The organism is Streptomyces lonarensis, assembly GCF_012033735.1.
Lineage (GTDB): Bacteria > Actinomycetota > Actinomycetes > Streptomycetales > Streptomycetaceae > Streptomyces > Streptomyces lonarensis.
Map to the genome: position 1 here is coordinate 1 of NZ_JAAVJD010000009.1, position 54,117 is coordinate 54,117.

Here is a 54,117-nt window from a genome sequence, read left to right on the forward strand (position 1 = left end):
GGTCGGCCCGCCGTGTGCTCGCGGCACCGGTGCGCGGGGCCCCGAGCCGGCGGCCCCGCAACGCGGACGGGTCGTACCGCGCGGAGGCCGTGCTGACGCGTGGGACGGCAGCGCGGGGCGCCGCGCCACCGGGCCGGCACGCGCCGTGCGGCCTAGTGGCCGTCGTGCTCCGTCGCCCCGTCGTCAGTGTTCCCGTCGCCCGGGGCGCCGTCCTCCGGCGCCCCGGAGTCCTCGTAGTAGTCCTCCCACAGCGGGTCGTAGGGGAGGTGCTCGTGGAGCGCCTCCGCCACGTCCACCAGGGCGTTCACCTCGGGCGCGTAGCTGTCCGGGACATCGACCTCGACGAACACGGTGCGTTCGGTCGTCGTGAACCGGTGGCCGCCGTCGCTCTCCTCCAGCAGCCAGGAGACGTCGTCGACCATGACGGCGTCCGCGGTCGGCCGGTAGGTGTCGCTGCCCGGGGTCAGCACCGCGGGGCGCTCCGCGCCGCACCGCAGCACGATCGCCGGGTCGCCCCATGCCGCCGTGAAACGTGCCGGGCCCGCGACGTCGCGGGCTTCCTCCCCCTCCACCGTGGCCGGCAGCGCCGCCACCACCGCCTCGCACACCTCGGCCGCCTCACCGTCCGGCTGCGGGTCCTCGACGGAGAGCTCGGCCGAGGACCCGCACGCCGCGACGAGTGCGACCACCGGTAGCGACAGGGCGGGTGTCCACAGCGGGCGGCGGCGTACGGTAGAGGTCACCGGGCGATCATACGAGGGGCTACAGGTGCACTACGGGGCAGGTCAGCGTGCGGGTGATCCCCGGCACACGCTGCACTCGGGCGACCACCAGGTGCCCCAGCTCGTCGACGCTGGGGGCCTCGGCCCGCGCGATCACGTCGTACGGGCCGGTGACGTCGTCGGCCTGCACCACCCCGCTGATCCTGGAGATGACATCGGCCACGGTGGACGCCTTGCCCACCTCGGTCTGGATCAGAATGTAGGCCTGTACCACGGGTCCTCCTGGGCGGCTTCGAGGAACGGGGGCGCTACCGTAGCGCGTCACCACCTGCCGCCGGGACAGGGCCGGACGCCGATCGCGGCGGGTTGACGCGCCTTCGCGGCACACGACATGAGGAGAGCTGAGTGAGGGGCACCGTGGGCGAACTCGGGGAGTTCGGTCTGATCAGGGAACTGACCTCCCGGATCACCACCGCGCCGGCCGTGCGACTCGGCCCCGGGGACGACGCGGCGGTCGTGGCGGCCCCCGACCGCCGCGTCGTCGCCACCACCGACATCCTCCTCGAGGGGCGCCACTTCCGCCGTGACTGGTCCACCGCGTACGACGTCGGGCGGAAGGGCGCGGCGCAGAACCTGGCGGACATCGCAGCCATGGGCGCCGTCCCGACCGCGGTGCTGCTGGGGCTGGTCGTCCCCGCCGACCTGGCCGCCACCTGGCCGATCGAACTCATGGACGGTATCCGGGACGAGTGCGGCGTAGCCGGCGCCGGCGTCGCGGGCGGTGACGTCGTCCGCGGTGACCTCATCACGGTCTCGATCACCGCGCTGGGGGACCTGCGCAACAGGGAACCCGTCACCCGTTCCGGGGCGCGTCCCGGCGACGTCGTCGCCGTGACCGGCTGGCTCGGCTGGTCAGCAGCCGGCAACGCCGTGCTCTCCCGCGGGTTCCGTTCCCCGCGCGCCTTCGTGGAGGCGCACCGCCGCCCCGAGCCGCCGTACCCCGCGGGGCCGCTCGCCGCAGAGCTCGGCGCGACCGCCATGACGGACGTGAGTGACGGTCTTCTCGCCGACCTCGGCCACATCGCGCAAGCCAGCAAGGTGCGCATCAACATCCGTTCCGGCGACCTCGACGTGCCGGCGCAGATGAGCGACATCGGCAGTGCCGTCGGAGTCGACCCCCTGCAGTGGGTACTGACCGGGGGAGAGGACCACGCGCTGGTCGCCACCTTCCCGTCCGAGACCAAGCTGCCCGCCCGCTGGCGCCGGATCGGGGAGGTGAGGCACCCCTCGGCGCTGCCGCGGGTCACGGTGGACGACGCCCCCTGGGACGCCGCCGGCGGGTGGGACCACTTCGGCGACGCCGAGAGCCCCGTCACTGTGGACGGTGCCTGATGGCGCCCCGCCCCGCCCCGCCCCGTGTCCTCACCGTCGCCGGCTCCGACTCCGGAGGGGGCGCCGGTATCCAGGCTGACCTCAAGACCATGCTCGCCCTCGGCACCCACGGAATGAGCGTCGTCACCGCCGTCACCGCCCAGAACTCCCTGGGCGTCCACGGAGCCTGGCCGCTTCCCGCAGCAGCCGTGACCGCCCAGTTCCGCGCGGTCGTGGACGACATCGGTGTTCAGGCGGTCAAGACCGGGATGCTCGCCTCGGCGGAACTCGTCGAGACCGTCGCGGGACTGCTGCGCCCCCTTGACGTGCCGGTGGTCGTGGACCCGGTCGGGGTCTCGAAGCACGGCGACGCGCTCCTCGCCCACGACGCCCTCGACGCCGTCCGGCACCGTCTGCTGCCCGTGGCGACGGTCGCCACGCCCAACCTCGACGAGGTGACCCAACTCACCGGGATCACCGTCACCGACGAGTCAGGGCTGCGCGAGGCCGCGGTGGCCGTCCTCGCGTTCGGCCCACGCTGGGCGCTGATCAAGGGCGGCCACTTGCCGGGCGACGCCGTGGACCTGCTGACCGACGGCACCACCGAACACTGGCTGCGCGCCCCGCGGTCGGACAACAACCACACCCACGGAACCGGGTGCACCCTTGCCTCGGCCATCGCCGCGGGGCTGGCCGCCGGCCGCTCCGTGCCGGACGCTGTCGCCGAGGCCAAGAGCTACATCACGCGGGCTGTTGCCGCCGGTTTCGCTCTGGGCGCCGGGATCGGTCCGGTCGACCACGGGCACGCGCTGCGCGGCACGCCGGGCCGCTCCTGACTGGGGCGGCCCCTTCCGGCCGACCCCGTCCGAGGGAGGGAGTCGCGGACCGCGCGGTCGCCGGTCCGGCCGCCCCGCGCGCCACCCACCCCGGTTCGGGGCCGGTCACTGCGATTGATGCACCCCGCGCGCGCCCGCCGACCCCGACCGGCGCGGCACGGCTCGCTCGCGACGCCTCGGCGGGCATGCCGGGGCGCGGCGAATTTGTCGCTCTGCTGGGGGCATCGGACGGGGCGCTACGCCCCACACGGCAGCCACCGGAGTGGGGCATCGACAAGCGTCGCAGAGCCGCGCCGGTTGTTCGCGGGCATACGAAAGGCCGGCCCGCCAGAGGCGGACCGGCCTGACAGCCGCAGGCTGCGCCGGACCGGGTCCCCGCCGCAGCGGAGATCACCGGGTCAGCGCGTGACCTTGCCGGCCTTGATGCACGAGGTGCAGGCGTTGAGGCGCTTCGGCGTCCCGTTCACCTTCGCACGCACCCGCTGAATGTTGGGGTTCCAACGGCGGGGGGTGCGGCGGTGCGAGTGGGAAATGCTGTTGCCGAAGCCCGGCCCCTTGCCGCAGACATCGCAGTTGGCAGCCACGGGTCACTCCAAAGACGGGTCATCCCCGCGCTGCGGGGTGACGGAAGACGTACGCTTGGGCCCGACGTGATCGACCGCGCGGGCCCCAAGGGCCCGACGCTTCGGCGCCAGGAGGTCAGCCTGACTCTCGTCAGGCAACCGGAGCAGCATACCCCGGAGTGTCCCGGGCGTGAAAACCGGCCTGGCGCCCGGCGGCTCCCGGACCACCAAGGACGTGCCGCGACATAGGGTGCCAACGTCCCCGCTCCCCGCTCAGGAGGTCCGAAACGTGCCCCGACCGCTGGACGCCGCGGCGATCCGTCGCTGGTGCCGGTTCGCCCTCGAAGACCTGGGGCAGGCACGCGAGTCGATCGACGCCATCAACGTCTACCCGGTCGCGGACGGGGACACCGGCACCAACCTCTACCTGACCGTCGAGTCCGCGGCCCAGGCCGTCGAGGCCGCCGCAGGGGGCGACCCCACGCTCGCGGAGGCGGCACAGGCCATGGCGCACGGGGCGCTGATCGGCGCTCACGGGAACTCGGGAACGATCCTCGCCGAACTGCTGCGCGGCGTCGGCAACGTGCTCGCCGTCGCCGACGAACCGGTGCGCCCGGCCGATCTCGCCCGCGCACTGCGCGCTGCCTCCGACGCGGCCTACCGGGCGGTCGCCCGCCCCGTGGAGGGCACGATCCTGAGCGTGGCGGCTGCTGCCGCCGACGCGGCCGAGACCGCCGGCGCCCGCGCGTCGGTCACGCTTCCCGACGTCACCGCGGCCGCGAACGCGAGTGCCCGCGAAGCGCTGGCGGCCACCCCCGGCCAGCTCCAGGTGCTGGCCGCAGCCGGTGTCGTGGACGCCGGCGGACGGGGGCTGGTCGCGGTCCTGGCGGCGCTCGACGCCGCCGTCGGGGGACGGGCCCCCAGCCGCAGACCCCACCACGGACTCGGCCGGGACGCGAACCCGCACGGAGCGGTGCCCCGTGCCCACGACGCCGCGCGCGGGGCGGGCCGCTCCAGCGGGGCGGCGCCAGCCCGCCCCGCCGGTGACACGGGGCGGCGCCGGCACGACGAGGCAGGGGCGCGGCCCGAGGTGCCGGAGACCGGTCTGCCTCCAGGGGCAGCACCACGTGCGTCGTGCTGCCTCGGGGAGCCGTCGCACGGGGCCGGCCCCGTGCGACGGCTCGCCGACTGCCCCGAGTCGCCGGCGACCGGCGATGTCACCGCCGTTGCCGGCGGCACGCCGCGGACAGCGACCGGGGCGGGAGCCTCCGGCCCCGTGCAGGACCCGCGCGGCCCCAGCCACGAGGTCATCTACCTTCTCGAGGCGGACCAAGCGGCGCTCGATCTGCTCCGCCCCCGCCTGGAGAAGCTCGGGGACTCCCTCGTGATCGTGGGCGGCGACGGCCTGTGGAACGTCCACATCCACACCGACGACCCCGGCGCAGCCGTGGAGGTCGGAGTGGAGGCCGGCCGCCCCCACCGCATCCGCGTCACCCACCTCGGCGGCCGCACACCGGGCTCCGCCCCGCGCGCGCCCCGCGCCGTCCTCGGTGTGGTTCCGGGGCCCGGGCTCGCCTCCCTCTGCCACGAGGCGGGAGCGCAGACGCTGATCGTGCACGGGCACGAGCTTCCCGGCAGCGGCGAGCTCGCGGCTGCGATCCTCCGCGCGCACGCCGAGGAGGTCGTGCTGCTCCCCAATGACGACCGGCTCCGCCACGCCGCTGCCGCGGCAGCGGCGCAGGCACGGGGCGAGGGAGTCCGCGTCGCGGTCCTCCCCACCCGCAGCCCCGTCCAGGGACTCGCCGCCCTCGCCGTCCACACCCCCGGCCGCACCTTCGACGAGGACGTCGTCGCGATGACGGCAGCGGCCGGCGCCACGCGCTTCGGTGAACTCTCCGTCGCGACGGGGGAAGCCTGGACGACCGCCGGGATATGCCAGGCCGGTGACGTTCTCGGCCTGATCGACAGCGACATCGCCGTCATCGGCCGCGATCTCGCGGAGGTCGCCCTGACGGTGGTAGAACGCATGCTCGCGGCGGGCGGCGAACTCGTGACCCTGGTCCCCGGGGCGGGCGCGCCCCCCGACCTGGCTGACCGTATCGAGCGGCGGGTCCGCCGGTCGAGCCTCGCCGTCGACACGGTCGTCTACCACGGGCACCAGGCCTCCCCGCTGCTGATCGGGGTGGAGTGACGGGGCCCGCCCCGGCCCCGTGCAGTCGCCCCGTCCCGTAGGACGGAGCGGCCGCACGCCGCGACCGCGCCCCGCCGCAGCACCGGTGCCCCGATGTCACCGCCATGGTGTGCAATAGCTCCGTGACCGCCCCGTACACCACCCACAGCCCGCTCTCCGACGCGGTGGGCGGCTCCACCGCGAAGGTGCTGGCCGACCAACTCGACCTGCGCACCGTCGGCGACCTCCTCTACCACTTCCCCCGCCGCTACGCAGAGCGAGGCGAGCTGACCCGGCTGGCCGACCTGCCCCTGGACGAACACGTCACCGTGGTGGCCGAGATCGCCGACGCACGCGTGCACACCTTCAACCACGGCCGTGGCAGGCGCCTTGAGGTCACCGTCACCGACGGCAGCGGCAAGCTCCAGTTGGTGTTCTTCGGAAGTGCCGCCCACCACCACCGCCGGGAGCTCCTCCCCGGGCGCCGCGGAATGTTCGCTGGCAAGGTGTCCGTCTTCAACCGCAAGATGCAGCTCTCCCACCCTGCCTACCAGCTGCTCGGCGAGGACGAGACCGACGAGGCCGGACAGGCGGCGCAGGCGTTCGCCGACCGCCTCCTGCCGCTCTACCCCGCCTGCAAGCAGATCGAGTCGTGGAAGATCGCCAAGGCCGTCGACACCGTTCTCGACGTGTTGGAGGCAGCCGACTGGGCGGGGGTGGGGGACCCGCTTCCGCAGGCGCTGCGGGAGCGGCAGGAACTGCTCCCGCTGCCGCAGGCACTGCTCGGGGTCCACCGGCCCCGCACCCACCAGCAGCTCGAAGCGGCCCGGGAACGACTCAAGTGGGACGAGGCATTCGTTCTGCAGGTCGCGCTCGCGCGCCGCCGCCGGTCGACGGCGCTGCTGCGCGCCACGCCGCGGGCGCCGCGCGAGGACGGGCTCCTCAGCGACTTCGACGCCCGGCTTCCGTTCACCCTGACGGCGGGGCAGCGCCGCGTGAGCGAGGAGATCTTCCGCGAACTGGCCACGGACCACCCCATGCACCGGCTGCTGCAGGGCGAGGTGGGGTCGGGCAAGACCCTCGTCGCCCTGCGCGCGATGCTCGCCGTCGTGGACGCCGGCGGCCAGGCCGCGCTGCTCGCGCCCACGGAGGTGCTTGCGCAGCAGCACCACCGCTCCATCACGTCGATGATGGGCGACCTCGCCGAGGGAGGCCTCCTCGGAGGAGCGGACAACGGGACCAAGGTCGCGCTGCTGACCGGCTCCATGGGGGTGCCCGCTCGGCGGCGCGCCCTGCTCGAACTCGTCAGCGGAGAGGCGGGCGTCGTCATCGGCACCCATGCCCTGATCGAGGACGCGGTCCGGTTCCAGGACCTGGGCCTCGTCGTCGTCGACGAGCAGCACCGCTTCGGCGTGGAGCAGCGCGACGCACTGCGCTCGAAGGCGGCGACGCCCCCGCATCTGCTGGTGATGACCGCCACCCCCATCCCGCGCACCGTCGCCATGACGGTCTTCGGAGACCTGGAGACCTCAGTACTGGACGAGCTGCCGGCGGGCCGCTCCCCGATCGCCAGTCACGTCGTGCCGGCCGCCGACAAACCGCACTTCCTGGAGCGGGCCTGGGCCCGGGTCCGCGAGGAGGTGACAGCCGGGCACCAGGCGTACGTGGTCTGCCCGCGCATCGGTGACGACCCGGCCGCCGGGGCGGCCCGCGCCTCCGCCCCGGCCGGAGAGGAGGCCGACGCCGATGCCGGCGCGCCGCGCGAGGAAGCGGACGGGCGGCGAGCGCCGCTCGCCGTCCTGGATGTCGCCGCAGGGTTGGCCGAGGGGCCGCTCGCCGGTCTCCGCGTGGCTGTGCTGCACGGCCGCATGGCGCCCGACGACAAGGACGACGTGATGCGGCGCTTCGCCGCCGGCGAGGTGGACGTCCTCGTCGCCACCACGGTCATCGAGGTCGGCGTCAACGTCCCCAACGCCACCGCCATGGTCGTCATGGACGCGGACCGCTTCGGTGTCTCACAGCTCCACCAGCTGCGCGGCCGGGTCGGCCGCGGGAGCGCGCCGGGTCTCTGCCTGCTGGTGAGTGAGGCGCACGAGGCGTCCGCCGCACGGGCCCGCCTCGACGCCGTCGCGCGGACTCTTGACGGTTTCGAGCTGTCCCGCATCGACCTCGAGCAGCGACGGGAAGGCGACGTGCTCGGCCAGGCGCAGTCGGGTGGCCGCAGCTCGCTGCGCGTGCTGACGGTGGTGGAGGACGAGGAACTGATCGCCGAGGCGCGCACTGCCGCGACGGACCTCATCGCCCGTGACCCGGAACTCGCCGGCGAGCCGGAGCTGCGGCTCGTCCTCGACGCACTGCTCGACGCCGAACGGGAGAGTTACCTGGACAAGGGCTGAGCCGCGCCCTGTGGACCGCATTCCCGTGTCCCGCGGAAGGGCCCAGCGCCCCGTGCGAGCGACACGGGGCAGACCGGCACCTCGCGCCACCCCGGAACCACCGGCATGCCGCACGGGCCCCGCGTCGTGCCGCCGCCCGTCGACGCGGCCCTGCGCGCGGCGTATAGCGTGGTCCCCGGTGTCCCGCCGCCCCGCACCACGCGGTACGGGCCGCGCCCCGTGCGGGCCGGCGCGTGGACGCCCCGTGCCCCCTCGCGGCCCCTCGCCGCACCAGCCCAGTGAGGACTCCATGACCCGTGTCATCGGCGGATCGGCAGGCGGGCGCAGACTCGCCGTCCCACCCGGCGGGGGCACCAGGCCGACGTCGGACCGCGCGCGTGAGGGGCTCTTCTCCACGTGGCACGCGCTCTTCGGCGACCTGGACGGCGCGCGGGTCCTCGACCTGTACGCAGGGTCCGGGGCCGTGGGGCTGGAGGCGCTCTCCCGGGGAGCGTCGCACGCCCTCCTCGTCGAGGCCGACGCCCGCGCCGCGCGCGTGGTCCGGGAGAACATCCGCGCCCTCGGACTGCCGGGGGCCGAGCTCCGTTCGGGACGCGTCCGACAACTGGCGGCCGACACCCCACCGGAGCACCCCTACGACCTGGCGTTCCTGGACCCGCCCTATGTCGTGACGGACGCGGAGATCTCGGAGATCCTCGTCACACTCCTCGCGGGCGGCTGGCTCACCGGCGACGCACTCGTCACCGTGGAACGGGGCACGCGCGGGGGGCCGTTCCCATGGCCGTCCGGGTTCGCACCACTCCGCTCCCGCCGCTACGGCGAGGGCACGCTCTGGTACGGTCACGCCGCCGTCGACGACGACACGGACCGGTCATGACCGACCGTCGGAACGAGGAGAGACCGTTGCGCCGCGCAGTCTGCCCCGGGTCCTTCGACCCGATCACCTGTGGACATCTCGACATCATCGGCAGGGCGTCCAAGCTCTACGACACCGTGCACGTGGTGGTGATGATCAACAACTCGAAGAAGGGGCTGTTCTCCCTGGAGGAGCGCCTCGCCCTCATCGAGGAGGTGACCGCCGAGTTCGGGAACGTGGTCGTGGAGTCCTTCCACGGTTTGCTCGTCGACTACTGCAAGCAGCGTGACATTCCCGCCATCGTGAAGGGCCTCCGGGCGGTCAGTGACTTCGACTACGAGCTCCAGATGGCCCAGATGAACAACGGGCTCTCCGGCATCGAGACCCTGTTCATCCCCACCAACCCGACGTACAGCTTCCTGTCGTCGTCCCTGGTGAAGGAAGTCGCCGCATGGGGCGGCGACGTGTCGCACCTCGTGCCCGCGCCGGTGCTCCGGGAGCTGCGCGGCAAGCTGGCGCGCGACTGAGCCCGCGGCCGCCCTTCCCTGTCCCCGGAGCCGCGGCTCGGCTGCGCGGGCCCCGGGTGGGGCCGTACAGTCACTGCCGTGGACGTACACCAGAAACTCGATGAGATCGTCGCCTCGGTCGAGAGCGCCAAGTCGATGCCGATGTCGGCATCCTGCGTGATCAACCGCGGCGACCTGCTCGGCCGCCTCGAGGAGGTGCGCGGGGCGCTGCCCGGGTCGCTCGCCGAGGCGCAGCAGCTCCTCGGTGGCCGCGAACAGATGGTGGCGGAAGCCCGGCAGGAGGCGCAGAGCATCCTCGAGGCCGCCCGCAGCGAGCGCGGAAGCCTGGTCGACAACACCCAGGTGGTCCAGCGCGCCCAGGCCGAGGCCGCCCGCATCCTGGGCGAGGCGAAGCGGGAGGCGGCGACCGTCCGCGAGGAGGCGGACGACTACGTCGACAGCAAGCTCGCCAACTTCGAGGTGGTTCTCGGCAAGACCATCGGCTCCGTCGAGCGCGGCCGGACCAAGCTGCTCGGCCGAGACGGCGACCCCGCCGAGCTGGTCGCACAGGCCGACGCCTACGTCGAGGCCCAGTTCGGCGCCATCGAGGCGGTTCTCCGCAAGACTCTCGAGGCCGTGGGCCGGGGGCGTCAGAAGCTGACGGGACACCGCCCCTCCGACGAGCTGGGTTCGCTCAGCGGTCAGTCCGACGAGCGCGCCGACCAGGCCGCGGCCAACTACGGCCAGGAGCAGCCCGACACCTATTACTCCCACCCCGGTGACCGCCCCTCCTACGACTACGGCGACGACTTCCAGGGCTACGGCGAGCAGCAGGGGGCGTCCGGCGGCGGGTACGACTACACCACGACGGCCGGCACGGGGCAGGACAGCCCCTACGGGGGTCAGGTCGATCCCGCCTACGGTGGTGCCCACGCCTCCCACGGCGCGGGTCAGGGCGAGTACGTCGACGCCGCCGGTTACGGATACGGGCAGTCCGTCCCGGCCACCGCCGGTTACCAGCAGGGCGGCACCCTGGATGAGACCAGCCTCTTCGACACCGCGATGATCGACTCCGAGCAGTTGCGACGGTACGAGCAGGGCCGTTAGGGCGTCGCCCCGTCGCCCCGTCGCCCCGTCGCCCCGTCGCCCCGTCGCCCCGTCGCCCCGTCGCCCCGTCGCCCCGGCTTGTCCGCCGGCGGCGGCCTTCCGAGGACGGGCCCGCTCCGGCGGGGCCGCATCCCGGGTCGGCTTTCGTCGGCGCGTGGCCTGACGGGCTCGATTGGGCGGTAAGCGCATGGTGAAGTACCCTGGCTCTTCGGCCGTGGACATCTCACGGTCCGGGCTGCCCGGACGGACCCCCGTGGATCGTCCCGCAGTGTGGCCCACGCCGCCCGCGTAGAAAGCAGGACGTCCTGAAAGCCCCTCTCGACCACCGTGCCCCCCTCGTGTTCGACACGCGGGAGCTGGGGCGGAGGCCGGGTGCGCTGAAGCGGCTGTCCCGCACGGTTGTTTCACCCGGCGACCTCGCCACCGAGGTCATCGGTGTCCCCTCGGACGCCCGTATCGAGATCGACCTGCGTCTCGAGTCGGTGATGGACGGCGTGCTCGTCACGGGTACCGCGCGTGCGCCACTGACAGGCGAGTGCGTAAGGTGTCTGGAGCCGCTGAGCCAGCAGTGCGAAGCGGAGTTCCAGGAGCTGTACTCCTACCCCGACGCCGACGACCGGATCCGCCCCGCGGACGCCGGCGACGACGCCGAGGAGGAGGGGTTCCGCCTCGAGGGCGACCTGTTCGACCTCGAACCGGTACTGCGTGACGCGGTGGTGCTCTCACTGCCGCTGCAGCCGGTGTGTCGAGAGGACTGCCCCGGACTGTGCACCGAGTGCGGTGCGCGGCTCGCGGACGACCCCGACCATCAGCACGAAGAAGCCGTCGACATCCGTTGGGCGGCGCTGCAGGAGTTCGCCGGTGCCGAGGGCACCGACGAGCCGGCCGCAGAGCAAGCGAAGTCTCCTCGCTCCGGCGGGGACGAACCACAGGAGAAGTAGCCGTGGCTGTTCCGAAGCGGAAGATGTCGCGCAGCAACACGCGCCACCGTCGGTCCCAGTGGAAGGCTGTGGCTCCGAACCTGGCGACGTGTGACCGCTGCCAGGAGCCGAAGCTGCAGCACACCGCGTGCGGCAACTGCGGCACCTACAACCGCCGTCAGGTTCTCGAGGTCTGATCGGCGGGTGACAGGGTTCATGTCGGACGCCAGTACGTCGCTGAACGAGACGTCGGCGGACAGTTCCTCGTCCCACGCCATTCTGGAAGGGCGGCTCGGCCACCGGCTTGAGACCGCCCTTCTGGCGCGCGCTCTGACACATCGGAGCTACGCGTACGAGAACGGTGGGCTGCCGACCAACGAGCGGCTGGAGTTCCTCGGTGACTCCGTGCTCGGTCTGGTGGTCACGGACACGCTGTACCGCACCCACCCCGACCTGCCGGAGGGGCAGCTGGCCAAGCTGCGCGCCGCGGTCGTCAACTCGCGCGCTCTCGCCGAGGTCGCCCGCGGCCTCGACCTGGGCGCCTTCGTCCGTCTGGGCAGGGGCGAGGAGGGGACCGGCGGCCGGAACAAGGCCTCGATCCTCGCCGACACCCTCGAGGCGGTGATCGGCGCCGTCTACCTCGACAAGGGTCTCGAAGCCGCGGACGCCCTCGTCCACCGGCTCTTCGACCCGCTCATCGAGCGTTCCGCGGGGCTCGGCGCCGGCCTGGACTGGAAGACCAGCCTGCAGGAGCTGAGCGCGGCCGAGGGGCTGGGCGTGCCGGAGTACGTCATCGCTGAGGCCGGCCCGGACCACGAGAAGACCTTCACGGCTGCTGCTCGCGTCGGTGGTGTCACGCACGGCACCGGCACCGGCCGCAGCAAGAAGGAAGCGGAGCAGCAGGCGGCAGAGACCGCCTGGCGGGCCATTCGGGAGTCGGCAGACGCCAGGATCGCCGGCTCGGAGCCCGTCGTCCCGGGCGGGACCCCGGGTGCCTGAACTCCCCGAGGTGGAGGTCGTCCGCCGGGGGTTGGAACGGTGGACGACCGGCCGGATCATCGCCCGCGCGGAGGTCTACCACCCCCGCGCGGTGCGGCGGCACGAGACGGGCGCCGAGAACTTCTCCGCCCGTCTCCGAGGCTGCCGGACCCTGCCGCCCCGCCGACGCGGGAAGTACTTGTGGGTACCCCTGGTGCCGGACGCCGGAGGTGTCCCGCACCCTGGCGGCGAGGAGCAGCCCACCACGGCGCTGCTCGCGCACCTCGGCATGAGCGGGCAACTCCTGGTCCAGCCGTCCACCACCCCTGACGAGAAGCATCTCAGGGTACGGCTCGTCTTCGACGACGCGGAGGCGGGTGAGCTCCGCTTCGTGGACCAGCGCACCTTCGGCGGACTGTCGGTGCATCCCACGGTCGCGGACGACCCGGAGTTCCTCCCCGCGCCGATCGCGCACATTGCGCGCGACCCTCTCGATCCGCTGTTCGACGTGGAGAGCTGGTTGTCGCAGATGCGACGGCGCGACACCACCGTCAAGCGGGCGCTGCTCGACCAGAGCCTCATCAGCGGGGTCGGCAACATCTACGCGGACGAGGCGCTGTGGCGCGCCGGCGTGCACTTCGAGCGTGCCACCCAGAGCCTGACGCGTGGTGAGGCGCTGGCGCTGCTCGCCGCGGCACGCGAGGTCATGGAGGCCGCGCTCGACGCGGGCGGGACGAGTTTCGACAGCCTCTACGTCAACGTCAACGGCCAGTCCGGCTACTTCTCCCGCTCGTTGGATGCTTATGGGCGTGAGGGCGAGCCGTGTCGGCGGTGCGGTGCGCCGATCAGCCGGAGGTCCTGGACCAACCGGTCGAGTTACTTCTGCCCCGTCTGTCAGCAGGCGCCCTGAGAGGGTCGCGGCAGCCGAGTAGCGCCGCGCGGTCGGCCGGGCAGGCCCGGCCGGGCCTGTGGTCGAGGGACGCAGTACGGCACGGGGCGCTCGCGCGGGCGCCCCGTGCGGTGATCAGTAGCCGAAGAAGTGACGCGAGGCCTCGCTGACCTGCGGTTCTAGAGGCGACCAACGTTATGACCAGCCGCTTCGTGGCCACCGGTTGTCAACGTTGGTCCCTTTCGGCTGCCCTCGCACGGCCCAGGGGCGGCCCATGTCGAGACTCCATCGCCCCGTGCAAGGAGTAACAGACGCCTTCCACCCTGAGCTGGCCACCTCACGTGCCCCGGTGTGTCTTCGTCGGCGTCATCCGCTGGCCTCAGGTCAGCAACGGCTCCGAGCAGGCCTCAACAAACCGGTGAGTAAACAGGGCTCGCGATGCGAACATGTACGCGTGACAACCTCGAACCATCACGTATCCGCCCCAGAGTCGATCTTGATTCTGGACACAAACGTTCTCGCGACGCTGCCGAGGAGTAGTCCGCTATGGGAGATACTTCGGGCAATTAACGCAACAAGTACGATTCGAGTGGCGATCCCTGAAATGTGCCTCATGGAGCTGCTCTCTCGGCGGCGAAGAGAATACGAATCTGTCTTCGATAATGCAACCAAGGCATTTAGTGCCCTCTATGCCCTTCAGTTCAGTCCTGAAGATGGGATGGCGCATTGGCCGGCGGTTGCGGGTTCGGAATCCCATACGGAAAAATGGGAGTATCTCTACAGGGACTCGCTCGACATCATACCCTTGACTCGTCATGCGGCAGTCGAGGCGCTCCGCAGGGAAGCTGATAGAAGGCGCCCCGCTCGCAGCTCTGGAAAGTCAGCCACTGGCAGCAGGGATGCAGCAATCTGGCTGACAGTCCTTGAGGCTGCCCGCGACAATCCGAGCAGCGTTATCTACTTCGCGAGCAAGAACTCAAAAGACTTTGGAATTGGTGGCGGCCTGCACCCTGAACTCGCCTCCGAGGTGGAAGCCGCGGGCGGTAGGGTTGAGTACGTAGAGAAGCTCGAGCACGCCCTGGCCAAGGTGAGCACGAGGGAAGAGTGCAGGCTGACCGCCGAGCAGCTACTGGCGCGTCTTCAGGACGCGAGCTGCATCCAGGAAATCCTTCGGTACATCGACAACTCCTACGATCAATCTTTTGTTCATGCTGCAGCAGTAGGGATCACGGACGATGGGGTGGCATTCTACTGGACCCCAAAAGTGTCCCTATCGGTGGAAGATATTGAAGTAATTGCTTGCAGTGATGAGATTTCGTACTCTATTCGCCCATCGGAAGAATCAAGCGGAAGTCTAATTCACTCGGTCACGGCGACCGTGATCGCCTTGGGTAGTGCCATCGATTCTGTGAATCGGTGGGGCGCTGGGCGAGAGGCTATTGCCTTCGCGATCGACGTTCGGGTAATCATAGGGCCCAGCTCGGTAAGCGTGGCGAGCTCCAACGAACCGAGGCGGTTTGAGCCGAGCGAGGAGTCGAGAGCCGCCGTGTTTTTCATGACATCGGGCCCGGACCCGCTGCTCCACTATCGCTAGGTCGGTGGAGGGGCTTTGGGCGGGAGCTGCCATGGGGCGAGTGATCATGGCCCTTTAAGCTGGTCCGCGAATCGGGCAGTCCTTGGACCTGCCCGCAATAGCCCGATCTTGGGCCATGATCTTCGAGGCTCGCCCCATGGTGGCTGCCTAAAGCCCTGGAGCCGACCGCCCCAGCCACCCACGTTCCCCACCACCGCGCCGCCGCACCCGCGCGGCCGGCGGACCGGGCCGGAGCGGGGCGGAGACAGGAGCGGCGGCCCGGGGGAGCCGGGCCGCGCAGCGAGCGGAGCGAGCCTTGATGGAGTAGGGAAACCTGTAACAGCTCAGGGCATCGCGTCAGAGCGCTCGGCAAGCTGAAGCAAGTCCGGGCTGGCCTTGGAGCCTGAGATGAGGACCAGTTCACGGATGGCGTTGCGGGCTGCGACGTGCGTGTGAATGAGGTCTGGTGTGGCTTCCTCGGCTGCGAGCATCGCTGCAAGCGCTTCTCCGACTTGGCGCCGCTGAGCGTACGCGCGGCCCAGGTCCATGGACAGCCTGCCCTGACGCTCGGCCGACAGAGCCTCGGCGTCGATACGCTCGCCGTTGTCGATGGCCTCGCCCGCATCACCGAGTTCGACAGCGATAGACACCGCTTGCACCTCGACGTTGGTCGGCCCGAACTCCAGGTTGAAATCGTTCCGGTCACCGTCCAAGCGGGCGGCAACCTGGCGCGCCTGAGTGATCGCCTCTCGGGCGTCGTGTCGCGCTCCGCCTCGGGCGTGTACGAGCGCCAGCGAAAGGTACAGCGAGCCAAGCAGAGACAGCTCTTCCGGTGCTGGCTCCACCTCTTCCTGTGCTTGCACCAGTGCTCGGATGGCAGTCGTAGCGGCGTGCTCGGCCTGGTCAAGGTGCTTCAAGCGCACGAATGCTTGCACCAGCCGGAAGACGCTGGCGAAGACGTGATGTGGCTCGCCGGACCGCTCTGCGGAGGAGATGGCCCGGTCGGCCGCTACCCATGCCGCGTCGGGCTGGTCTTGGCGCACGAACGCCGCTGCCAGTACTTGGTAGGTCTGGCTGAGCAGAGACCAAGCGGTAGATCGGTGCGGCTCGGCGCTTGTCCGTGCTGCCCTTTCGAGCTTGGGAAGGAGGTCGGCCAGTCCCTCACCCAGTTCGATGTACCTGCTGTTATGGGCGTGGTCCCAGACCCGGTCCACTTCCTGGCGAAGCTGCTGTGTGCTCTCGGCGCTGAGCCCAGGATGTCGAAGCAAGAGGTCAGGGATCGGATGCCCGGAGAGCAGCAGGCGTGCCTGGTCCAGGTCGTTGGACCGTTCCGCGGGGACTGGAGCTGGTGACTCATCGGCTGGCGCATCAGGACGTAGATCGTGTGTCGCAACGCCGAGGCTGTCCGCGAGCATCCGAATCACTGGGAGCCGGTTCACCGGTTGCGCACCGCGCTCGACCTGAGAGACCCAGCTAGCTGTTCGGCCCACCTTGGCTGCGAGTTCCTCCTGGGTGAGCCCCCGGTCCTTGCGCAGGCTGGCGACCGTACGTCCGAACGCCCGCCGGTCTTCAGGGGTTGTCACGCGCCGGCCAACTTCCCTGTGGTCGCGTCGAGGAAGGACACCTGCACATCTGTCAGGTACTGGCCCCGCTCGGCAAGGAAGTGCTTGACGTGGGGCTGCTCCTCGTGGGCCTCAAACGCTGCGCGATCTGCGTACAGCTCGTAGAAGACCCGAACGAGGGGCTCGCCCTCCACGGTGTGAACCAGGTAGGTGAGAGTTCCCGGCTCTTCACTTGCGATCTTCGGTGCCGTGGCGGCAACCAGCGCATCGAACCCTGCTGCCGCACGGTCGTCTCGAAGGGTGAATCGAACGTACAGCCCGAAGCCCAAGCTCATAGTTCCTCCTAGGGTCACACCTAGGGTCCCAGACTCGCTGAAGCATCTCTACTCGCAAGAAAACATTGACTAGCAGAAAAACTGCGAGTAGCTTCGAGGTGTGCTGCTGGTCGTGCTCGATCCTCCGGTAGCCCCGACATGTGGAAGCGGCGCACCTACCGCCAAGTCTGCGCGCCGCTTCCATCCCTCTCTCAAGGGAGCTTCCATCATGCCTGGAACGTTGAGCGTTGCGCACGTGCCCACCCCGTCCGTCGCTGGTGACGTGTGTTCGGACTGTTCGGGTTCGGGTGAGGTGATCGACCGGGACGGCTCGGTCTCGGGGACGGTCGGTGCGGTGGTGCCGTGCATCTGCGCGGAGCCGTGCCCGAAGTGCTCCGGGTCGGGTGAGGTCTGGGGCCTGTGGGTGCTCAGCGCCGAGCAGGAGAACTACTTCGAGGGCGTCGGCCCCTGCTCCTGCCAGCGGGGCCGGGCATGACCCACTTCCCCGTAGCTCCATCCGCTGTCGCCGACACCGCGTCCGCCCTGGGCACCGACCCGATCACCCTCGCCGACCTCCTGCGCGTGGCCAACGAGCCGGGGTTCGAGCGGTGGCGGGAGCAGGTCCGCCGAACCGGGGGATGCTCGGACCCCATCCACCTGACCGGAACCACCGTGACCCGGGATGCGGTGACCGGCGCGGTGCTGGCCTCGTACTCCACCGACACCGAACCCGGCGGGCGTCTCCGCGTCGCCTGCGGAAACCGCCGCGCCTCTCGCTGCCCCTCCTGCGCCTGGACCTACGCCGGGGACACCTTCCACCTGATCCGCGCCGGGATCTCCGGTGACGAACGCAAGAACATCACCCCCACCGTCCGCGCCCACCCCAAGGTGTTCGCCACCCTCACCGCACCGTCCTTCGGCCCCGTCCACAACCGCCCCGACACCGGGCCCTGCCGCTGCGGCACCCACCACCCCGAGAACTCCCCACATCTGGGCACACCCCAGGACCCCGACACCTACGACTACGCCGGGGCGGTGCTGTTCAACAACTACGCCGGGGACCTGTGGCGCCGCTTCACCATCCAACTGCGCCGCGAGATCGCCGCCCGCGCCGGCATCACCCAACAGGCACTGCGCGACACAGCCCGGGTCTCCTTCGGGAAGGTCGCCGAGTTCCAGAAACGCGGAGCGGTCCACTTCCACGCCATCATCCGACTCGACGGACCCGAAGGCCCCGACACCCCACCCCCGCACTGGGCCAACACCGCACTCCTCGACGCAGCGATCCGCGGCGCCGCCGGGCACGTCTCCCTCACCCTCGACCCCACCCGCCACCACCGGCCCCGAACCCTGCACTGGGGCCGACAAGTGGACGTCCGACCCATCGGCGCCCACCTTCCCGGCGCGGTCGACGACGCCGCCGTCGCCGCCTACGTCGCCAAGTACGCCACCAAAGCCGCCGAGTCCACAGGCACAGCCGACCGGCGCATCGGAGAGCGCTCCGAACTCGACCGACTCCCCGACCTCCCCACCCACACCCGGCGCCTGATCGAAACCTGCCTCGACCTCGACACCCACCACCCCGGCCGCAAACTCGCCCGCTGGGCCCACATGCTCGGCTTCCGCGGCCACTTCTCCACCAAATCCCGCGCCTACTCCACCACCCTCGGCGCCCTCCGCCAGACCAGAGCCGACTACCGCGCCACCCAGGAACGCCGCGCCGCGGGGCTCCCCGACCCCGATGAGGGCTCGACGCTCACCCTGGCGCACTGGACCTACGCCGGGCACGGCCACACCCCCGGCGAATCCTGGCTCGCCGCCACCATCGCCGACGGCATCCGCACCAACCGCCACACCGCCCGCGAAGCACTCAACGACCTCGACCGACCCGGCGAAGCGGGGGAGTGGTGACCATGGCCCGGCATCTTCCTCCGCGTTTCCTGACCCCTGTTGAGCTTGCCGCACTGCTGGCGGTACCGCTGGAGACCGTCTACCAGTGGCGCCGCAAGCGAATAGGCCCGCCTGGCTTCCGGGCTGGTCGCCACCTGCGCTACCACCCCGATGACGTGTCCGCCTGGATCGACGCCCGGACACAGGAGGCACGGCCATGACCAATCGCGCATACCGGCGAGCCTTCTGCGCTCGCCGCCGCCAGCAGCGCAAGCGGGTCTTGGCGCGCCGCTACGGCTGGGCCTGCGCCTACTGCCATCGACCGTTGCCGAACCTTGCTGCTGCGACCTTGGACCACGTCGTACCGCTGTCGGTCTACCGCACCTGGGAGACACAGTTCCTCGTGCTGGCCTGCCGCCCTTGCAACGACGCCAAAGCCGACTCCTTCCCGCTGCTCATCGCGGCGCAGCTCGCTCCCGGGCGCATAGCACCTGCCCTCTGGCTCCTCCTGGCCCGGCTTAGTGAAGCTGCCCTGCCGGCCGAATTCGAGGTGGCCGCCTGATGGCCGGACATGTTCAGGACCGCTGGTTCAAGGAAGAGAAGCAGTCGGACGGCACCGTCCGCCGGGTCAAGACCGATCGTCACGGCACCGGCCAGCGCTACCGGGCCCGCTACGTCGGGCCTGACGGAACCGAGAAGTCCAAGAGCTTCCCCGATCGACAGAAGCGCCGCGCCGAACAGTGGCTGAGTGGCATCGAGGCGGACATGTCGAGAGGCGACTACATCGCTCCCGACGCGGGCCGGGTGACGTTCGCGCAGTACGCGAACGATTGGCTGGCCACGCAGCACACCGACCCCGCCACCCGTGAGAGCGCAGAGATGCGGCTTCGGCTGCACGCGATACCTCACCTCGGCGCGCGGCCCATGAACTCGTTCACTCCGAGCCACCTTCGGCACTGGCTGACAGAACTGGAGAAGGCAGGACTGGGCGCCTCCTACCGCCGGGGGATCTTCGCGCACGTCGCCACCGTGTTCAGCGCAGCGGTGGAAGATCGCATCATCCGGGACAACCCCTGCCGGGCTCGCTCGGTGAAGCCCCCGCGGCTCGTGCCGACACAGGTCAAGCCCTGGAGCGCTGAGCGTGTCTGGCGGGTACGGGCCGCGTTGCCTGCCCCGTACCGAGCGATGGTCGATGTAGCGGCCGGTTGTGGGCTGCGGCAAGGAGAGGTGTTCGGGCTTGCGGTCGAAGACCTTGATCTGGACAAGGGCACGGTTCACGTGACCCGACAGGTGAAGCTTCTTCGGAACCGTCCTGTGTTCGCCCCGCCCAAGGGGGGCAAGGAGCGGAAGGCGCCTCTGCCCGCTCTGATCGGCCGCGCTCTGGTCGATCGCCTGGCGCGATTCCCCGCTGCCGAGGTGACGCTGCCCTGGGCCACGCCGGACGGTCCGCCCCGCACGGCGATGCTGATCTTCCGCAGCCCTGAGGGCTTGCCGTTGAACCGGAACCGTTTCAACGATCGCCATTGGCGGCCCGCGCTACGAGATGCCGGCGTCGAGACGGGCCGAGGGAACGGGATGCACGCGCTCCGGCACTTCTACGCGTCGGTGCTGCTGGATGCAGGGGAGAGCATCAAGGCTCTGAGTGAGTACCTCGGGCACCACGACCCGGGTTTCACGCTCCGGACGTACACCCATCTGATGCCGTCGAGCGAGGCGCGGACTCGAACTGCCGTCGATTCGGTCTGGGCGGAGTCGAACACGACGGACGGCCCAGAGACGGCCCTTGGGGATGGGTAGGCCGCTGACCTGCGGTTATCTTAGTAGCCGAAGTTCTGGGTCCACCACGGCCCGCCCGGGCCGATGTGGACGCCTACGCCGAGCGTCTTGAAATCGCAGTTCAGTATGTTGGCGCGGTGGCCCTCGCTGTTCATCCAGGACTCCATCACCGACTCCGCGCTCTGCTGTCCCCGGGCGATGTTCTCGCCGCCCAGATTCGATATCCCGGCGCGGTCCGCCCGGTCCCAGGGACTCCGGCCGTCGGGGTCGGTGTGGTCGAAGAAGTCCCGCTCGGCCATGTCGCGGCTGAAGTCCTGCGCCAGGACCGCGAGGCTGCCGTCGTGGGTCAGCGGCCGGCAGCCGGCCCGGGCCCGCTCCTCGTTGACGAGACCCAGGACCCGTGCGGCGGCCTGCTGCGCGGGGTCGTCACTCTGCGGCGGCGAGGACGGTGTGGCGGGGCTGCTGCTCGGGGGAGACGACGGCGGGGCCGGTCGGTCGGGGGAGGGTGCAGGCGAGGCCGGCTCCGATTCGACGACGGTCTCCGGGGTCTCGTCGACGGCCTCGGGCTCGGGATCCGGCTCGGGGTCGGCGGACTCGGAGGCCTCCTCGCGGTCGGTCTCCTCTTCCTCCTCGACCTCGTCCGGCCCCTCCGCGGGGGACTCGGACGCCTCCGGCTCCTTGTCGCGCTCGGCGGCGCGGCTCGCGGCGTCGTCGCGGTCGCGGTCCGGGGCGGCCGAAGCGGCGTCGAGGTTCCGGTCGCCCTCGTGGGCGGCGACGTCCCGCTGGTCGTCCGTGTCACCGGGGGAGGGCAGCACCCCGGTACCGATGGCCATCGCGCCGATCGTCAGTGCTGCCGAGGCGCTGAGCAGTCCGGCCCGTGCCGGGCCCTGCTTGCGGTGTACCGCGCGCCGTACCGGCGTGGAACGGCCGTGGCGTCCCATCAGACGTACCGTCCTTCGTCACTCGACAACTCGTTCACCACTGACTCACGATGCGACTCACTCGAAAGGGTGATGATGGTGTGGGACTGTACGGCATGCCGCAGTCGCCGCGATGCCTCCCGGCCGAAACCCGGGGATAGCGTGTGTCACACGGCAAGCGCCGTGCCCCCGGCCGTGCCGGGACGCCGCGGTGACCGCCACAGGAACGACCCGCGGTGACCGCCACAGGAACGACGCAGCGGCAGGGAGGGTAAGGAGATGTCGGGGTTCGTCCGGAGCGGCCGCTTCGGTGACCGCGCGGCACTGCTGGCCGGGCGTGCGCAGGCGGACATCGCGCTGCGGTCGCCTGCGCGTGTGACGGTGTGGGTGCGGGGCCGGGTGCAGGGCGTCGGCTTCCGCTGGTTCACCCGTGCGCGCGCCCTGGCGCTGGGGGAGGTGCGGGGCTTTGCGCTCAACCTCGACGACGGCCGGGTCCAGGTCGTCGCCGAGGGCAGCCGAGAGCAGTGCGAACTACTCCTGGCGTGGCTTCGCTCCGGCGACACACCCGGCCGCGTCACAGGAGTCACCGAGATATGGGACACACCGCGGGGCGGTTACGCGGAGTTCGACATCCGCTGACGGGGAGAAGAACCGGCTTCCGCCCGCGCCGTGAGTAGGGGTTGCCGCAGCCGCTCCGACGTGCGAGGCTGCCCCTCGACGAAAGATCCACTCACCGCATGGACCGCGCGGGCCCGAGAACGGCCCGCTGTCGCGGAAGACCGCCGACGCCCCGCTTTCGTGCTGATCACGGCGGGTCGCGCGGCGTGATCGTGTTGACCGGCATGCCTTTTGGTGAGACTCTGAAAACTCCTGCGCACCGTGGCTGTCTGGCCCGCCGTAGCTCACAAGGCAGCAGCGCGTGGTGCGACCTTTCCGGCCCACGACGACCTCTGGTCGGTCACTCATTGTGGAGGACCATCCATCATGGCAAAGGCGCTTCTCGGTTACGTCGGCGGACCCGACCCCCGAGTACTCGCCGAAATGCGGCGGCTGCAGCAGCGTGTTCAGGACCTCGAGACCCAGTTGATCCGGGTCCAGGCCGAGAACGACGCGCTGGCGGCTGCCGTGACTCGGCACTCGGACGCGGTGCTCGATTCCATCGACGTGCACAGCGCGGAGCCCGCGTTGACCTGATCCGCGGAAGGCCGACAGCGGATTGACCCGTGGCCTGCGGACGTGCAAGGGACGCTTCGGCGTCCCTTCTTTTCTGCCCTTCTTCCGGTGCCGCACCGCGCCCGCACGAGATTCCGGTCTGATGGAACGGGTGTTCGGCGCCGACTGGTTGCCGGGCTCACTGAGGGGTGTGCCCCGCTCGCAGAGCGTCGAAACGGCAATTCGGTGGACGGTGCCCGGTAAAGTCCGACCCCGTGCACCTCAAGAGTCTCACGCTGAGGGGATTCAAGTCCTTCGCCTCGGCCACCACGCTGCGATTCGAACCCGGCATCACCTGCGTCGTCGGGCCCAACGGGTCCGGAAAGTCGAACGTCGTGGACGCCCTTTCCTGGGTGATGGGCGAACAGGGCGCCAAATCGCTCCGCGGCGGAAAGATGGAGGACGTGATCTTCGCCGGCACCACCGGAAGATCGCCTCTCGGTCGCGCCGAGGTGTCCCTCACCATCGACAACTCCGACGGTGCCCTTCCCATCGACTACGCCGAAGTCACCATCACCCGGACCATGTTCCGCAACGGCGGGAGCGAGTACCGGATCAACGGCAACACCTGCCGCCTCCTGGACATCCAGGAACTTCTCTCCGACTCCGGTATCGGCCGTGAGATGCACGTCATCGTCGGCCAGGGGCAGCTCGACTCCGTCCTCCACGCCGACCCCGCGGGGCGGCGCGCTTTCATCGAGGAAGCGGCCGGGGTCCTGAAGCACCGCAAGCGCAAGGAGAAGGCGCTGCGAAAGCTCGACGCGATGCAGGCCAACCTCGCGCGCGTCCAGGATCTGACCGACGAACTCCGTCGCCAACTCAAACCCCTGGGCAGGCAGGCCGCCGCCGCCCGACGTGCCGCCGTCGTCCAGGCCGACCTCCGAGACGCCCGGTTGCGGCTGCTTGCCGACGATCTGGTCACCCAGCGGAGCAGCCTGCAGGAGGACACCGACGACGACGTGCAGCTACGCGCCCGCAAGAGTGAGGCGGAGGAGCGGCTGCGCGTGTCCGCGAGGCGGGAGGCGGCCCTGGAACAGGAGGTGCGCACGCTCACTCCCCGGTTGCGGCGGGCGCAGGAGGCGTGGCAGGAACTCTCGCAGTTGGCCGAGCGCGTGCGCGGCACCGTCTCCCTGGCCGACGCGCGGGTCGCCGCCGCGACCTCGCATCCCCCTGAGGAACGCCCCGGTCGGGACCCCGAAGAGCTCGAACGGGAGGCGACGCGCCTCCGCGAGCAGGAGGCCGAGCTGCGGGCGGCCCTGGAAGCGGCATCCTCCGCGCTGGAGTCGGCCGGCGAGACCCGCGCCGACCTGGAGGCGCAGCTCGCGACCGAGGAGCGGCGCCTGAGGGACCTGGACCGCGCCCGCTCCGACCGGCGGGAGCACCTCGCGCGGTTGCAGGGGCGCGCGGCTGCCGCCGCCCACCGTGCCGACGCGGCCCGCTCCGAGATCGAACGGCTGACGACCGAGCGGGACGGAGCCGCGCAGCGGGCGGGCGAGGCGGAGCAGCGGCACGCCGCGCTCCGCAGCCGGTCCGACGGTCAGGAGGCGGAGGAGACCGAGTTCGCCTCGCGCCACGACGCCGCGCGGGCCGACCTGGCCGCGGCGGAGGACCGGCTCGCTGCCGCACGGGACGCCAGATCCGAGGTCGGTAGCCGCCGGGCCGCCGTCGTCGCCCGACGTGACGCGCTTGGTCTCGGGCTGCGACGGAAGGACGGCAGCGGGGCGATCCTGGACGCGGCCGGCGCGCTCACCGGAGTCCTGGGAACGAGCGCCGACCTCCTGACGGTGGCCCCCGGCTACGAGGTGCCGGTGGCGGCTGCTCTCGGGGCTGCGGCGGACGCCGTGGCGGTGGCGGGGCCGCCGACCGCGGTCGAGGCGCTCCGTCTGCTTCGCAAGAACGACGCGGGCCGCGTGGTTCTGCTGCTCGCGGGGGCGGCCGGACCGCCGGAACGGGGCCGCCCCCCGGCCGACGGGGCGGAGGCCGTCCCGGCCGACGGGGAAGGCACCGCGGGGCGGGGGACGCCCGACGGAGCCGTCCGCGCAGCGGAGCTCGTGACGGGCCCGGCGGATTTGATGCCCGCCGTGCGGCACCTGTTGCGTGACGTGGTCGTGGTAGCCGGGCTGGAAGAGGCGGAGCGGCTCCTCCACCGGGCGCCCGGCGCGATCGCGGTCACCACCGAGGGCGATGTGGTCTCCCGGCACCTGGCGAGTGGCGGCTCGTCAGGAAATCCGAGCCGTCTGGAGCTCCAGGCCGCCGTCGACGAGGCGGCCGAGGAACTCGCGCGGATCGCGGCCGAGGGGGAGACGGCCGTCGCGGCACTGGCCGCCGCAGAGCGGATCAGGGCGGAGGCAGCCGACCGCGTCGAGCAACTGGGCGCAGGACGGCGGGCGGCCGACCGACAGCGTTCGGCCCTCGCCCAGGAGCTCGGGCGACTCGCGGGAGAGTCACGGGCCCTGGCGGAGGAGGCGGAACGCGCCGACCGCGCGGTGGCCCGGTCGCACGACGCCGCGGAGCGGGCGGCTGTCGAGGCGGCGGAGCTGATGGAGCAACTCGCGGCGGCCGAGGAGAACGGTGATGACGACGAGCCTGACCGGCTGGTGCGCGACCGCCTCGAGGCCGAGGGTTCCCGCGCGCGGCAGGCCGAGATGGAGGCCCGGCTCGCGGTCCGCACGCACGAGGAGCGCGTCAGGGGCCTCACGGGGCGTGCGGACGGCCTCGCTCGCGCTGCCGTCGCCGAACGCGAGGCCCGGGGGAGGGCGGCGCGGCGGCGCGAACGCCTGCACCACGAGGCGCACATCGGATCGGCGGTGGCGGCCGGAGCGCGGACGCTGCTCGCGCATGTCGAGGCGTCGCTGGACCGGTCCGCCGCCGAGCGGGACGCCGCCGACGGGGCGCGCACGGAGCGCGCCGCGGCAGTGGAGGCCGAGCGGCAGGCGGCACGCGGGCTGAAGGAGGAACTGGACCGGCTGACCGACTCCGTCCACCGGGGCGAGGTGCTGGGAGCCGAGAAGCGGCTGCGGATCGAGCAGTTGGAGTCCCGCGCGATGGAGGAGCTCGGCGTCGATCCCGACGCGCTCGTCGCGGAGTACGGCCCCGACCAGCCGGTGCTCCCTTCGCCCCTCCCGGACGGGGAGGCGGAACCCTCCGGTGGCCGTGCGCCCGTTCCCTACGACCGCGCCGAGCAGGAGCGCCGGCTCAGGGCGGCCGAGCGGGCGTACAAGCAACTGGGCAAGGTCAATCCCCTCGCCCTCGAGGAGTTCGCCGCGCTGGAGGAACGCCATCAGTTCCTGGGCGAGCAGCTGGAGGACCTCAGGAAGACACGCGCCGACCTTCTGCAGGTGGTGAAGGAGGTGGACGAACGGGTCGAGCAGGTGTTCACCGCCGCTTATCACGACACCGCGCGCCAGTTCGAAGGAGTGTTCGCTCGGCTGTTTCCCGGCGGCGAGGGCCGACTCGTCCTCACCGACCCGGAGAACATGCTCACCACGGGGGTCGATGTCGAGGCGCGGCCGCCCGGCAAGCGGGTGAAGCGGCTCTCCTTGCTGTCGGGGGGTGAACGGTCGCTGACCGCTGTCGCACTCCTGGTCTCGATCTTCAAGGCGCGACCCAGCCCCTTCTACGTGATGGACGAGGTCGAGGCCGCGCTGGACGACACCAACCTCCAGCGGCTCATCCGCATCATGACGGAGCTGCGTGAGAGCTCCCAGCTGATCGTGATCACGCACCAGAAGCGCACCATGGAGGTGGCCGACGCCCTCTACGGGGTCTCCATGCAGGGCGACGGGGTGTCCAAAGTCATCAGCCAGCGCCTCGGGTGACGGCGGGCGCAGCCGCGGCCCTCACGCGCAGCGGTGCCGTCCCACGAGTCGGCACCGTCCGCTGTTCGCCGCGCCGCCCCGCCCCGTGCCTGCCCCGTGCCTGCCCCGTGCCGGGAGCCCCGTGGCGCCGCCCGGGGCAGGCACGGGGCGGACCGCCCCCGGCCCCGTCCGGCCGGGCGAGCCGGACCACGCGCCGGGTGGCCGTACCGGAGCCCCGGTCGCGGAGCGGTCCGTGATACTGAGGAGCCAGTCAGCAAACGTCATCTCCCCCCAGCACCGGGGCGAACGCTAGGGAACCGATGGAAATCCTCATCCTCGCCGTGGTCATCGCCGTGGTCGTGCTCGGCACGGTCAGCGGCCTCGTCATCACCGGCCGGCGCCGGAAGGCAGGCCCACCGGACGAGGGAACCGCGACGCGACCCGGCGCCACCGCAGGGCCCACGGCGGGCCCGCGGGACCAGGAGTCCGCCGCGCCCACCGACACGGCGACCGCACCGCCCCACGCCCCCGGGGCGTCAGCGGAACCCCCCGTCGTCGAGCCCGCCCCCGTGGCGGAGCCCGAGGCGCCCGCCGTCGAGACACCGGCGCCCACCGAGGGCCGCCTCGTGCGGCTGCGGGCGCGCCTTGCTCGGTCCCAGAGCTCGCTGGGCAAGGGGCTGCTCACTCTCCTGTCGCGAGAGAACCTCGACGAGGAGACCTGGGAGGAGATCGAGGACACGCTGCTCCGTGCCGACGTCGGTGTGGGCCCGACCCAGGAGCTCGTGGAGCGGCTTCGCGAGCGCGTCCGGGTTCTCGGCACGCGCACGCCGGAGGACCTGCGTGCCCTGCTGCGTGAGGAACTGCTGGAACTGGTGACGACGGAGGCCGACCGCGCGGTCAACACGGCCGGTGGTGTCTCCGCGACCGGCGACGAGCTCCCCGCCATCGCGCTGGTCGTCGGTGTCAACGGCACGGGCAAGACCACCACGACCGGCAAGCTCGCCCGGGTGCTCGTCGCCGACGGCCGGTCCGTGGTGCTCGGAGCCGCGGACACCTTCCGGGCCGCCGCGGCGGACCAGCTGGAGACCTGGGGCAGCCGGGTGGGCGCACGCACCGTTCGGGGCCCCGAGGGCGGCGACCCGGCATCGGTGGCGTTCCAGGCGGTGAAGGAGGGGATCCAGGAGGCGGCCGACGTCGTGCTGGTGGACACCGCCGGCCGGCTGCACACCAAGACGGGCCTCATGGACGAGCTGGGCAAGGTCAAGCGGGTGGTGGAGAAGCAGGCCCCGGTCGGCGAGGTTCTGCTGGTGCTGGACGCCACGACCGGACAGAACGGTTTGGTGCAGGCGCGGGTCTTCGCCGAGGTCGTCGACGTCACCGGCGTGGTCCTGACCAAGCTCGACGGAACCGCCAAGGGCGGCATCGTGATCGCCGTCCAGCGAGAGCTCGGGGTCCCCGTCAAGCTCGTCGGCCTGGGGGAGGGGCCGGACGACCTGGCCCCCTTCGAGGCCGAGGCGTTCGTGGATGCCCTGATCGACCAGTAGCTCCCGGCAGGCTCAACCCGGCCGGCGGACCACCGACCGATGCCGGCGCCCCGCGCGGTGGCGCTGCGGGGCCCCGCGCCGCGTTCCGAGCCTTCGGGTCACGCGGATCGCGCGCCGTCGGTGTGCCGCGCGTTCCGGTCGCACGGGAGCTGAGGGGCGACGGCCGCTGCCGCACGTCCCGGCGCGCCGCCCCGTGCGGCTGCGGCCTCGAGTGTTCGCAACAGCACGCGAGGGTCGGGAAAGGCGGCAGCGTTCTCGGGGTCAGGAGCGCGCAGCCACCGCACCGGGCCGAGCCCCGGGAGCCGGGACGGTGGTGCGACGACGTGGCCGCCCCGCCCCACGCCGCGCAGCGCGCCGGCTGCTCGTGCGGCCGTCGCGAGGCGGGCGGTCCCGGGGGCCATGACGAACCAGGCCCGCCCGTCGGGGCGCAGGGCCACCGGGCCGAGCCGCAGCCCCATGCGCTCCATGCGCAGTACGGCGTACTCGGCCGCAGCTGCCGGCGCCTCCACCGCATCGAAGCGGGTGCCCGTCGCGAGCAGCACGGAGCGGCCCGCCTCCGGCGCAGGCCAGCTCCGGGCGACCTCGGTGAGGGTGGTGCCGGCCGCGAGTACGGGCCCTCCTCGGGACGGGTGTGCGCCGGGGGTGTCGCAGGTCCGCCCGCACGAGCATCTGGGATGACCGCTCTCCGGGGGGAGCGCGCGGGTCCCCGCGAGGACGTCCCACCCCCACAGGCCCGTGTACTCCGCCACGGCGGTCACTTCCGGGGTGAGGGCGCCCAGACGGACGTGTCGTGGCGCCCGTCGTATCGCGTGGTTGTCGCGCGTGCCGCCGATGGTGAAACCCATGCCACCTCCAACGGGTGGGTGCGTGGTTGGTTACGCCGGAGCGTGCGAGATGCGCCGGGCGTGCGCCGGAGTACGTGCGCCCCCGGGACTGCTTCGTTCGCGTCAGGTCGAACCGTCTGTGCCCAGTACAACTCGCCGCGTTGTCGATAACGTGCTCGAGAGGGGTGGCGAATGGTGGCGATTGCACAGCACCGCCCCCGCAAGCGGTGTCCACAGCATTACGTTCGGTGTGTTCGTAGACACATCGTCATCTAGACTCGTTGTCAACAAGCCGGGCCGGCAGCCGTTCGGGCGGGGCGTCAGTCGTGCGCCCGTGCAGGGTGATCGGCCTGATGCGACGGGCGCGCCGGGGCGTGCCCTGTCCGTCGGTGCCGACGTGCGCCCGGGCCGGGTGGCGCCGACGCGTGACGCGAGTGGGACGGCGGGGCGGAAGCGACAGCAATTGCACGGACCGCCGGCGCGGGCGGACCAGGAGACGGGGGCCGAACGGTGAGCCGACGCGAGATCGACGCCGACGCGGCCAAGCGCCCCAACGAACGACTCACGTCCTGGTTCCAGCGCAGCGGTTGGTCCAAGGGTGAGATGGCCCGCCAGGTGAACCGTCGGGCCCGGCACCTCGGTGCGCACCACATCAGTACGGACACCTCGCGCGTGCGACGGTGGCTCGACGGCGAGCAGCCGCGCGAGCCGATACCGCGCATCTTGTCCGACCTCTTCTCCGAGCGGTTCAGCTGCGTCGTCACAGTGGAGGACCTCGGGCTCCGGTCGGCCCCCCACACCGCGGCGACGACGGGCATCGACCTTCCCTGGGCGGGGCCCCAGACGGTGCAGTCGATCAACGAGTTCACCCGGGGCGACCTGATGCTGGGCCGGCGGGGCTTCCTCGGCACCTCGCTCAGCATGTCGGCGGGCCCGGCACTCATCGAACCCATGCAGCGGTGGCTCATCCCGGCCCAGCCCGGCGTCGAGACCGCCCCGGGGCCCCGGCCCGCGGGCGCACCGGTGGGAGCCGCGACCGGTCGGCGCGGTGGCGCCGGAATCTCCGAGCCCGAGCTGGAGCTTCTCGAGTCCTCGACCACGATGTTCCGCCTCTGGGACGCCGCCTGCGGTGGCGGGCTGCGACGCAAGGCCGTCGTGGGGCAGCTGCACGAGATCACCGACCTGCTGCAGGAGCACCAGCCGGAACCGGTCCGGCGACGCCTCTTCCGGGTCACCGCCGAACTGGCCGAACTCGCCGGTTGGATGAGCTACGACATCGGCCTCCAGCCGACGGCGCAGAAGTACTTCGTCCTGGCGCTGCACGCCTCGAAAGAGGCGGAGGACCGACCGCTGGGCGCCTACGTCCTGTCCCGGATGACGCGCCAGATGATTCACCTGGGGCGCGGCGAGGACGCCCTGGAACTGGTGCACCTCGCGCAGTACGGCAGCCGCGACACCGCCACGCCGCGCGTCCAGTCGATGCTGCACGCGCTCGAGGCGCGCGCCTACGCCGCGGTCGGTGCGCCCGCGAAGGTCCGTCGGGCTGTCCGTATCGCCGAGGAGACCTTCGAGGAGGTCTCACCGCACGACGGGGACCCGGACTGGGCGTCGTTCTTCACCGAGGCCCAGCTCGCCGCCGAGAGTGCCCACTCCTACCGCGACCTGGCGTACAACCCGGCGCGCTGCGGGATGTACACCGCGCTCGCCAAGCCGCCCATGCGCAGAGCCGTCGAGCTCTTCGGGGCGGAATGCGGTGAACCGGGCACCGGGCACCAGCGTTCGTATGCACTCAATCTGATCGGGCTGGCCACGGTGCACCTGCTCGACAGGGAGCCGGAGGAGGGCGCGGCCCGCGCACACGACGCCGCGGACGTCGCCGAGAACCTGCGATCGGAGCGGGTGACCACCCGGCTCCACACCACGGCCGCCACCATGGTCCGGGACTACGGCGGTGTCCCCGCTGTACGCGATCTCGCGGAGCGGTTGCGGTACGGGCGAGCAGGCGACCAAGAGGAGCACCGCGCCGGCTGAGCTTTCGCCGTGGCCCGGGTCCGTCCCGCATCCGAGGAGAAGTTCCCCTGCCGTCGCCCGCGGACCGTCGGCACTGCCGCACGGGGCGCGCCCCGTGCGGCAGTGCCGACGCACGGGAAGAACCGATGCCGCCCCCCACCGGCCGCCCCTGACCACTCCGAGCCGCCCCGTCGGCCGTGGCCGGCGGGGCCCTCCGCCTCGCGGGCGGGGCGCCGAGAGGCCGGTACGCCGCGCCCTGGTGGTCGCGGGCCGTCCCGGATCACGACACCGTCACGGCCGGGCCACGCTTCATGTCCGATTCATCACGGTGTAACACCCCGGAGGTCATCGTCACGGGGCGGAAACACCGCCTGCCTTCACCGGAAACTGCCCTCCGCGAGCCTGGTGCGCATCCTGACCCACCCCGCTACTCCCGCACGGGTCGTTACACGAGGGGACGTTCACCTTGTCAGCAGCAGATATCGGCTTCATTCTGATCTGTGCCGCCATGGTCATGCTCATGACTCCCGGCCTGGCCCTCTTCTACGGCGGCATGATCCGCGTCAAGAGCGCCCTCAACATGCTGATGATGGTCTTCATCGCCATGGGCATCTCCAGCGTGCTGTGGGTGCTGTACGGCTTCAGCATCGCCTTCGGTGACAGCTTCAACGGCGAGGGCGGGGGGATCATCGGCAACTTCGACTTCCTCGGCTTCAAGGACATCCTCGGCCTGGAGGGATCGGCCGACATCCTGACCTTCGCCGTCTTCCAGCTGATGTTCGCCGTGCTGACCCCCGCCCTGATCGCGGGCGCCCTCGCCGAGCGCGTGAAGTTCAGCGCCTGGGCCGTCTTCGTGACGCTGTGGGTCACCCTGGTGTACTTCCCCGTGGCCCACTGGGTCTGGGGAGACGGCGGCTGGATCGCCAACCTCGAGCTCGACGGGCGTGAGGTCATCGACTTCGCCGGCGGCACCGCCGTTCACATCAACGCCGGCATCGCCGCTCTCGCGGTCGTCCTCGTCATCGGCAAGCGCGTCGGGTTCAAGAAGGACTCCTCGATGCGGCCGCACAACCTGCCCATGGTGCTGCTCGGCGCCTCCCTGCTCTGGTTCGGCTGGTTCGGCTTCAACGCCGGTTCCGAAGGGGCCGCCAACGGCACCGCAGCCCTGATGGCGCTCAACACCATGGTCGCGACCGGTACCGCGGTCCTCGGCTGGCTGATCTACGAGCGCATCCGCTACGGCGCCTACACCACGCTGGGCGCGGCGTCCGGCGCCATCGGCGGGCTCGTCGCCATCACGCCCTCCGGAGCCAACGTCAACCCCATGGGCGCGATGGCCATCGGACTCGCTGCCGGCGCCGTCTGCGCCTGGGCCGTGGGCCTGAAGTTCAAGCTCGGCTTCGACGACTCGCTCGATGTCGTGGGCGTCCACCTCGTCGGCGGCATCATCGGCACCCTGATGGTCGGCTTCCTCGCCATCGACGGGGCCGCCGGTATCGCCCAGTTCGCGCTCCAGGCCGGCGCCGCGGCGGCCGTCCTCGCCTACTCCTTCGTCGTCTCCCTGCTCCTCGCCCTCCTCCTCAAGCACACCATGGGCTTCCGCGCCGACGAGGAGGCGGAGGCAGGCGGCCTCGACCAGGCCTACCACGCCGAATCCGGCTACGACTTCAGCCAGGTCGGCGGCGGCACCGGCCACGGGTCCGCCGCGCCCGCCGCAGCCCCCGCCCCCGCCCCCGCCGACGACAAGAAGGTCGACGCATGAGGCTCATCACCGCCGTCATCAAGCCCCACCGCCTCGACGAGGTGAAGGCAGCACTCCAGGCGTTCGGCGTCCACGGCATGACCGTCACGGAGGCCAGCGGCTACGGCCGCCAGCGGGGCCACACCGAGGTCTACCGCGGTGCCGAGTACACCGTCGACCTCGTCCCCAAGGCCCGCCTGGAGGTCCTCGTCGAGGACGAGGACTCCGAGCAGCTGATCGAGGTCATCGTCAAGTCGGCCCGCACCGGGAAGATCGGCGACGGGAAGGTGTGGAGCGTGCCCGTGGAGACCGCTGTCCGCGTCCGCACCGGCGACCGCGGACCGGACGCACTCTGACACCCTCCCCGCCGCGACCGCGGTGGGCGCACCGAGAAGGGAACCGCAGATGACGCCCGAGACCACCGGAACAACGGCTGTCCCGGCGCCCGACGCGGGGCCCAGCGGGAACTACGCGGCGTCCCGCCTGCTCCTCCTCACCCGGGGAGAGCAGGCCGGGGCGCCGCGCCGCGCCGAGCTGGCCCGGCTCACCGACGCCTGGCTCGCCGACCTGCACGCCGCGGCCGCCCCCCGTGCCGACGGTGCCGTCACCGCGCTGGTCGCCGTCGGAGGGTACGGGCGCGGAGAACTCTCGCCCCGCAGCGACCTCGACCTGCTGCTCCTGCACGAGGGCACGCCCTCCGCCGGCCTCGCAACCCTCGCCGACCGGCTCTGGTACCCCGTCTGGGACCTCGGGATCGCCCTGGACCACTCCGTTCGGGACATCACCACGACCCGCGAGACGGCACGCGACGACCTCAAGGTCCGCATGGGGCTCCTGGACGCACGACATGTCGCAGGCGACGCGCGGCTCACCGAACGGCTCCGCACGGCGCAACTCGCCGACTGGCGCTCGGAGGCCCCCGCCCGCCTCCCGGAACTGCAGCAACTGGCTGCCGAACGCACCCGCCGCTACGGTGAACTGCCCCACCTCCTCGAGCCCGACCTGAAGGAGGCACGGGGCGGCCTGCGGGACGTCACCGCGTTGCGTGCCGTCGCCGCCTCGTGGGTCGCCGACGCCCCCCGTGCGGGCCTGGCGGAGGCGCAGGCGGCCCTGCTCGACGTGCGCGACGCCCTGCACCTCACCACCGGCCGGTCCACCGACCGCCTCGCCCAGGAGGACCAGCCGCAGGTCGCCGACGCGCTCGGCCTGCTGGACCCCGACGCCTTGCTGCGCCGCGTCTACGAGGCGTCCCGCGTCATCTCCTACGCGTGGGACGTCACCTGGCGTGAGGTCGCACGGGTGCTCCGCCCGCGAGGCGAAGCGGCGGCACCGGGCAACCACCGAAATGCCGACTCCGCCCGGCACCTCCGCCCCGCACGGGGCGGTCGCGGCAACGCCCCCCTCACCGACCGCAGACCGCTCGCCGACGGGGTCGTCGAGCACGAGGGAGAGGCCGCGCTGGCGCGGACGGCGCGCCCCGAACGCGATCCGGTGCTCCTGCTGCGGGCAGCGGCCGCCGCCGCTCGCAACGGACTGCCGATCGCGCTGCCGGCGCTCCGCCGCCTTGCGGAGACCGCCGCGCCGCTGCCCGTGCCCTGGCCCGCCGAGGCGCGCGAGGAGTTCGTCACGCTCCTCGGCACGGGGCCCGGCTGCCTGCCCGTCTGGGAGGCCATGACCGCGGTCGGGCTGGTCACCCGTCTGCTGCCCGACTGGGAACGCGTGCACTGCCGGCCGCAGCGCAACCCGGTCCACCGCTGGACGGTGGACCGCCACCTCATCGAGACCGCCGTGCAGGCGGCGGCTCTCGCCCGCACCGTGCACCGCCCCGACCTGCTCCTCGTCGCATCGCTGCTGCACGACATCGGCAAGGGCTGGCCGGGGGACCACAGCGTGGTCGGCGAGACCATCGCCCGGGACACGGCGCTGCGCATCGGCTTCGGGACGGAGGACACCGCGGTCATCGCCGCCCTCGTCCGCCACCATCTGCTGCTCGTCGAGACTGCCACCCGCCGGGACCTCGACGACCCGGCGACGGTCCGGGGGGTGGCCGAAGCCGTCGGCACGGTCGGCACCTTGGACCTTCTGCATGCCTTGACCACGGCCGACGCGCTCGCCACCGGCCCGGCTGCCTGGTCCCGTTGGCGCGCGTCCCTCGTGGCGGACCTCGTCGGCCGCACCCGCGCGGCGCTGGCCGGAGAGACGACGGGGGCCCCGCCGCCGGCGGCGAAAGCGCACGACGAGGCGACCGACGGCGCCGAGGGTCTGGCCCGGGAGGCGCTCCGGGGCGAAGGCCCCATCCTCGTTCTCGGTGACCCCGAGCCGGGCACGGGCCCCCGTCCGGGGGGCGTTCCGCGACACGAGGAGCCGGCGGCCGCGCCGCCTGTGACCGGCCCGCGTGCGGGGGAGGACCCCGAGCCCGTCGGAGTTGCTTTGACCGTGGCGCTTCCCGAGCGCCCCGGGGTCCTGCCGGCCGTTGCGGGCCTCCTCGTGCTGCACCGCCTGACCGTGCGGTCCGCCACGCTCCGGACAGTGACCCCGGGCTCCGCGGGCCCGGTGCTGGTGATGCGATGGCGGGTGGCTGCCGTGTACGGCGCCCTGCCCGACGAGGACAGGCTCCGGGCCGACCTCGTCCGGGTGCTGGAGGGCTCGCTGGACGTCGCGGGCCGCCTGGCAGAACGTGACGCCGCGGCACGCCCCAGGCGCCGCCGGTACCCGCTGCCGCCCGCCCCGCGCGTCGGGATCGCCGCCCGGAGCGACTCGAGCCGAGCCACGGTGCTGGAGGTACGGGCACCCGACGCACCCGGGCTCCTCCACCGGATCGGCCACGCACTGGAGGGTCGGGAGGTGCGGGTGCGCAGCGCGCACGTCGCGACCCTCGGAGCCGACGCCGTCGACTCCTTCTACCTGACCGACAGCGCCGGGCTGCCGCTCACGGCGGAGAGGAGTGCCGCCGTGGTGACCGCGGTGGAAGACGCGCTGCGGGACTGATCACCCGTCGCCCGCCTCGACCGCGCTGCGCCGCCGCCCGTGGGGCACGGCCTTCCTCGGCGCAGAGCGAGTCCCGGCAGCGTGCCCCGGCACAGTCCTGCCGCCCCATGCGCGCGCACGGGGCGTCGGCCCGCTCGCTCCCCACCCGCCACCAGGCCCGTGGGGAGGGGAGCCGCCCCGTGTCGTGGACCGCCCGGGGCGCTCCGGCTCGTGACCGCCCCACGGCGCGGGCGGATACCCTTGGTCGCGTCAGAGCCAAGCCCCCGACTTCGAGGACCCGCGACGCCGTGTTCGACACTCTTTCCGATCGTCTCAGTGCGACGTTCAAGAATCTCCGAGGCCGGGGCCGCCTGTCCGAGGCCGACATCGAGGCCACGGCCCGTGAGATCCGCATCGCTCTGCTGGAGGCGGACGTCGCGCTGCCGGTGGTGCGCGCCTTCATCAAGCAGGTCAAGGAGCGGGCTGCCGGCTCTGAGGTCTCCAAGGCTCTCAACCCGGCCCAGCAGGTCATCAAGATCGTCAACGAGGAACTCGTCGGCATCCTCGGTGGTGAGACGCGGCGCCTGCGGTTCGCCAAGAACCCGCCGACCGTGATCATGCTCGCCGGCCTCCAGGGAGCCGGTAAGACCACCCTCGCCGGCAAGCTCGCGAAGTGGCTGAGGACCCAGGGCCACAGCCCCCTTCTCGTCGCCTGCGACCTGCAGCGCCCGAACGCGGTCAACCAGCTGGGAGTCGTCGCCGAGCGTGCAGGTGTCGCGGTGTTCGCACCGGAGCCGGGCAACGGTGTCGGCGACCCGGTCGCCGTCGCCCGTGACTCCGTCGCGTTCGCCCGGGACAAGCAGTACGACGTCGTGATCGTCGACACCGCGGGCCGGCTCGGCATCGACGCCGAGCTGATGCAGCAGGCAGCCGACATCCGGGACGCGGTCAGCCCCGACGAGGTGCTGTTCGTCGTCGACGCCATGATCGGTCAGGACGCGGTCACCACCGCGGAGGCGTTCCGCGACGGCGTCGGGTTCGACGGCGTGGTTCTCTCCAAGCTCGACGGTGACGCACGGGGCGGCGCAGCCCTGTCGGTGGCGCACATCACCGGCCGGCAGATCATGTTCGCGTCCAACGGTGAGGGCCTCGACGACTTCGACGCCTTCCACCCGGACCGCATGGCCTCCCGCATCCTCGGGATGGGCGACGTCCTCAGCCTGATCGAGAAGGCCGAGCAGACCTTCAGCCAGCAGGAGGCGGAGAAGCTCGCCGAGAAGCTGTCGAAGGGCCCCAAGCAGTTCACGCTGGACGACTTCCTCGCCCAGATGGAACAGGTCCGCAAGATGGGCTCCATCTCGAAGCTCCTCGGGATGATGCCCGGCATGGGGCAGATGCGGGACCAGATCAACAACCTCGACGAGCGCGATGTCGACCGCACCGCGGCGATCATCAAGTCGATGACGCCCGCCGAGCGCGAGGACCCCAAGATCATCAACGGGTCGCGCCGTGCCCGGATCGCCCGCGGCTCGGGCGTGGACGTGAGCGCCGTGAAGAACCTGGTCGAGCGGTTCTTCGAGGCGCGCAAGATGATGTCCAAGATGGCGCAGGGCGGCGGCATGCCCGGGATGCCGGGCATGCCGGGGATGCCGGGCATGGGGGGTGGCGCCGGAAAGAAGCGCGGCAAGCAGCCCCCGAAGAAGGCCAAGGGCAAGCGACGCAGCGGTAACCCCATGAAGCGCCAGGCCGACGAGCAGGCCGCCGCCGAGCGCAAGGCCGGCAGTGGCTCGTTCGGTCTCCCCGGCGCGGGGCAGGACGCCGGTGACTTCGAGCTGCCCAGGGAGTTCCGGGACATGCTGCCGCCGGAGAAGTAGGCGGCCACAGGGATGCACGCGGGCCCGGGGACGCAGCCCGGGCCCGCCGCAGGCGGTGCGCGTCAGGCGGTCCTCCGGCGCGCGGACGGAACGCCCACGCTGAGTCGGTACAGTCGCCGCACCCCGGGGTCGACCCGTCCGAGCAGCTCGTCCCCGTCGAGCAAGGGCTCTACCTCGGGGCGAGAGGGCCCGTGCGCGCCCCGCCCCGACCTGCCCGGGGCGTCGGCCCGCACGGGCCGTCCGCCTCTCGGGCCCCTGTGCGGCCGGTCCTCAGACCTCCGCCACGATGTACGGCAAGGGGTGGGGTAGCCAGACGGCCCCGTCCGAGCGCACGTGGGGACGCACCGCCTCCACGAGCTCCTTCACCACCTGGTCGGCGCCCGCCGTGGCGATGGCCGTGTCGAACGCCCCCGAGGCCAGCAGGCCCCGCAGCGCTCCTTCCACGCCCGGGTAGCCGAACGGGCAGTCGACGATCGCCACGCGCGGACTCCTCAACCCCGCCGCGAGAACGGTGGTGAGTAGTCTCCGCGCCGCCACCGCGTCGTGTCCACGGACTTCCCCGGCGGGCGGCACCGCACCGGCCGGGTCCGGCTCCGGTGGGGCCCCGGCGGAGCGTCCGGTCAGCCGGGCCGTGATGGTGGCCGCGAAAGACCCGGGGTCGCCCGCCCCCGCCACGACCACCCGGCTCCCCGGAGCGGCCAACGCGCTCGCGCGACGGAGCACCTCCGGGTCGGAGGCCCCACCGAAGGCGGTCACCAGAGTGAACGGCGCGAGTCCCTCCTCCGGCACCATGCCGGGCACCAGGTGCGCGGGCCAGCGGCGGCCCCCCTGCTCCGGTGCCGGGAGCAAGCGCTGGCGCGCCATCCCCAACAGATCGGTGTCGGTGTCGGTACCGGTGACCTCCGCTCCCAGCGCCGCCGCGCGGAGCAGCGCCAGGCCGGAGCCGCACCCCAGCCCCAGCAGCCGGGTTCCGGCACCGACGCCGACATCCCGGTAGACCGCGTCGTAGAGCGGAACGAACATCCGCTCCTGGATCTCCGCCCAGTCCCGAGCGCGGGCGGTCGGGGTGGTGCCACGTCGACCGACGTGGCGGGAGTCGTGATGAGTCAGCGTGTGTGTCAAGACCGAGCCCCAATCGACGGGTGTGCGGCGGCCGTCGGCCGATGAAGGTCCCCCTGGTCCTGTATGACAGAAAACTCCGCCCCGCTCCTGTCGTCCAGAGACCACCGGGGCCGGTAACCGGTCCTCCCGAACCCCCGCCGCACCGCCGAAAAGAGCCCCATGCGGCGGACGCCGGCGTGGGGCGGGTGGCAGCCTCGCGGACCACCCACCGAGCTGCGGCTCCTGGCCGGGCCCGCGGCGGGGGAGGAGCCCGCTGCGCCGGTGACCTGGGCGCGGAGGCCTGTTGCTCCGATCTCCGGCAGTGGCCTGTGCTCCGTCCCCGGTCCGGAAGATCGTCGTCATCGGGGCGCTGCCGTGCCGGTGCCCGTCGGCTCGGCCGAACGAGTGAGCCGCCGCGCAGCAGCGGGCCGCACGGGGCGGGCCGGGGCGGTCCCGGCGGCGCCGCGCGCGGGCGAGCAGCCGGGCCCCGTGCTGTGTCCTGGCGCCGCTCGACCGTCTGGTCTGCGGGGTGGCGCATCAGCCGGTCACCGACACGGCCCGCGCTCCGACGCCCGGCCCGCCGCCGAGTACGCGCGGATTCGGAGAGTTGGCCGGGAATCGGAACACCTTGGTGGACTTGCTCGTTAGTCCCGACGTGAGCACGACACCACCAGTTCTCGCCGCCGAGTTGGCGCTCGCGTGGGCCGATATTCAGCGGTACCACCCCGAGCTCCCCAACCTGGCTGCGCCCGAATCCCTGATCGGGGAGTCATCGTCCGCCTGCGGATCGGAGCTCTCCTTCGAACGCCTTCTGCACGAGGCCGTGCACGGAATCGCCGCTGCGCGCGGCGTACGGGACACCTCGCGCGCCGGCCGCTACCACAACCGACGTTTCCTGTCCGTCGCCGAGGAACTCGGCCTGACCCATGCCCATGAACCACATCCGAGCAGCGGTTTCTCCGTCGTCGCCATGACATCGGAGACCCGACGCCGCTACCGCACCACCGCGGAGCGGCTGCAGCGCGCCCTCACCGCTCACTCGGCCGCGACCTCAGGTGAGACGACCCGCAGTTTCCGGGGGCCGGCCGCCCGCCACGGTTCTTCCGGCGGTGGCGTGAGAGTCAAGGCCGTCTGCGACTGCGGGCGCAACGTTCGCGTCGTGCCCTCGGTGCTCGCCCAGGCCCCGATCGTCTGCGGTGCCTGCGGCAAGCCCTTCCGTATCGCCGAAGCGGTCGCCACCGCAGCCTGAGAGCCGCTGCCGCCCGTTCGTCTCCGCCCATCCCGCTCCGCGCCCCCACGCCGCGCGGGCCGACGGCCTCACGGCCCCGCCTGCCGGTGCTCCAGCCCGCCGGCAGGCCCCGGAGAGCAGCACGCTCGCTTGCCGCAGGACTCCGATCCTTCCGCGATCCCAGGGCTACGTTCGTGGACGATCGCGGCCCTGTCCCGGCGTTCCTTCTCGCCTGCCACCCGAGGTCGGCCGGCCCCGCTCCGTCCGCCCGGGCCGGCCGGGTCGCCCGCCGCCGCCCCGCGTCGATCCGCCCGGACCCGGGCCGGGGTGGAACAACCCGGTGGGGCCCCTCGCGTGCGGGTCGTCCGCCCGCACGAGGCGCCCGAAGGGTGTGGCAGAATGGCCAGCTGAACTCGCCGGTCGAGTAGGAACCCTCTCGCCTCCCTCCGGCGCGTCCTCGGGTGGGCCTCGCCCGCAACCCCACGCGGACCGACGGCGCACCCACCTCAATCACACAGGAGACACCACAGCTGTGGCAGTCAAGATCAAGCTGAAGCGCCTGGGCAAGATCCGGTCGCCTCACTACCGCATCATCGTCGCCGACTCCCGCACCCGCCGTGACGGCCGTGCGATCGAGGAGATCGGTCTGTACCACCCGGTGCAGAACCCCTCCCGCATCGAGGTCGACAGCGAGCGCGCCCAGTACTGGCTGGGAGTCGGCGCGCAGCCGACCGAGCCCGTCCTGGCCATCCTGAAGGTCACCGGCGACTGGCAGAAGTTCAAGGGCCTGCCCGCGCCGGAGCCGATGAAGGTCGCCGAGCCGAAGTCCGAGCAGGGCTACGCGTTCGAGGCCGCCGGTTCGGACGAGCCCAAGGGTGAGGCCATCACCCAGAAGGCGAAGAAGTCGGACAAGAAGGCCGACGAGGCCGCAGCCGAGCCGGCTGAGGCCTGAGGATGCTCGAGGAGGCCCTCGAGCACCTGGTGAAGGGCATCGTCGAACACCCCGACGAGGTCCAGGTCGCCTCACGCAACCAGCGTCGTGGACAGGTGCTGGAGGTCCGGGTTCACCCGGATGACCTCGGCAAGGTGATCGGCCGCAACGGTCGCACCGCCCGTTCGCTGCGGACGGTCGTGGGCGCGCTCGGCGGTCGCGGCATCCGCGTCGACCTGGTCGATGTGGACGAGGTCCGCTGACATCTCGCGTACCGGCACGACCGCGGGACCGATCGGAACGCGGCACGGGCCGGGGACGGCGCACCGCCGTCCCCGGCCCGTGCCGCGTTCCGATCGGTCCCGCGGTCGTGCCGGTGACCGCCGCGGCCGGGGGCCGGGGCGGTGGCGGCGTGGCCGCCTGTCGCCCCGCACGGGGCGCGCCACGTGCGTCAAGAAAGGAACCACCGCAGTGCAGCTAGTCGTCGCCCGTATCGGACGGGCCCACGGGATCAAGGGCGACCTGACCGTGGAGGTCCGCACCGACGAACCCGAACTGCGTCTGGGCCCCGGTGCGGTGCTGATGACCGACCCTCCGGAGCGGGGCCCGCTCACGATCGAGACGGGCCGCGTGCACAGCGGGCGGCTGTTGCTCCACTTCGAAGGCGTGAACGATCGGACCGCGGCGGAGGAACTGAGGAACACGCTCCTCATCGCGGAGATCGACCCCGAGGAGCGGCCGGACGATCCGGAGGAGTTCTACGACCACCAGCTCGTCGACCTGGACGTGGTCACCGCGGACGGGGTGGCGGTGGGCCGGGTGACGGAGGTCGCGCACCTCCCCTCGCAGGACCTGCTGGTGGTCGAACGCCCTGACGGCAGCGAGGTCATGATCCCGTTCGTCAGCGAGTTCGTCCCGGAGGTCGACCTCGAGGGGCAGCGGGCCGTGATCACACCGCCCCCCGGGCTTCTGGACGCCGACGCGGCCGAGGAGGCGTGACCTCATGCGGGTCGACGTCATCACGATCTTTCCCGAGTACCTGACACCGCTGGACGTGTCCCTCGTGGGCAAGGCCCGCCGCCGAGGCTTGCTCGACGTGAGGGTGCACGACCTTCGGGAGTGGACGCACGACCGCCACCGCACCGTGGACGACACCCCGTACGGCGGCGGCCCGGGCATGGTGATGAAGCCCGAGCCCTGGGGCGAGGCGTTGGACGAGGTCACCGGCGGGTTCGGAGCGGAGGAGCCGGCGCCCGGCCCTGAGGCGGCCGGAACGCCGGCGCCGGTCGGCGCACCCCGCCCCGTGCTCGTGGTGCCCACCCCCAGCGGGACGCCGTTCACCCAGCGCATCGCGGCAGAGCTGGCCGAGGAGGAGTGGCTGGTGTTCACTCCCGCCCGCTACGAGGGTATCGACCGCCGGGTCATCGATGCCTACGCCCGGCGCATGGAGGTGCGGGAGCTCTCCGTGGGCGACTACGTGCTGGCCGGCGGAGAGGCGCCGGTCCTGGTCATGGTGGAGGCGGTCGCGCGGCTGCTGCCCGGGGTGCTCGGCAACGCCGAGTCCCACCGGGACGACTCCTTCGCTGACGGAGCCATGGCGTCCCTGCTGGAGGGGCCGGTGTACACCAAGCCGCTCGAGTGGCGTGGTCACGAGGTCCCGGAGGTACTGCTCAGCGGTCACCACGGCAGAATCTCCCGGTGGCGCAGGGACGAGGCGCTGCGTCGCACCGCCCGCAACCGCCCCGAGCTGCTCCGCGTGGTGGACGTGGAGACGACGGACCGCGCCGACCGCGCCACGCTCGCGGAGCTGGGCTGGGTGCCGCGGGCCGACGGGCGATTTGGGTCAACCGAAGACGACGTGGAAGAATGAGCCGTTGGCCGCCCGCCGGCGTGTGACCCTGCCACAGGGGGAACGACACCGCGGCGACGGCCAGGGGCACCCACAGGGCGCCCCGCATCGTCCGTCACGACTTCCCGCCGCTGACCTGTGGCACCGGCGAAGAGAGCAGCAGAGCATGAACCTTCTGGACAGCGTCGACTCCGCATCGCTGCGCAGCGACATCCCGCCGTTCCGTCCGGGTGACACCGTCAACGTCCACGTGCGGGTCATCGAGGGCAGCCGCTCCCGTGTGCAGCAGTTCAAGGGCGTTGTCATCCGCCGCCAGGGCTCCGGCGTCCGCGAGACCTTCACGGTCCGCAAGGTCAGCTTCGGCGTCGGCGTGGAGCGGACCTTCCCGGTCCACACCCCGGTGGTCGAGAAGATCGAGCTCGTGACCCGCGGTGATGTGCGCCGCGCCAAGCTGTACTACCTCCGTGAGCTGCGCGGCAAGGCCGCCAAGATCAAGGAGAAGCGCGACAACTGAGCGCCGTTCGCCTGAGCGGTGCGGTTACGATCTCGACGTGACCGACTCCGACGCAGCGCCCCAGGAGCGCGACCCCTCTCCCTCCCCAGTGGAGGCCGACGAGAGGCGGTCGCGCTCCTGGCGTCTCTGGGGGTCCTGCCTGCTCGCACTCGTGCTGGGCTTCGCGCTCACCAGCGCGTTCGTGATGCAGGCGTTCCTGATCCCCAGCGGATCCATGGAGAACACCCTCCACGTGGGGGACCGGGTCGTGGTCAACAAGCTCGCTTATCGCTTTGGCGACATTGAGCGGGGCGATATCGTGGTGTTCGACGGAACGGGTTCGTTCGTGCACGGTACGTCCGAGCCCGGTCCGGTCGTCCGTGCCGCCCGCTCGGTCGGTGCGTACCTGGGCCTGGCCTCGTCCGGGGACACCGACTACATCAAGCGGGTGATCGGGATCGGCGGGGATCGAGTCGTCTGCTGCGACGACGCCGGGCGGCTCACGGTGAACGGCGAGCCGGTCCACGAGCCGTACCTCCACCCGGGGGACGAGCCCTCGGGCGTCGGGTTCGACGTCGAGGTCCCCTCCGGCAGACTGTGGGTGCTGGGTGACCACAGGTCCGATTCCAGCGATTCCCGGGACCACCTCGGCTCGCCCGGTGGCGGGATGGTGCCGGAGGAGAGGGTGATCGGCCGGGCGGAGGCGGTCGTGTGGCCGCCGTCGCGCACCGGGGGGTTGCGGCAGGCCGATGGGTAGCCGGGGCCGCCCGCGCGGCACACCGCCGGCACGCGTCCCGTCGGAACCGGGCACCGGCGTGCTGCCGCCCAACCGGCTCGGCGGCGGGCGGGCCGCCCGCAGGCGTGTCGCCCGCCGCATCCGGCGACGGCGGAGGCTGCGCGCCACGCGCGAGATACCCATGCTGGTGGGCATAGCCCTCGGGATAGCCCTGCTGATCAAGACCTTCCTCGTGCAGGCCTTCGTCATCCCCTCCGGTTCCATGGAGCCGACCATCCAGGTCGATGACCGTGTCCTGGTCAACAAGTTCACGCCGTGGTTCGGGTGGGAGCCGGACCGGGGCGACGTGGTGGTGTTCAAGGACCCCGGCGGGTGGTTGGAGACCGAGAGCGGCCCGCCGCGTGCCGCCGACCCGCCGGTGGTGGGCGAGCTCAAGACCGCCCTCAGCTGGATCGGGTTGCTGCCGAAGGAGGACGAGGACCTCATCAAGCGCGTGGTCGGGATCGGCGGGGACTCGGTCGTCTGCTGCGACGAGGCGGGCAGCGTCACCGTGAACGGCGTGCCCGTGGAGGAGCCCTACGTGCACGCCGGGAACGAGCCGTCGACCATCCCCTTCGACGTGACGGTGCCTCAGGACCACGTCTTCGTCATGGGTGACCACCGGTCGAACTCGGCTGATTCACGCTTCCACCTCGACGGTCCGGCCGGCGGATCGGTGCCGGTGGATCTGGTGGTCGGGAGGGCAGGCGTCATCGCCTGGCCGTATGCTCACTGGGGTCGTCTCGGCGGCTCGGGGGTGTTCGACACGGTGCCCGAGCCGTAGGCGGTCGCCGCACGGTGCCACCGCGCGGGGCGCCGTACACCCGAGGCCGAAAGAAAAGCCGGAACTCCCGACCCCTGCGGAACTCCCGCTCGTTATGGGAGTGAACCTGTGAGCCTGTTCCGTCCCTCGGGCAGGTCGCCGAGCGTTGAGGAGTCGATGTGGGGGATGTGGCAGTCGGAGCACGGTCCGGGGGTCCCGACGGGCCGGATCGCCGTCCGTCGTCGGGTAGCCCCGAGGCGGACGAGGCGGGCGCCGACCACGGGGGACGTGGCCCGGACCCCGACGGTGCGACCCCGCGCGGGGCCGGCGACGAGAGCGGTGACATGGACGGTCGGACACCTGGACCGGCGGAACCCGGCGAGGGCGAGGACGGCGGCCGCGAGGGACGCGGGCGGACGAAGAACCGTTCGTTCTGGAAGGAACTGCCGATCCTCATCGGCGTCGCGCTGGTACTCGCGCTGCTGATCAAGACGTTCCTACTGCAGGCGTTCTCCATCCCGTCGGACTCGATGCAGAACACGCTGCAGCGAGGCGACCGGGTGCTCGTCGACAAGCTGACCCCCTGGTTCGGCGCCACGCCCGACCGGGGAGAGGTCATCGTCTTCCGCGACCCGGGCGGCTGGCTGCCGCCCCCGGTCGACGAGGGCGGCTTCTGGCCCACGGTGCAGGAGGGGTTGAGCCAGATCGGCCTCATGCCCTCCGCCGAGGACCAGAACCTCATCAAGCGAGTGATCGCGGTCGGCGGCGACACGGTGGAGTGCCAGGAAGGCGGCCCCGTCACCGTCAACGGTGTGGCGGTGCAGGAGATGGACTTCATCTTCCCCGGCAACTCGGCGTGCGACGACCGGCCGTTCGGGCCGATCGACATCCCGGAGGGCCGGCTGTGGGTCATGGGCGACCACCGTCAGGATTCCCAGGACTCGCGTTTCCACATGAACGGCCCCGGGGGCGGGACGGTCTCCGAGGACAGCGTCGTGGGCCGTGCGATCGTCGTGGCCTGGCCGATCAACCGCTGGTCCGTGCTGTCGGTACCGGAGGGCTACTCTTCGCTGGACAACGCGATGGCGGTGGCGGTCCCGGGTGCCCTCGGGGTGGCGGGTGCCGTTCCCCTGGTGCTGCTCCGGCGCCACCTGGTCAATCGGCCGCAGCGCTGACCGACGACTCGTCGACGGCCCGCCGCGGTGGCGGGGCCGTCGACGCCCCGTTCCTCACGAGCGGCGCCCCGTGCGAGGCCTCTCCCCGCGGGGCCATCGCCGGAGAGGGCGCGACGTGCCGACCAACCGGGCCGGGCACCGGGAGCCGTCACCGGGGCGGTGGGAGGCGCCGGGAGCGCCGTACCGTCACCGCTGGGTAGGGTCACGGTTCGAAGGTCGGGAAGACGGAGGACGTCATGAGCGCAGCACGTCGCGGACGAGGGCGCCTCGGGCGCCTGTTCGCCAACCTCATCGTCGCTGTGGGCTGCGTGCTCTTCCTGGGCGGGTTCGTCATGGCAGCCTTCCTGTACCAGCCCTACCTCGTCCCCACCGACTCCATGGCGCCGACCGTCTCGGCCGACGACCGGGTGGTGGCGCAGCGGATCGACGGCCACGAGGTGCGGCGCGGGGACATCGTGGTCTTCCGTGACTCCGCATGGAGCGAGCTTCCGATGGTGAAGCGCGTCGTCGGCGTGGGCGGTGACCACGTCACGTGCTGCGACGAGCGGGGCCTGCTGCAGATCAACGACGTGTCGGTGCCGGAGCCGTACCGTGCGGAGGGCGGCCCTGCCTCCCGGCACGATTTCGACGCCCGGGTGCCCGAGGGCGAGCTCTTCCTGCTCGGGGACGAGCGGCTCGACTCGGTGGACTCGCGTTCGCTGCTGGCCGACGGCGGGACCGGGACCGTGAGCCAGGACGCCGTGGTGGCACGAGTGGAGGCGGTGGCGTGGCCGCCCGGGAGGGCGGGCCTGGTCTCCCGGCCGGCTGTTTTCGGCGAGCTGCCCGGTGGGGTCTCCGAGCCGGGGCCGCTCCGCCTGCTGGTCACGTCGACCGTCGTGGGAGCCGTTCTGATCCTCGTGGGCTCGACGACCGGCGCGATCACCGCGCGTGTCGCCCGCCGGAAGGCGTAACGTTCACTCTGGCGGTAGGGGTGACGCTGGGTGACCGTGTGTGACATCGTGCGCACCTCCTCCGCCGTCAAGCACAATGTGTGGACGGAACGGCTGAAGGGATCACGCGATGAGCGCCGAGGATCTCGAGAAGTACGAGACCGAGATGGAGCTGAAGCTCTACCGGGAGTATCGGGATGTGGTCGGACTCTTCACCTACGTGATCGAGACGGACCGGCGCTTCTATCTCACCAATGACTATGAGATGCAGGTCCACTCGGTGCAGGGTGAGGTGTTCTTCGAGGTCTCGATGGCGGACGCCTGGGTGTGGGACATGTACCGGCCGGCTCGCTTCGTCAAGCAGGTCCGCGTGTTGACGTTCAAGGACGTGAACATTGAGGAGCTCAACCGGAGCGAGCTCGATCTCACCCAGGACTCCGGCTTCGGCTCGTCCGGGGAGCCGAGCGGCTGAGCCCGCTCGCTGCCACCGGCGCCGTGGGGGAGGCAGGTCATCCCTGCTGGCGCCCGTCACCCGCAGGGGTGACGGAGTTTTCCACAGGCAGCTGGTTTTCCACCAAGATCAACACGGGGCGTGGGCCCGCTGTCATTGTCCGGACATGTTCGCACCACGAAACCCGTGCAGCCGATGGCTGCTCCCCGCGATTGCCCTTGCCGCTGCCGCGCTGGCGTGCGCCGTCGGTCTCCCGCTCGGTGAGGCCACCGCCCGAGCCGAGGGTGGGACGAGCGGCTCCGATGCGGCTGCGCCCTCTTCCGCGAAGGGCGGCCCGCGTGCCGACCGCCTACGTGACCACCCGCCGACTGTGGCCCCCGTCCCGGAGCCGCCGCCCACCCGGCGCAGGGTCGGCGGGACCGACGAGCTGAGCGAGTCCCCTCCGGCCGGCGCGGGCCCGGGGCCCGTACCGGGCAGCGACGCTGTGCTTACCTCCCCGCTTCCTTCTCCGGTGCCGCCGTCGGAGGAACCGCCCGCAACGGGGCCCGGCGGTGCCGTCCCACCCACCCCACCGGGCTCGGGCTCCGACGACGCCTCCGCCGCTGCCGCCGCACGTCCGTGGACCCCCGGGGCGGGCGGCGACTGGCCGCTGTCCCCGCCGCCCGCACTGCTCCGGCTGTGGGAGCCTCCGGCCGCACCGTGGGCGCCGGGCCACCGAGGGGTGGATCTCGCCGCGCGACCGGGGCACGCCGTCCGCGCGGCGGTGCACGGCCGGATCTCCTTCGCGGGGCCGGTCGCCGGCCGCCCCGTGCTGGTCATCGCGGTGGCCGGGACCACCTTGCGGCTGACACACGAACCCGTCGTCGCGACGGTCGCCGTCGGCGCCACTGTCCGGCGAGGCGACATCGTCGGTGTGGTGGCCGAGGGCCCGTTCCACTGTGCCGAAGGATGCGTCCACTGGGGTCTCCTGGACGGCAGCACCTACCTGGACCCGCTGTCGCTGCTCCGCCGTGGGCCCTCACGCCTGCTTCCGGTACTCGACGTGCCGCTTCCCTCGCCCTCCGGTGTCGAAGCGCTCCCCCAGCCGGTACCCGACGCGGCCCCCGCTGCTGTGCGGAGTTCCGGACCCGCGCGCCGCGCGGCCCCGGCGCGCCGCACCGCTGCTGCCGCGACGCAGAGAGGTACCCGGCCGGGGAGCGGCCCAGGACCGTCGCGGTGGACGGCACCGCCCATGAGCCGGCGAACGAAACGACCCCCCGGGGCGTCGCCGCGGGCGGGAAGACGAGCGAACCCCCGAACGCGGGCTCTCCACCGTCGCACGGATCGAGGCGCCGCCGCGACCGACCGTGGTGCCGACTCGAAACCCGGCCCGGGCCCCGCCGAGGACGTGTGGAGCGGCGGGGCGGTGCGGCGCGACCCGCGCGTGACCGCCGGTCGAGGCAGGGTGGGGCGCCGCCCTCCGCCGGTGAGGGCAGGTCAGGAGAGGTGAATCACCCTCCGGCAGCCGGCGTCCTCCCCGGCGCGGAACGGGGTGAGATCAGGGCAGCGACCCCGCGGCGCCCCGCAGCGCGAGTGAGACGGCGTTCTCCGCGACGAGAGCCCGTTCCTCCACGCCGAGCGCTGCGCGCCGCACGGCTGCGTCGACCACCCCCTGCAGCAACACGGCGGAGAGTCTCGGGTCGGGGTGACCCAGCTCTGCCAGGACTGTCACCACCAGGTCGACGAGGGAACCGTGGGCGGCACGGATCTGCTCGCGAGCCCCGGTGTCCAGTTCGGCCGCCGCTATCGCCACCACCGCCTGGTGGCGCGCGTCCCCCGCGAGTGCGAGTTGTGCCCGGACGTACGCCTCCAGCTGCGCCCGGGGGGTGGTGGCCGCCCGCACCGCCTCCTCCACCTCCGCCGCCCAGCGCGGGAAATCTGCGGCGCACAGCGCCTCGACCACCGCGCCCCGTGAACGGAAGTACTCGTACACCGACGACCGGGCCAGCCCGGTGCGCTCCGCGAGCGCGGGGAACGTCAGCGCTTTGGTCCCGCCCGAGGACAGGAGGTCGCGGGCAGCAGCCAGCAGTGCCTCGCGCTGCTGGCGACGATGCTCGGCCACAGAGGCCGCAGTGATCCTCGGCACGGGCCCAGCCTAGAGCCATCGGGCACGGCACAGCACCGTCCGGGACCACTTCGGCCGGTGGGCACGGGGGAGGGCGCCGGGCGCGCGAGCCCCGGGGAGCGGCGCCGTACGGGGCCGATCGCGCGTTCGGCACGGGCGAGTGTGCTCGGCGCGGCGGCGCCCGGGGCTGGGCGCAGGCCGGCCGAAGGTGCCGGGACCGGAGTGCCATCCGGCGTACGCCGCGTGGAGTCCGGCCGTGACGGGCCCCTGGCTCGGCCGGCAGACGTGTCCGCTGGGCCGTCGCGCGGGTCAGCGCCGGACGTCGCTGAGCTTGGCGCGCAACTGAAGCACCGACTTGCTGTGGATCTGGCTGACGCGGCTCTCGGTGACCCCCAGGACCTGGCCGATCTCGGCGAGCGTCAGCCCTTCGTAGTAGTAGAGGGTGACGACGGTCTTCTCCCGTTGGGGGAGTGTGTTGATCGCCCGTGCCAGCAGCCGGCGGAGTTCACGGTCCTCGGCGACCTCGACCGGATCGTCGGCCGACCGGTCCTCCAAGGTGTCCATCAAGCTGAGGTCGCCCTCGCCGCCCACGTGCAGCATCTCTTCCAGCGCCACAGTGTTGGCGAGGGACAGCTGCCCGAACAGCGCGTGAAGCTCCTCGACCGGAATACCCATCTCCTGCGCCACCTCCCCCTCCGAGGGGGTCCGGTGCAGCTCGGCCTCCAGCGCCGCATGGGCACGTTCGAACGCCCGAGCCTTCTGGCGCACCGAGCGAGGAATCCAGTCCAGTGCCCGCAGCTCGTCGATCATCGCCCCGCGGATCCGGGTGATCGCGTAGGTCTCGAACTTGATCGAGCGGCCGGGGTCGAACTTCTCGATCGCGTCGATCAGTCCGAAGATCCCCGAGGACACGAAGTCGGCCTGCTCGACGTTGGGCGGCAGCCCCACGCTCACCCTGCCGGCGACGTACTTGACCAACGGCGAGTAGTGAAGGATCAGCTGCTCCCTGAGCCGTTCGCCTCCGGTCGCCTTGTAGCGGTGCCACAGCTCCTCGAGCGTCGTGGGCGGACGGTGGGGCACGGTCCTCTCCGGCGCGGCCGCGTCCGGAGCTTCCGGAACCGGCGCGGGGGGTCCGGGGGTGCGCTGTGGCATGCGTCGTCTGCAACCGTTCTACGGTGGTCTGTGCGAATGGTGCCGGTTCGAGCGGAACCTCGGTGAGCGTAGCGTGACATCAGCGCCGCGCTGCGCATATAGCCCCGGGACGCCCATGCGCAGATACGTTCCGCCCACCGCACCGTGGTGTGACGCCATCACTCGCGCCCGGGGCGCATCGACGGCGCGTCGGACCGCACGCCCCGTCGCAGCGCCCATGACTCACCGTCCCGTTCGACGTAGCCGAAGGCGCACAGCTCCAATAGGGCCGCATGCGTCGCGGCGACGCCGCAGCAGGCGTCGGCGGCGATCTGCGCGACCGGCGCCGAACCGCGGGGCGGCACCGCCCCCAGGACGCGCCCCGCCGGTTCGGCCAGGAGATCACGCGGATCGGAACGCCCGGCGACATCCGCCAGCTCGCCCATCGCCCCCACCAGTTCGATCACCTCCTCGGCGCGCGACACCAGGTGGGCCCCGCCGCGCAACAGTTGGTGGACCCCGTCGGACTGCGCCGACAGCACCGAACCCGGGACGCCCATCACGTGCCTGCCCAGCGCCGAAGCGCGCCGTGCTGTTGCCAGCGCCCCGCTGCGTGGGGCCGCCTCCACCACGACCGTGCCGCGGGTCAGCGCGGCCAGGAGCCTGTTCCGCTGCAGGAACCGGTGGCGGGTCGGATGACCGCCGGGAGGCAGTTCACTCACCACCAGCCCCTGCGACCGGATCCGCTCCAACAGGCCGGCGTGGCCCGCCGGGTAACCGGTGTCCACCCCCGACGCCAGGACGGCAACGGTCCGGCCTTCGCCACGCAGCGCCCCTTGGTGGGCGGCGCCGTCGATGCCGTACGCCGCGCCCGACGCGACGGTCCAGCCCCGGGTGGCAAGACATCTGGCGAGGTCGGTGGCCACCCACGATCCGTAATCGGTGCAGGCGCGGGCACCCACCACGGCCACCGAGCGCAGTGCGAGCAGGCGCAGCGAAGCGGTGCCCCGGACCCACAAGCCGATCGGGGCGGCAGTGCCCAGGTCGGCCAGCTGAGTGGGCCACTCGCCGTCGCCCGGGCAGATGAACCGTGCGCCGCACGCTGCGGCCCGGGCGAGCGAGGCGTCAGGGTTCGTGCGGGTGACGCGATGCCGGAACCCTTCCCACCGGCGGAGCGGCAGCGGATGTCCCGGGGTGCCCTCGCGCAACGCGCGCCAGACCTCTGCCGGGCCGCGCTCGGCCACCCAAGCCCCGACCGCGGTGTCGCCGGGCTCGGTGACGGCGGACAGCGCCACGCGGGCCATCCGCTCCTGCTCGCACGCCGGCACCCCGCCCGCACGCGGATCCCCGCTCGGTGAGGGGGCCGGGCCCTCCTGCCTCCCGTGACACTCGCCCGGCTCCCCGCCGTCCCCGTCACGACCGGGACCCTTCGCTCCGGACGCCCCGGCCGTGGCGGCCGATCGACGGCACGCCTCGTCGGGCGACGGGCGTTCGTGAGCAAGGCTGCGTCCGGGCAGGCCTCCGTCGCCCGCTGTGGCCCGCCTCACGGCAGGCTCCCGACGAGTCCCGCGCCCCGCACCACTCCCGACCGCAGGGACAGCGCGGCGTCCATGTCGGAGGCGGTCGGCCGGTCGTGGCCGGCCAGGTCCGCGACGGTCCACGCCACCCGCAGGACGCGGTCCAGACCCCGGGCTGTCAGCAGACCTCGGTCCATGTCCTGCTCGGCCCGGACCAGCGCCCCGGGCGCCGGTGGCCAGTGGGACCGCAACTCATGACCCGGAACGGCACCGTTGACCTGCCAGGGGCGGCCGGCGTAGCGCGCTGCGGCGCGCTCACGCGCCGCCACGACCCGCGCGGCCACGGTCGCCGTGCCCTCTCCCGGGCCGGCCGACAGCAACTCGGCGCGACCCACCGGCTCCACCGGTACACGCAGGTCGACGCGGTCCATCAGCGGGCCGGACAGCCGTGCCCGGTAGCGCCGCACGGTGTGGGGTGTGCACTCGCACCCGCCGGCGGCGGTGCCGTGCCTCCCACAGGGGCACGGGTTCGCCGCCATGACGAGCAGCAGCCGCGCGGGAAGCCGCACGACCCCGGCCGACCTGGCGATGACGACCTGACCCGACTCCAGGGGCTGACGCATCGCGTCCAGAACGCGTCCACTCATCTCTGCCGCCTCGTCGAGGAAGAGGACTCCGTGATGGGCGAGCGAAACCGCCCCCGGTCGGGGCAGGCCGGAGCCACCGCCGACCAGCGCCGCCATGGAGGCGGAGTGGTGCGGCGCGCAGTAGGGCGGCCGGTCCAGCAGGGGGCGGCCCTCCGGGAGGGTGCCGCTCACCGAGTGCACCGCCGTCACCTCCAGCGCCTCCTGCCGTGTCAGTGGGGGAAGCAGCCCCGGGAGCCGTTCGGCGAGCATGGTTTTGCCCGCGCCCGGGGTCCCCTTCAGGAAGAGGTGGTGCCGCCCGGCCGCGGCGATTTCCAGCGCGCGTCTCGCGGTGCGCTGCCCGGCGACCTCGGAGAGGTCGGGCCGGTGCTCGGAGCCCGCGCCGGTCGTACAGAGCCCTGCGGCTGCGCCCGGCGGCAGCACCGACGAGACGTCCGGACCCTCGCACGCGGGTTCCTCGGGCACCTCGGCTCCCGTCAGCACAGCCACCAGCTGGCGGAGGCTGCGTACCCCGAGGACCGAGACCCCGGGGACGAGCGACGCCTCGGTGGCATTGGCCTCGGCCACCACCACACGCCGGCACCCCGCCTCCACCGCGGCGAGCACCGCGGGCAGCACCCCGTGGACCGGCCGGACCCGGCCGTCCAGCCCGAGCTCGCCGACGAGGACCAGCTCCGCCACCGTGGTGGGTTCGACCTGCTCGGCGGCGGCCAGCACCGCGCAGGCCACGGCGAGGTCGAAACCCGACCCGGCCTTGGGCAGCGCGGCAGGGCTGAGCGCTACGGTGAGCTTCTTCTGCGGCCAGGGCACCCCCGAATTGACCACGGCGGACCGCACGCGGTCGCGCGCCTCGCTGAGCGACTTGTCGACCAGCCCCACCAGCGTGAAGGCGGCGACGCCCGGTTCGAGGTCCGCCTGGACCTCGACCACGACCCCCTCGACCCCGGTGACGGCCACGGAGCAGGTGCGAGCGAAGGTCATCAGCCCACCCCTCGCGCGTGTTCCACCACGGCCGAACCGCGGCGTGGCAGCAGCACGCCGACGAGGTCGATGCGCACGCCGCCGCCGGGCGGCGCGCCGTACCGGGGCAGCCATCTCGCCGCCAGCCACTCCTCCGCCAGCAGCCGCAGCCGGACCAGCTGCCGCGGGCCCAGGCCCGCCATCGGGTGCTGCGGGCCTCCGGCGGTCCTGGTCTTGACCTCGCACACGACCACCGTCACCGATGACGAGGGCGCCTCGGCCCGCGGCCCTGTCCCTGACTCGCGTGCCACGATGTCGATCTCTCCCGCCCGGCACCGCCAGTTGCGATCGATCACCGTCATGCCGCTCTCGCCCAACAGGCGTGCCGCGACCTGTTCCCCGTACCGTCCCACTGCCCGTCGTCGGTTCATCGAGCCTCACCTCCGCGGCACACGGTGGACCACGGAACGGCCCGCTCGCGGCGGGCTGTGGACAACCGGGCCGCTGTGGACAACTCGGCCACCCCCAAGAGTGGCGGGCGCGGTTTCGTTGACGCGGCCCGGTGGCCCGCAGGGCCGCCGGGGCCCCGCGGCGGTGGCACCGGCAGCGAGATGCGACGCGCGCTCCCGTGCCCCACCTGGAGCGGGCAGAGCGGAGCGCCGCAGGGGGCGTGCGCCCCCGCGCGCCACCGAGCGTCCGCGTGTCTCCGACGGCCGGCGGGCCCGGCCGCCGCCCCCGGGGGGGGGGG

At 72.1% G+C, this 54,117-nt stretch carries 51 protein-coding genes; 38 read left to right on the top strand and 13 right to left on the bottom strand.

Annotated elements, in window-relative coordinates:
* Positions 1-152: 152 nt before the first annotated feature.
* Together HCN56_RS02720 and HCN56_RS02725 are read right to left on the bottom strand one after the other, a co-directional pair.
* Complete coding sequence (locus HCN56_RS02720) at positions 153-743, bottom strand: DUF3515 domain-containing protein (RefSeq protein ID WP_312871013.1); 591 nt, start codon at positions 741-743, stop codon at positions 153-155.
* A gap of 19 nt (positions 744-762) precedes the next feature.
* Entirely contained in the window at positions 763-996 is a 234-nt protein-coding gene (locus HCN56_RS02725) for an Lrp/AsnC family transcriptional regulator (protein ID WP_167967819.1), read from the bottom strand.
* Between the two features lie 131 nt (positions 997-1,127).
* Between HCN56_RS02725 and HCN56_RS02730 the strand changes: the two genes are divergently transcribed.
* Together HCN56_RS02730 and thiD are read left to right on the top strand one after the other, a co-directional pair.
* Complete coding sequence (locus HCN56_RS02730) at positions 1,128-2,114, top strand: thiamine-phosphate kinase (protein ID WP_167967820.1); 987 nt, start codon at positions 1,128-1,130, stop codon at positions 2,112-2,114.
* Positions 2,114-2,929, top strand: coding sequence for a bifunctional hydroxymethylpyrimidine kinase/phosphomethylpyrimidine kinase (gene thiD / locus HCN56_RS02735; protein WP_209312273.1), 816 nt, complete (start codon positions 2,114-2,116; stop codon positions 2,927-2,929). The genes HCN56_RS02730 and thiD overlap by 1 nt, the downstream gene beginning before the upstream one ends.
* Positions 2,930-3,327: 398 nt before the next feature.
* Here thiD and rpmB read toward each other — a convergent pair whose 3' ends face one another.
* Positions 3,328-3,513, bottom strand: coding sequence for a 50S ribosomal protein L28 (gene rpmB, locus HCN56_RS02740; protein ID WP_103501940.1), 186 nt, complete (start codon positions 3,511-3,513; stop codon positions 3,328-3,330).
* Between the two features lie 268 nt (positions 3,514-3,781).
* Between rpmB and HCN56_RS02745 the strand changes: the two genes are divergently transcribed.
* From HCN56_RS02745 to HCN56_RS02790, 10 genes are all read left to right on the top strand, one after another.
* On the top strand, positions 3,782-5,683 hold the full coding sequence (locus tag HCN56_RS02745; RefSeq protein WP_167967821.1) for a DAK2 domain-containing protein: 1,902 nt from the start codon (positions 3,782-3,784) through the stop codon (positions 5,681-5,683).
* 122 nt (positions 5,684-5,805) lie between these two features.
* The gene (recG, locus tag HCN56_RS02750) at positions 5,806-8,058 is read left to right on the top strand and encodes an ATP-dependent DNA helicase RecG (protein ID WP_312871014.1); all 2,253 of its coding nucleotides are present in this window, start codon (positions 5,806-5,808) and stop codon (positions 8,056-8,058) included.
* A gap of 289 nt (positions 8,059-8,347) precedes the next feature.
* Positions 8,348-8,935 carry a 16S rRNA (guanine(966)-N(2))-methyltransferase RsmD gene (gene rsmD, locus HCN56_RS02755; RefSeq protein WP_167967823.1) on the top strand — a complete coding sequence of 196 codons (588 nt, stop codon included), beginning with the start codon at positions 8,348-8,350 and terminating at the stop codon, positions 8,933-8,935.
* A 26-nt stretch (positions 8,936-8,961) separates the two neighbouring features.
* Complete coding sequence (gene coaD / locus HCN56_RS02760) at positions 8,962-9,441, top strand: pantetheine-phosphate adenylyltransferase (protein ID WP_209312280.1); 480 nt, start codon at positions 8,962-8,964, stop codon at positions 9,439-9,441.
* 78 nt (positions 9,442-9,519) lie between these two features.
* A complete protein-coding gene (locus HCN56_RS02765; RefSeq protein WP_167967825.1) occupies positions 9,520-10,527 on the top strand; it encodes a F0F1 ATP synthase subunit B in 1,008 nt (335 codons plus the stop codon).
* Positions 10,528-10,865: 338 nt separating this feature from the next.
* Entirely contained in the window at positions 10,866-11,468 is a 603-nt protein-coding gene (locus HCN56_RS02770) for a YceD family protein (protein WP_167967826.1), read from the top strand.
* 2 nt (positions 11,469-11,470) lie between these two features.
* The gene (gene rpmF / locus HCN56_RS02775; protein WP_167931650.1) at positions 11,471-11,644 is read left to right on the top strand and encodes a 50S ribosomal protein L32; all 174 of its coding nucleotides are present in this window, start codon (positions 11,471-11,473) and stop codon (positions 11,642-11,644) included.
* 19 nt (positions 11,645-11,663) lie between these two features.
* Positions 11,664-12,446, top strand: coding sequence for a ribonuclease III (gene rnc, locus HCN56_RS02780; protein WP_167967873.1), 783 nt, complete (start codon positions 11,664-11,666; stop codon positions 12,444-12,446).
* Positions 12,439-13,335, top strand: a complete 897-nt coding sequence (gene mutM, locus HCN56_RS02785; protein WP_167967827.1) for a bifunctional DNA-formamidopyrimidine glycosylase/DNA-(apurinic or apyrimidinic site) lyase — start codon at positions 12,439-12,441, stop codon at positions 13,333-13,335. The genes rnc and mutM overlap by 8 nt, the downstream gene beginning before the upstream one ends.
* 253 nt (positions 13,336-13,588) lie before the next feature.
* Positions 13,589-14,908, top strand: coding sequence for a PIN domain-containing protein (locus HCN56_RS02790; RefSeq protein ID WP_245245847.1), 1,320 nt, complete (start codon positions 13,589-13,591; stop codon positions 14,906-14,908).
* A gap of 323 nt (positions 14,909-15,231) precedes the next feature.
* On the opposite strand, the gene HCN56_RS02795 is transcribed toward HCN56_RS02790, so the two are convergent.
* Both HCN56_RS02795 and HCN56_RS02800 read right to left on the bottom strand, forming a co-directional pair.
* The gene (locus tag HCN56_RS02795) at positions 15,232-16,470 is read right to left on the bottom strand and encodes a helix-turn-helix domain-containing protein (protein WP_167967829.1); all 1,239 of its coding nucleotides are present in this window, start codon (positions 16,468-16,470) and stop codon (positions 15,232-15,234) included.
* Positions 16,467-16,784 carry a putative quinol monooxygenase gene (locus tag HCN56_RS02800; RefSeq protein ID WP_167967830.1) on the bottom strand — a complete coding sequence of 106 codons (318 nt, stop codon included), beginning with the start codon at positions 16,782-16,784 and terminating at the stop codon, positions 16,467-16,469. Before HCN56_RS02800 ends, HCN56_RS02795 begins: the two co-directional genes overlap by 4 nt.
* 292 nt (positions 16,785-17,076) lie before the next feature.
* Here HCN56_RS02800 and HCN56_RS02805 point away from each other — a divergent pair, with 292 nt between their 5' ends.
* From HCN56_RS02805 to HCN56_RS02825, 5 genes are read left to right on the top strand one after another with little or no spacing between them, the layout of a single operon-like run.
* A complete protein-coding gene (locus HCN56_RS02805) occupies positions 17,077-17,259 on the top strand; it encodes a hypothetical protein (protein ID WP_167967831.1) in 183 nt (60 codons plus the stop codon).
* The gene (gene repSA / locus HCN56_RS02810) at positions 17,256-18,674 is read left to right on the top strand and encodes a replication initiator protein RepSA (RefSeq protein ID WP_167967832.1); all 1,419 of its coding nucleotides are present in this window, start codon (positions 17,256-17,258) and stop codon (positions 18,672-18,674) included. Before HCN56_RS02805 ends, repSA begins: the two co-directional genes overlap by 4 nt.
* A 2-nt stretch (positions 18,675-18,676) precedes the next feature.
* Entirely contained in the window at positions 18,677-18,874 is a 198-nt protein-coding gene (locus tag HCN56_RS02815; RefSeq protein WP_167967833.1) for a helix-turn-helix transcriptional regulator, read from the top strand.
* The gene (locus HCN56_RS27540; protein ID WP_167967834.1) at positions 18,871-19,215 is read left to right on the top strand and encodes an HNH endonuclease; all 345 of its coding nucleotides are present in this window, start codon (positions 18,871-18,873) and stop codon (positions 19,213-19,215) included. Before HCN56_RS02815 ends, HCN56_RS27540 begins: the two co-directional genes overlap by 4 nt.
* A complete protein-coding gene (locus tag HCN56_RS02825; RefSeq protein ID WP_167967835.1) occupies positions 19,215-20,450 on the top strand; it encodes a site-specific integrase in 1,236 nt (411 codons plus the stop codon). Before HCN56_RS27540 ends, HCN56_RS02825 begins: the two co-directional genes overlap by 1 nt.
* Before the next feature lie 20 nt (positions 20,451-20,470).
* On the opposite strand, the gene HCN56_RS02830 is transcribed toward HCN56_RS02825, so the two are convergent.
* Complete coding sequence (locus tag HCN56_RS02830) at positions 20,471-21,370, bottom strand: CAP domain-containing protein (RefSeq protein WP_167967836.1); 900 nt, start codon at positions 21,368-21,370, stop codon at positions 20,471-20,473.
* Between the two features lie 336 nt (positions 21,371-21,706).
* On the opposite strand from HCN56_RS02830, the gene HCN56_RS02835 reads away from it, so the two are divergent.
* From HCN56_RS02835 to ftsY, 4 genes are all read left to right on the top strand, one after another.
* A complete protein-coding gene (locus tag HCN56_RS02835; RefSeq protein ID WP_245245855.1) occupies positions 21,707-21,988 on the top strand; it encodes an acylphosphatase in 282 nt (93 codons plus the stop codon).
* A gap of 345 nt (positions 21,989-22,333) precedes the next feature.
* A complete protein-coding gene (locus HCN56_RS02840) occupies positions 22,334-22,543 on the top strand; it encodes a hypothetical protein (protein WP_167931646.1) in 210 nt (69 codons plus the stop codon).
* A 233-nt stretch (positions 22,544-22,776) separates the two neighbouring features.
* Positions 22,777-26,379 carry a chromosome segregation protein SMC gene (gene smc, locus HCN56_RS02845; protein ID WP_167967838.1) on the top strand — a complete coding sequence of 1,201 codons (3,603 nt, stop codon included), beginning with the start codon at positions 22,777-22,779 and terminating at the stop codon, positions 26,377-26,379.
* Positions 26,380-26,678: 299 nt separating this feature from the next.
* A complete protein-coding gene (gene ftsY / locus HCN56_RS02850) occupies positions 26,679-27,902 on the top strand; it encodes a signal recognition particle-docking protein FtsY (protein ID WP_167967839.1) in 1,224 nt (407 codons plus the stop codon).
* Between the two features lie 98 nt (positions 27,903-28,000).
* On the opposite strand, the gene HCN56_RS02855 is transcribed toward ftsY, so the two are convergent.
* Positions 28,001-28,747 (bottom strand): bifunctional DNA primase/polymerase, encoded by a 747-nt coding sequence (locus HCN56_RS02855; protein ID WP_167967840.1) that lies wholly within the window; start codon positions 28,745-28,747, stop codon positions 28,001-28,003.
* A 489-nt stretch (positions 28,748-29,236) separates the two neighbouring features.
* On the opposite strand from HCN56_RS02855, the gene HCN56_RS02860 reads away from it, so the two are divergent.
* From HCN56_RS02860 to ffh, 5 genes are all read left to right on the top strand, one after another.
* Positions 29,237-30,757 carry an NsdA family TPR-like regulatory protein gene (locus tag HCN56_RS02860; protein ID WP_167967841.1) on the top strand — a complete coding sequence of 507 codons (1,521 nt, stop codon included), beginning with the start codon at positions 29,237-29,239 and terminating at the stop codon, positions 30,755-30,757.
* Positions 30,758-31,202: 445 nt separating this feature from the next.
* Positions 31,203-32,498, top strand: coding sequence for an ammonium transporter (locus HCN56_RS02865; protein WP_167967842.1), 1,296 nt, complete (start codon positions 31,203-31,205; stop codon positions 32,496-32,498).
* Positions 32,495-32,833, top strand: a complete 339-nt coding sequence (locus HCN56_RS02870) for a P-II family nitrogen regulator (protein WP_167967843.1) — start codon at positions 32,495-32,497, stop codon at positions 32,831-32,833. The genes HCN56_RS02865 and HCN56_RS02870 overlap by 4 nt, the downstream gene beginning before the upstream one ends.
* A gap of 49 nt (positions 32,834-32,882) precedes the next feature.
* On the top strand, positions 32,883-35,465 hold the full coding sequence (locus HCN56_RS02875; protein WP_167967844.1) for a [protein-PII] uridylyltransferase: 2,583 nt from the start codon (positions 32,883-32,885) through the stop codon (positions 35,463-35,465).
* Between the two features lie 287 nt (positions 35,466-35,752).
* Positions 35,753-37,318, top strand: coding sequence for a signal recognition particle protein (gene ffh, locus HCN56_RS02880; RefSeq protein WP_167967845.1), 1,566 nt, complete (start codon positions 35,753-35,755; stop codon positions 37,316-37,318).
* 270 nt (positions 37,319-37,588) lie between these two features.
* Here the strand turns inward: ffh and HCN56_RS02885 are convergent, their stop codons facing one another.
* Complete coding sequence (locus HCN56_RS02885) at positions 37,589-38,440, bottom strand: SAM-dependent methyltransferase (protein ID WP_245245849.1); 852 nt, start codon at positions 38,438-38,440, stop codon at positions 37,589-37,591.
* A gap of 586 nt (positions 38,441-39,026) precedes the next feature.
* Here HCN56_RS02885 and HCN56_RS02890 point away from each other — a divergent pair.
* From HCN56_RS02890 to HCN56_RS02945, 12 genes are all read left to right on the top strand, one after another.
* On the top strand, positions 39,027-39,668 hold the full coding sequence (locus HCN56_RS02890; RefSeq protein ID WP_167967875.1) for a hypothetical protein: 642 nt from the start codon (positions 39,027-39,029) through the stop codon (positions 39,666-39,668).
* A gap of 511 nt (positions 39,669-40,179) precedes the next feature.
* On the top strand, positions 40,180-40,599 hold the full coding sequence (rpsP, locus tag HCN56_RS02895; protein WP_167967846.1) for a 30S ribosomal protein S16: 420 nt from the start codon (positions 40,180-40,182) through the stop codon (positions 40,597-40,599).
* Between the two features lie 2 nt (positions 40,600-40,601).
* On the top strand, positions 40,602-40,841 hold the full coding sequence (locus tag HCN56_RS02900; RefSeq protein WP_130796141.1) for an RNA-binding protein: 240 nt from the start codon (positions 40,602-40,604) through the stop codon (positions 40,839-40,841).
* Between the two features lie 208 nt (positions 40,842-41,049).
* Entirely contained in the window at positions 41,050-41,577 is a 528-nt protein-coding gene (gene rimM, locus HCN56_RS02905; protein WP_167967847.1) for a ribosome maturation factor RimM, read from the top strand.
* Between the two features lie 4 nt (positions 41,578-41,581).
* Positions 41,582-42,448 carry a tRNA (guanosine(37)-N1)-methyltransferase TrmD gene (trmD, locus tag HCN56_RS02910; protein WP_167967856.1) on the top strand — a complete coding sequence of 289 codons (867 nt, stop codon included), beginning with the start codon at positions 41,582-41,584 and terminating at the stop codon, positions 42,446-42,448.
* Positions 42,449-42,593: 145 nt separating this feature from the next.
* A complete protein-coding gene (gene rplS, locus HCN56_RS02915) occupies positions 42,594-42,941 on the top strand; it encodes a 50S ribosomal protein L19 (protein WP_167967858.1) in 348 nt (115 codons plus the stop codon).
* Positions 42,942-42,978: 37 nt separating this feature from the next.
* Positions 42,979-43,677 (top strand): signal peptidase I, encoded by a 699-nt coding sequence (gene lepB / locus HCN56_RS02920; protein ID WP_376770828.1) that lies wholly within the window; start codon positions 42,979-42,981, stop codon positions 43,675-43,677.
* A 160-nt stretch (positions 43,678-43,837) separates the two neighbouring features.
* A complete protein-coding gene (gene lepB, locus HCN56_RS26070; RefSeq protein WP_245245850.1) occupies positions 43,838-44,479 on the top strand; it encodes a signal peptidase I in 642 nt (213 codons plus the stop codon).
* Between the two features lie 167 nt (positions 44,480-44,646).
* Complete coding sequence (gene lepB / locus HCN56_RS02930; RefSeq protein ID WP_167967860.1) at positions 44,647-45,633, top strand: signal peptidase I; 987 nt, start codon at positions 44,647-44,649, stop codon at positions 45,631-45,633.
* A gap of 236 nt (positions 45,634-45,869) precedes the next feature.
* Complete coding sequence (gene lepB / locus HCN56_RS02935) at positions 45,870-46,583, top strand: signal peptidase I (protein ID WP_167967862.1); 714 nt, start codon at positions 45,870-45,872, stop codon at positions 46,581-46,583.
* 109 nt (positions 46,584-46,692) lie between these two features.
* Positions 46,693-47,034: a DUF2469 domain-containing protein gene (locus HCN56_RS02940; protein WP_167967864.1), complete on the top strand. Its 342-nt coding sequence runs from the start codon at positions 46,693-46,695 to the stop codon at positions 47,032-47,034.
* 145 nt (positions 47,035-47,179) lie between these two features.
* On the top strand, positions 47,180-48,502 hold the full coding sequence (locus tag HCN56_RS02945) for a peptidoglycan DD-metalloendopeptidase family protein (RefSeq protein WP_167967866.1): 1,323 nt from the start codon (positions 47,180-47,182) through the stop codon (positions 48,500-48,502).
* Positions 48,503-48,550: 48 nt separating this feature from the next.
* On the opposite strand, the gene HCN56_RS02950 is transcribed toward HCN56_RS02945, so the two are convergent.
* The 5 genes from HCN56_RS02950 to HCN56_RS02970 form a co-directional block, all read right to left on the bottom strand.
* Positions 48,551-49,114 carry a TetR/AcrR family transcriptional regulator gene (locus HCN56_RS02950; RefSeq protein WP_167967876.1) on the bottom strand — a complete coding sequence of 188 codons (564 nt, stop codon included), beginning with the start codon at positions 49,112-49,114 and terminating at the stop codon, positions 48,551-48,553.
* Between the two features lie 312 nt (positions 49,115-49,426).
* On the bottom strand, positions 49,427-50,269 hold the full coding sequence (gene whiG / locus HCN56_RS02955; protein WP_167967867.1) for an RNA polymerase sigma factor WhiG: 843 nt from the start codon (positions 50,267-50,269) through the stop codon (positions 49,427-49,429).
* A 158-nt stretch (positions 50,270-50,427) separates the two neighbouring features.
* Entirely contained in the window at positions 50,428-51,552 is a 1,125-nt protein-coding gene (gene dprA / locus HCN56_RS02960; RefSeq protein WP_167967868.1) for a DNA-processing protein DprA, read from the bottom strand.
* Between the two features lie 239 nt (positions 51,553-51,791).
* Positions 51,792-53,390: a YifB family Mg chelatase-like AAA ATPase gene (locus tag HCN56_RS02965; RefSeq protein ID WP_167967869.1), complete on the bottom strand. Its 1,599-nt coding sequence runs from the start codon at positions 53,388-53,390 to the stop codon at positions 51,792-51,794.
* The gene (locus HCN56_RS02970; RefSeq protein ID WP_167967870.1) at positions 53,390-53,800 is read right to left on the bottom strand and encodes a YraN family protein; all 411 of its coding nucleotides are present in this window, start codon (positions 53,798-53,800) and stop codon (positions 53,390-53,392) included. Before HCN56_RS02970 ends, HCN56_RS02965 begins: the two co-directional genes overlap by 1 nt.
* Positions 53,801-54,117: the final 317 nt, after the last annotated feature.

Excerpts from the sequence above, each read along its gene's own strand:
- HCN56_RS02830 (WP_167967836.1), bottom strand. The coding sequence starts at position 21,370 with ATGGGACGCCACGGCCGTTCCACGCCGGTACGGCGCGCGGTACACCGC.
- HCN56_RS02900 (WP_130796141.1), top strand. The coding sequence starts at position 40,602 with ATGCTCGAGGAGGCCCTCGAGCACCTGGTGAAGGGCATCGTCGAACAC.
- dprA (WP_167967868.1), bottom strand. The coding sequence starts at position 51,552 with ATGGCCCGCGTGGCGCTGTCCGCCGTCACCGAGCCCGGCGACACCGCG.
- HCN56_RS02815 (WP_167967833.1), top strand. The coding sequence starts at position 18,677 with ATGGCCCGGCATCTTCCTCCGCGTTTCCTGACCCCTGTTGAGCTTGCC.
- trmD (WP_167967856.1), top strand. The coding sequence starts at position 41,582 with ATGCGGGTCGACGTCATCACGATCTTTCCCGAGTACCTGACACCGCTG.
- HCN56_RS02800 (WP_167967830.1), bottom strand. The coding sequence starts at position 16,784 with ATGAGCTTGGGCTTCGGGCTGTACGTTCGATTCACCCTTCGAGACGAC.
- HCN56_RS27540 (WP_167967834.1), top strand. The coding sequence starts at position 18,871 with ATGACCAATCGCGCATACCGGCGAGCCTTCTGCGCTCGCCGCCGCCAG.
- ftsY (WP_167967839.1), top strand. The coding sequence starts at position 26,679 with ATGGAAATCCTCATCCTCGCCGTGGTCATCGCCGTGGTCGTGCTCGGC.
- HCN56_RS02965 (WP_167967869.1), bottom strand. The coding sequence starts at position 53,390 with ATGACCTTCGCTCGCACCTGCTCCGTGGCCGTCACCGGGGTCGAGGGG.
- HCN56_RS02790 (WP_245245847.1), top strand. The coding sequence starts at position 13,589 with ATGTCGAGACTCCATCGCCCCGTGCAAGGAGTAACAGACGCCTTCCAC.
- HCN56_RS02940 (WP_167967864.1), top strand. The coding sequence starts at position 46,693 with ATGAGCGCCGAGGATCTCGAGAAGTACGAGACCGAGATGGAGCTGAAG.
- HCN56_RS02825 (WP_167967835.1), top strand. The coding sequence starts at position 19,215 with ATGGCCGGACATGTTCAGGACCGCTGGTTCAAGGAAGAGAAGCAGTCG.
- thiD (WP_209312273.1), top strand. The coding sequence starts at position 2,114 with ATGGCGCCCCGCCCCGCCCCGCCCCGTGTCCTCACCGTCGCCGGCTCC.
- lepB (WP_167967862.1), top strand. The coding sequence starts at position 45,870 with ATGAGCGCAGCACGTCGCGGACGAGGGCGCCTCGGGCGCCTGTTCGCC.
- HCN56_RS02945 (WP_167967866.1), top strand. The coding sequence starts at position 47,180 with ATGTTCGCACCACGAAACCCGTGCAGCCGATGGCTGCTCCCCGCGATT.
- HCN56_RS02855 (WP_167967840.1), bottom strand. The coding sequence starts at position 28,747 with ATGGGTTTCACCATCGGCGGCACGCGCGACAACCACGCGATACGACGG.
- rplS (WP_167967858.1), top strand. The coding sequence starts at position 42,594 with ATGAACCTTCTGGACAGCGTCGACTCCGCATCGCTGCGCAGCGACATC.
- HCN56_RS02875 (WP_167967844.1), top strand. The coding sequence starts at position 32,883 with ATGACGCCCGAGACCACCGGAACAACGGCTGTCCCGGCGCCCGACGCG.
- lepB (WP_245245850.1), top strand. The coding sequence starts at position 43,838 with ATGCTGGTGGGCATAGCCCTCGGGATAGCCCTGCTGATCAAGACCTTC.
- HCN56_RS02870 (WP_167967843.1), top strand. The coding sequence starts at position 32,495 with ATGAGGCTCATCACCGCCGTCATCAAGCCCCACCGCCTCGACGAGGTG.
- repSA (WP_167967832.1), top strand. The coding sequence starts at position 17,256 with ATGACCCACTTCCCCGTAGCTCCATCCGCTGTCGCCGACACCGCGTCC.
- HCN56_RS02840 (WP_167931646.1), top strand. The coding sequence starts at position 22,334 with ATGGCAAAGGCGCTTCTCGGTTACGTCGGCGGACCCGACCCCCGAGTA.
- HCN56_RS02970 (WP_167967870.1), bottom strand. The coding sequence starts at position 53,800 with ATGAACCGACGACGGGCAGTGGGACGGTACGGGGAACAGGTCGCGGCA.
- rsmD (WP_167967823.1), top strand. The coding sequence starts at position 8,348 with ATGACCCGTGTCATCGGCGGATCGGCAGGCGGGCGCAGACTCGCCGTC.
- rnc (WP_167967873.1), top strand. The coding sequence starts at position 11,664 with ATGTCGGACGCCAGTACGTCGCTGAACGAGACGTCGGCGGACAGTTCC.
- whiG (WP_167967867.1), bottom strand. The coding sequence starts at position 50,269 with ATGCCACAGCGCACCCCCGGACCCCCCGCGCCGGTTCCGGAAGCTCCG.